Genomic DNA, 52,494 nt, shown 5'->3' on the forward strand with positions numbered 1-52,494 from the left:
CGGCACCTTACTGCGAAAGTCATCTTCGCCGAACGGGGTTTCTGCCGTGATGGCTCCGGTCAGGAAGCCTTTGCCCAGCGGGCTGAACGGCACAAACCCGATGCCTAACTCTTCCAGCAGCGGCACAATCTCTTGTTCAGGTTCGCGCCACCACAGAGAGTATTCACTTTGCAGGGCGGTAACCGGCTGTACGGCATGCGCCCGGCGTATCGTCTGTGCCCCGGCCTCGGAAAGCCCAAAATGCTTAACCTTGCCTTCGGCAATCAGGTCTTTCACCGTACCGGCGACATCCTCAATTGGTACCTCCGGGTCAACGCGATGCTGATATAACAGGTCAATCACGTCGGTTTTGAGACGGCGCAGCGATCCTTCCACCGCTTCGCGGATATGCTCCGGGCGGCTGTTTAAAATCTGCTGCTTGTTGTCACCCCCGAAGGTAAAGCCGAATTTAGTTGCGATAACCACGCGATCGCGCAGCGGTTTTAAAGCTTCGCCGACAACTTCCTCATTCAGATAAGGGCCGTAAACTTCGGCGCTATCAAAAAATGTCACGCCGCGCTCTACGGCTGCTCGAATCAGTTCCACCGCCTGACGAGTATCCGTTGCCGGGCCGTATCCGTGGCTAAGCCCCATACAGCCCAGACCCAGGGCAGACACTTCCAGCCTGGCGTTACCGAGAAAACGTTTTTGCATTAGTATTTACCTTTTCTGTCGCTGTTAAACATCGAGTTTACGGCCCGTCAGCCATTCGACCATGGCCGGGTCACGATGCGAGAAAAATGCGCTCGTTGCTGTATCAAGAGCGGTAATGCGCATCATGTCTTCGGGGCTGAGTTCGAAATTGAGGATGTGGATGTTCTCTTCCATTCGCGCTTTTTGTACTGATTTAGCCAGTGAAACAATGCCGCGCTGGAACAGCCAGCGCAGGACAACCTGGCCCACGGTTTTGCCATACTGCTCACCTATGGCGGTTAAAACGGGATGCTGAAATAAGCCATTTTTACCTTCGGCAAATGGCGCCCAGGCTTCAGGCCGGATGCCCCGGCTTTGCATCCACGGTGCGGCATGTAGCTGCTGATTAAAGGGGTTAACCTCAACCTGGTTTACGGCCGGAACGACTTTATTGAAGGCCACAAGGTCGGCGAGCCTGTCGGGATGGAAGTTACTCACGCCAATGGCACGAACTTTTCCGGCCTGCTGCAACTCCTCCATAGCACGCCATGCGCTATGAATGTCGCCGTAGGGCTGGTGGATAAGGTAAAGATCGACATAATCCAGCTGCAGGCGATTAAGCGAACGTTCAAACTGCGCTTTTGCGCCTTCGTAATGGGTATCCTGTAGCCACAGTTTCGTGGTAACAAAAAGTTCGTTACGCGAGATACCGCTTTGCTTCAGCGCATTCCCGACCTGAGTTTCATTTTGATAAGAAGCGGCGGTATCAATCAGGCGGTAGCCCGTTTCGAGGGCGTCAATCACGGCCCGCTCGCACTCGTCGGCGTCCGTCATCTGGAACACGCCAAAGCCCAGCAGGGGCATTTCAATACCGTTATTGAGTGTTACTGTTTGCATGGCGTTACCCTTCAATCGTTGTGTGTGAAGAGCATAACGCAGGGGGATTTATTCGATTAGAGGGCATAATTCGCAAGGGCTTATTAGAATTATTCATTAATCATGATATTGCCTGAGGAGACTGTGGCTGCCCGTCTATGCGCTAATAAAATAGCGGCTCGGGTAAGGCCGAAACCGCCATCATGCAGGCTTTCTTTTTTGCGAGGCTGGAAAGAGAGGGTGATTATGTTTCTTGAGCTTCTCCGGTTTTAAATTCTGATGTATCCAGCAGCGGCATAGTGCCATTTTTCTTGAAACCATAATTACCAAGTGCAATAGCCAGGTGACTTATAGAGTCAGAATTGATAAAAAGTGCTTCCTCTTTAATAGTCGAGTTTGTGTTAAAGATATCAACAAATTCCTTTATATTCATGTTGTATAAATGGCTAATATATAGGTCTGTGAAGATATTTCTCTGTTCCAGTTTTCTGGTTGAGGACGAATAATCATCTGATACGTCATCAAGTTGAGCGTGAACGGCAATCTCTGAACCTGATTTATCATCTAAACACGATTTCTCTTTTATAATCTGAAATAAATCCACTTTAGAATGATGGTGGGCTACTTCATGAATAAGAGCGTTAATCGCATTAAGAGTGCATTTCCCAAAGAAGTTGTCTGTCAGAAATATGACTTTGTTATGGCCATCTGAGATGGATGCCGCAGTAATGTTGGCGTTTGCGCTCGTACTGCTGTATCCATAATATACGGAGTTTCTTTTGCTTTTTAGACGTTCAGCTATATCTGATTTTATTGAGTTGTATAAAGGAATGAGTCTTGATTTAATACCCTGAGGATCGACTATGCCATAGTGTCGCAGATGATTATCGAGCTCATCGTTATTTTTGTCTTCTAATTGTAAGATTGCTGAGTCCAGGGTTTTTATAGCGTTATAGGCAACGCCTTTGAAAAATTCATATTTATCACGTTCAATACATCTTAATTCATCAAGCCCTCGGGTAACAACATTAAAACCATCACTATTCAGGAGGGTTACAATATCATCAGGAAGATGTGAGGCAGAGCAGATCGAATCGGCTTCAGCGCCTGGGAATATCAGAGGATCATGGCGGGAAATAAACTCACCTGTTGCATACAGCGCATTTGAAATGGGGTGTAACAGGTTGTTGGTAGAGATAAATGAAGCGCTATCGGAGGGAGCGGTTAGCTGATTATTTTCAAACCGGAACTGACTAAGAAGAAGCATTAATGGAACAGCCAGTCCCTGGCGTGGAGCGGTATTTTGTGGAGGGGAGCGACTCAGTTCGAGATAAGAATTGGCGACTTGATTAATATTCTTTCCCGTGCGGAGTATTTCATCCGGCGTGGCCGGGTTCTTTGAGGTGGTTACCCGAGTTTGTAGCGTGTTTTTCCCAAAGGAATCATGAATGTTATGCTTATAAGCTCCGGTTGAAGCCCTGTGCTGCGATGCTGAAATTGGCATATTAAAATTTCCTTTTAATCAAAAGAAAGTATTAAAAATTTCGCACACGCATAACTATCAATTAACGACCTTTATTCTGGTTGTTTTTTAACTTAACCAGCCTGCCGATCACCAACCCATAATACGTGGCCAAATCTCAGGCACAGAGCTGCTCTCGTCTACAACGTAGTAATGCTGGTGCATGGCGGCGGTGGCGCAGGCGTGGTTGGGAAAAATACGCACCCGGCTGCCGACGGGGAAATCATTTACCGTGAATGAGGCCTGCTGTGCCAGCTCAATAATGCCGTGCTCCTGGTTGGTAGTGTTGACGATTAAACCTTCAAGCGGATCTCCGTTGGGGCTGCAAACCATGCCGTAGCCATAATCCTGGCTCTGGTTTGCCGTGCCCCTGTCGCGGGATAGCGCCATCCAGCCTGCGTCTATAAATACCCAGCCTTTGTCGCGGTTATGGCCGATAACGGTGGCTACCACGCTGATTGCGATGTCTTCAACACGGCAAACGCCAATGTTTTTCATTACCAGATCGAACGTGGTAAACACTCCGGCCCGCACTTCGGTGATATCGGTCAGGTCTTCGGCGAAATGCGCCGTCGGGGTTGCGCCAACGCTTAATATCGGGCAGTCAAAACCCCACTCTCGTAATCTGTAGCCAGCGGTTCTGATGGCCACGCACTCTGTTTTAGCGGCGGCGCGGATCTCATCGTCAGTGCGGCACTGGTAAGACTCGCCCGCATGTGCAAGCAGGCCGGTAAGCCGTGAGCCACCGTCTTCAATAATGCGAGCCAGCTCGGGCAGAGCTTCGCTGTGCGGCGGAATGCCGCCGCGATGTCCGTCGCAGTCCACCTCAATAAACACCGAAAACACAACGCCGTTTTGTTGCCCATACGCGGCCACCGCCAGAGCCTGCTGCTCGCTGTCGAGCAAAATGTGCATCTCCACGCCTTGCTGCATCAGCCGGGCAACACGCGGCAGTTTGTGCGGGGCAATGCCAACGGCGTAAAGCAGGTTGCTATAGCCCGCTGCGGCAAAAGCCTCGGCTTCTGCGAGAGTTGAAACGGTTGCCGGGGAGCAAGTATCGCGCAGCAGATAGCGGGCGGCATCTGGCGAGCGTAATGTTTTAAGATGCGGCCTTACCCGGCTGCCCAGCGCTTCAACGCGGGAATACAGCCGCGCGATATTGCGCAGGTATTTGCTTTTATCAATCAGTAAAAATGGGGTGTCGGGTGCTTGCGGACATTCAGCGAACATAGCGATTCTCCTTATGGGGGAAGCTCATGTTGCCATTCGTCTGGTTAGGTATAAATTAATATAAAATCAATAAATGATTAGGTTTTAAGTTAATGATAAGCAGCGACGACCTCTATTTTTTCCGCACCATCTCCGCCCACGCTACGCTTGCCGCGGCGGCGCGGGCGATGAACGTTACGCCTCCCTCGGTGACGCAGCGCCTGAAAGGGCTAGAGCAAAAACTCGGCGTCAGCCTGATCCTGCGGCCATCGCGGCAGGTTTCCCTTACCGATGAGGGTTCGCTGCTGCTTAGCCGGGCGGAAAAAATTCTCGCTGAACTGGCCGGTTTGCAGTCGGCAATGGACGACCGGAGGCAAACGGTCCGAGGGAAGCTGCGCGTGCTGGCCCCATTAGGCTTCGGTAACGACTACATCGCGCCGCTGCTGGGCGATTACGCCGCTCAGCACGAAAACCTCGAAGTGGAACTAACGCTCTCCGACGACCCGCACTGGGCCACGCTGCACAAATGGGATCTGGTGATATTTATCGGTGAACTGCGGGACTCCAGCATGCACTGCATCCGGCTGGCGGCCAACCGGCGTTTTATCTGCGCTTCGCCGGGTTACCTGAGCAGGCGGGGGACACCAGCCGCGCCGGAACAGCTGGCTAACCACGACTGCATCGCCCTGCGTGAAAACAGCGAGGACGTTACCCTCTGGCGTTTTTCCGGCCAGGAGGGCGATTGCCCGCAGCGTATTGCCCCGCGCCTGTCGAGTAATGAAGGCCGGGTGGTGAAGGAGTGGGCGCTGGCTGGGCGGGGGATCATTATGCGTTCCGAGTGGGATGTGCTGCCGCAGATCAACGCCGGTTCGCTGGTGCGCCTGCTGCCGGAGTATCAACTGCCGGATGCCGACATCGTGGCGCTTACCGGCTCTGCGCCTCAGGAAAGAAGCCCCAGAACGCAAAAATTTATCGACCTGTTACGAGAAAAACTCTCTTCCCGTCCGTGGGAAAGAGAGTCGCGTGCGGGTTAAATCAGCTGGCCGTGTTTTCTGGTTTGATCCTGAACCAGATGGCGTACATCGCAGGCAGGAACAGCAGGGTCATCACCGTGCCGCCTAACGTACCGCCGATGAGCGTATAAGCCAGCGCGCCCCAGAATACCGAGTGGGTGAGCGGGATAAACGCCAGAATCGCCGCCAGGGCGGTGAGCAGAACCGGGCGCGAACGCTGAATCGTCGCCTCCACCACGGCGTTAAACGGCGTGAGGCCCGCCAGCTCGTTATGCCGTATCTGCCCGATGAGAATTAAGGTGTTACGCATCAAAATTCCCGACAGCGCAATCAGCCCCACCAGGGCATTAATACCAAACGGCTGGTTGAAGAGGATAAGCGTTGGCACCACGCCAATCAGCCCCAGCGGGCTGGTGGCAAACACCATCAACATGGCTGAAATCGAGCGTACCTGCAAAATAATTACCAGCAGCGTCAGAGCAATCATTATCGGGAACAGCGGAGCCATGGCCGCGGTGGCTTTGCCGGATTCTTCAATCGCGCCCGCTTGCTCAATCCTGTAGCCCGCCGGGAGCTTGTCGATAATCGGCGCGATTTGCTTCAGCATCGCCGTAGAAACATCCGGCGGCTGGAGGCCTTCCGCCACGTCGCCGCGTACGGTGATGGTCGGCGTTCTGTCCCGGCGTCTTAGCACCGGGTCTTCCATTACCACTTCGACCTTGCCAATCTGCGAAAGCGGCACTTTCTGGCCGTCCGCGCCCATCAGCGTTAGCGCCGAAAGCTGCGCCGGATCGTTACGGATCTCGCCCCTCGCTCTGCCCGTGACCTGCACGGAGCGAATATCCTCCCGAACCTCGGTAAGCGGAGCGCCGGAAAGCAGGAACTGTAATTGCTGCGAGACGGAAGCGGTAGTCAGGCCCACGGCATTCAGGCGGTCCTGGTTCAGCGTGAAGTGCAGCGTCGGCACCCTTGATCCCCAGTCGATATTCACGGTGCGCATCTGCGGGCTGCCGATCATCACCGCTTCAACCCGGGCGGAAATATCCCTTAACACGTCCGGGTCCGGCCCCATAACGCGAAAGGCAACGGGGTAGGGAGTGTAAGGCCCGAATACCAGCTGGGTTACGCGTACTCTGGCTTCGGGCGCAAGCCCGTCGCTAATCGCCTGGCGTAGCCGGAATTTCAGCGCCTCGCGGGCTTCCGGGTCGGGAGTGAGGATAACGATTTTGGCAAATGACGGGTCGGGCAATTCGGGTGCCATAGCCAGGTAGAAGCGCGGTGCGCCCTGGCCAATATAGGAGGTCACGATTTTTGACTCTTTCTGCCGCCCGAGCCATTTTTCAATCTTCTCTGTGGCAAGCGTGGTTTGCCCGATGGCCGTGCCGTAAGGCATCTGCACTTCTACCAGCACTTCCGGGCGGTCGGAAATAGGGAAGAACTGCTTCTTAACCACGGCCATTCCGGCGATGGCGAGCAAAAATAAGCCCACCACTGAGCCCGCGGTTAGCCACTTTCTGGCGATGACTTTTTTCAACAGTGCTCTGAAACGGTTGTAGTTTTTACTGGTGTAGACAGCGTGCTCTGCCAGCACCGCTTTATGCCGCTCGGGCAATAATTTTACCCCCAGATAAGGCGTAAACACTACGGCTACCAGCCAGGAGGCAACCAGCGCGATGCCGACAATCCAGAACATGTTGCTGGTGTATTCCCCGGCGGTGGAGTGGGCAAAGCCGTTTGGCATAAAACCGATAGCCGTTACCAGCGTGCCCGCCAGCATCGGCGCGGCCGTGTGGCTCCAGGCATAGGCCGAGGCTTTTACCCGGCTGTAGCCTTCCTCCATTTTCACCACCATCATTTCAATGGCGATAATTGCGTCGTCAACAAGCAGCCCGAGCGCCAGGATCAGCGACCCGAGGGTTATCCTGTCAAAGTTTTTATCCGTCGCCGCCATGACGATAAACACCACGGCAAGCGTCAGCGGCACGGCTGCGGCGACCACAATGCCGACGCGCCAGCCCATGCTCAAGAAGCACACCAGCATCACCACCAGCAGGGCGGCGAAGAACTTCATCATAAACTCGTTAACGGCGGAGCTGATGTTGACCGACTGATCGCTGACTTTGCTTAACGTCATGCCCAGCGGCATACCGTCGTTGATTTTGCGGGTTTCACTATCCAGCGCTTTACCCAGCTCCAGCCCGTTCCAGCCGTCGCGCATTACTACGCCGAGCAGCAGCGCCGGTTCGCCGTTATTGCGCACCAGGAACGTAGCCGGATCTTCATAGCCGCGATCCACGCTGGCAACGTCGGAAAGTTTCAGGGTTTTTCCCTGAGCCACAATCGGGGTGTTGCGGATTTTATCCAGCTGATCCAGCGCCCCGTCCAGGCGAATAAACACCTGAGGGCCGGAGGTGTCGATGGATCCCGCCGGGCTTAGCAGGTTCTGGTTGCTTAGCGCTTTAAAGATGTCGAGCGGAGAGACGCCAAGGGTTGCCAACCGGTCGTGTGAGAACGAAACGAAAATACGCTCCGCCTGCTCGCCGATGATATTGACCTTTTTCACGCCGGGAACGTGGAGCAACTGCTGCCGCAGGTTTTCCGCGTCACGCACCAGCAGGCGCTGCGGTTCGCCCTTTGCCTTAAGGGCAAACAGGGCGAAGGTTACGTCGGAGAATTCGTCATTCACCAGCGGGCCGATAACGCCGTCAGGCAGGTTTTTGGCTTCGTCGCCGATCTTTTTACGCGCCTGGTAAAACGCTTCCGGCACGGCAGCCGGTGGCGTGCTGTCTTTTAAAGAAACGATGCTGTAGGCGAGGCCGGGCCGGGTGTAGGTTTCGGTGCGGTCATAAGCATCCAGCTCTTGCATCCTTTTTTCCAGCGGCTCGGCCACCAGATCCTGCATTTGCTGCGCTGTCGCGCCCGGCCAGGCGGTTATCAGGGTAAGCTGTTTTACGGTAAAGGGCGGGTCTTCCGCACGGCCAAGCTTGAGAAACGCGATTATCCCGGCAAGGGTTATCAGCAGGATCATAAACAGGGTGACCGATTTCTCCCGCACCGCGAGCGCGGAGAGGTTAAAGCGCTGGTCGCTCATTATGGCGCTCCCGCTACGTCGGGGGTGCTCTGGGCCTGCGGCCTGACTTCTTCGCCTTCGTGCAGAAGGTGGACGCCTAACGCCACAATGCTGGCATTATCCGGCAGCGCGGCGGAAACCACGGCGGACTCATCGCTGATTCTGAGAACGGTGACCGGCTGCCAGCTCACTTTTGCCGGTTTCCCGGAGACGACCCAAACGCCGGACCCTTTCTCTTTGCCCGCGTCGTAAATCGAAGCCAGCGGAATGGTCAGGTTTTGAGACCGGTGGCCGCCCTCGGGAATATCAATCGTTACCGTGCTGCCGAGCGGCGCCTGCGAGAGCGGGGGAGCTAGAACAAATTTGGCTTCGAAGGTTCGCGTTTGCGGGTCGGCTGCATCGGAAAGCTGGCGCAGCGTGGCCGCAACGGGTTTTCCGTCACCGCCGTACAAATGAGCGCTGGCAACGGTGCCGATATCGGGGCGCAGGGTCTCCGGCAGGTTAACTACCGCTTCACGCTGCCCGGCGCGGGCCAGCCTTATCACCGCTTGCCCGGCGGAAACAACCTGGCCTGGCTCGGCCAGAGTCTCCACCACCACGCCGTCAGAGTCCGCCGTCAGCACGGCGTAGTTCATCGCATTTTTCGCAACGTTGGCCTGCGCCAGCGCGGCCTGAAGATCGGCTCTGGCGCTGTCGGCCTTGGCTTTAACCTGGTCGTACTGAGAAGCTGAAATTGCCCCGGTGCCGATTATGCTCCGGTAGCGGGTTTCGTCCGCTGCGGCCTGCTTTGCACGCGCTTTTGCCGCCGCAACGGCCTGGTCTTGTGCTCTGGCCTGCAAGCTTAGGTCCTGCGGGTCCAGCCGCAGCAGAGGCTGGCCGTTTTTGACCGTTTGCCCTTTATCCACCAGGCGCTCAAGGATCTTACCGGAGACGCGGAAACCCAGGTCGCTTTGAATGCGGGAGGCCACAACGCCGGTGAATGAGCGCGCGGCGTCGTTTGCAGGCTGCACGGTGCTTGTTCGCACCAGCGGAGGCTGGGTTCGCGGATCGTCTTGCTTAGACGAGTTATCGCAGGCGGTAAGGGTTGTGCACAGCAGGGCAGCAACCACCGGAAAAGGCCGAAGACGAAACATACGTTCCCTTATAAACGCGAGTCAGGAACGCGATAATTATTCAAGTGACCAATTTAGTCAATGGTCACAAAATGCCGTCATGGCATCAGGCTTTTTAGGATCAGGGCGGGAAGCTGCTGCTCCGCCTGCTTCGCGAGGTCGAGGTTGTATTGCAGCTGAACCGGATTAATAAAGGGCAGCATCACCAGAAAAACGGCATCCACGGTCTCATCCAGCGGGCTGCGGCGCTCAAACTCGCCTGACTGGCGGCCTCTCTGGATAATATTTGCTAACATAATTTTCAACTGCTGCTTGTAGCGCTCGGCGGACGGCCAGTTGTGCTGGCAGGAGGCAATAGCGATATCGTGCAGCTTGCGGTCATAGAAGAACAGGTCGCTGCCCGCGGCAATCAACTCGCTAAACATTGCCCGCAGCTGCGCCGACGCCCCGTTAGCGTCGTTTACCGCGGCGCTGACTCTGTCTATCATCAACGTAAGTCGGTTATCGCAGATAACTTCGCCAATTTCCTGCTTGGATTTGAAGAACTTATAGATATAGGCTTTGGAGTAGCCAATCGCTTTGGCCAGGTCTGAAACCGTGGTTTTTTCAAAACCATAATGGCCGAAGAAATCTGTCGCGGCGTGGATAATCTGCTCCCTGACATTGTGTTCGGCAGGCCCTCTGGTTTCTGCTGCCTGGACGCTGGTATCGGACATGCGTGCTCCCTGTAATCGAACGAGTGAATGGTGACCATTGTAGCATTGGGTTACCCGCGGTGGATTATTCTAATCCTAAAAGGTGTTCAGCACGGCTTACCGTGCTGATAGAAATAATCAGGTTACTGCCCGAGCATCTGTAAAAAACGCTTTACCGACGGAGATCGTTCGAACTGCCGGCAGGCCACGGCGACATCGGTTTTTATTTCATCGCCGCGTATCGGGTGGAAGGTGACATTCGGGCTGGCGATACAAGCCATCGAGGCGGGTACCAGGGCAAAGCCGAATCCGGCGGAAACCATGCTGAGCGAAGAAGATATCTGCGAAGCCTGGCAGGCATTTTTCAAATCAATATTGGCCCGCAGGCAGGCGTTATACATCATTTCATAAAGCCCCGGCGCGACTTCCTGCGGGAACAGCACCGGCGGCACGTCTGCCAGCGCGGCCAGCGCCAGCTCATTTTCACCAGAAAGCGGATGATCCCGGTGCAGGGCAATCATCGTCGGCTCCTCATCTACCAGCCGCAGGCTGAAACGTTTGCTGCTTTCGCAGGGCAGGCGCACGAACGCCACGTCCAGCAAGCCCTCATCCAGCTCCTGCATTAGCTCCGCCATATTCGTCTCCCGCTGCCGCAGTTCGATGGCGGGATATTGCTGCTGAAATTGCCGCAGCAGCGAAAAAATCTTCGGATTGAAAGCGTTTGAACTGGCAATACCCAGCGAAAGCTTGCCGTTTATGCCGCGCGCAATGCCGCGGGCTTTTTCCAGCGCGGCGTCGCTGTGGGCGAGGATCTGGCAGGCATCCTGGTAGAAGGCCTCCCCGGCCTCGGTCAGCTCCACGCCGCGGGTCAGGCGGTGCAGCAGCGGGGTGCCCACTTCGCGCTCCAGGCGCTGTATTTGCTGGCTGAGCGGCGGCTGGGAAATCCCAAGCAGTTCGGCGGCTCGGGTGAAGTTGCGCGTCTGGGCGACGGCAACAAAATAGCGGAGATAGCGAAGTTCCATATCAAAAACGTCTTAAACCTGAGGGAGTTTTATATTGGAACTGTGAGCTGGATCGAGTCAACATCTTATTAACGTTTCTTAACTGTCCCGGCGCGAGGATAAACCGCGATGATCGACCTAACACTCTGTTCCTGTGAGAAAAGCCTGCTAGAAATGGTCGAGACTTTTGCCGCAAGAAATAAAGAAAACATGATATATCAAACTTCGCTGATGAGCGCGCTCCTGAGCGGTGTGTATGAAGGCGAAACCACAATGGCCGACCTGCTCAAGCGTGGGGATTTTGGCCTCGGCACCTTTAACGAGCTGGACGGCGAGATGATTGCCTTTAACAGCCAGGTCTACCAACTGCGGTCTGACGGCAGCGCCAGAGCGGCCAGTCCACAGCAGAAAACGCCCTTCGCGGTAATGACCTGGTTTAAACCGCAATACCGGTTACGCATCGACAGCCTGACCAGCCGCCAGGAACTGCACCAGATCATCGACCAAAAAATCCCTTCCGATAACCTGTTCTGCGCCTTACGCATTGACGGACACTTCCGCCACGCGCACACCCGCACCGTACCGCGCCAGACGCCGCCTTACCGTGCAATGACAGACGTCCTGGATGACCAACCGGTGTTCCGCTTTAACAGCCGCGCCGGGGTGCTGGTGGGATTCCGCACGCCGCAGCACATGCAGGGCATTAATGTGGCCGGTTACCACGAACACTTTATTACCGACGACCGCCAGGGCGGCGGGCATCTGCTCGACTACCAGCTGGAGCAGGGCGTGTTGACCTTCGGTGAAATTCACAAACTGATGATCGACCTCCCGGCGGACAGCGCTTTCCTTAATGCCGATCTTCATCCCGATAATCTTGATGCCGCTATCCGTGCGGTAGAAAACTAGCGTTCCGCTGGAGGAAACAAACGATGGACAATAAAAAACCTCTGCGTCAGTGGGCGCACGGTGCCGACATGGTTGTTGCTCAACTTGAAGCTCAGGGCGTGAAGCATGTATTTGGCATTCCCGGGGCGAAAATAGACAAAGTATTTGATTCCCTGAACGACTCGCCAATCGAGCTTATCCCGGTACGCCACGAGGCAAACGCCGCCTTTATGGCTGCGGCGGTGGGGCGCATTACCGGCAAAGCAGGGGTGGCTCTGGTCACTTCCGGGCCGGGGTGCTCAAACCTGATTACCGGCATGGCGACGGCCAATAGCGAGGGCGACCCGGTGGTGGCGCTCGGCGGCGCGGTAAAACGTTCCGATAAAGCCAAACAGGTTCACCAGAGCATGGATACGGTGGCGATGTTCAGCCCGGTGACCAAATATGCTGTTGAAGTTTCCGCCCCGGACGCTATCGCCGAAGTGGTCTCTAATGCCTTCCGCGCCGCCGAACATGGCCGCCCAGGCAGCGCCTTCGTCAGCCTGCCGCAGGATATTAGCGACGGCCCGGCAACCGGCAATATTCTGCCTGCAAGCGGCGCAATTCAGTCAGGTGCCGCGCCGGATGCGGCCATTGAAGAGGTGGCAAAACTGATTGCTGCGGCTAAAAATCCGGTGTTCCTGCTTGGGTTAATGGCGAGCCAGACCGAGAACAGCGCGGCGCTGCGCCATCTGCTGGAGAAAAGCGGCATCCCGGTTACCAGCACCTACCAGGCCGCCGGGGCGGTAAATCAACAGCACTTTTCTCGCTTTGCCGGGCGCATTGGCCTGTTCAATAACCAGGCCGGTGACCGCCTGCTGCAATTGGCTGACCTGGTTGTTTGCATCGGCTACAGCCCGGTTGAATACGAACCGGCGATGTGGAATACCGGCGACGCTACGCTGGTGCATATCGATGTGCTTCCGGCTTATGAGGAACGCAATTATGTGCCGAACGTTGAACTGGTCGGCGATATCGCCGGAACGCTCAGCAAGCTCACCGCGCTGATAGAAAAGCCGCTGATTCTTAGCCCACGCGCTTCTGAAATCCTCATCGACAGGCAGCATCAGCGTGAACTGCTGAACCGCCGGGGCGCGCAGCTTAACCAGTTCGCTCTCCATCCGCTGCGCATCGTTCGTGCCATGCAGGATATCGTGAACGACGACGTAACGCTGACGGTTGATATGGGCAGTTTCCACATCTGGATTGCCCGCTACCTCTATAGCTTCCGCGCACGCCAGCTGATGATTTCTAACGGCCAGCAAACCATGGGCGTGGCTCTGCCGTGGGCGATTGGCGCATGGCTGGTCAATCCCGGGCGCAAAGTGGTTTCCGTTTCCGGTGACGGGGGCTTCCTGCAATCCAGCATGGAGCTGGAAACTGCGGTGCGGCTGGGCGCTAACATCCTGCACATCATCTGGGTCGATAACGCCTACAACATGGTGGCGATTCAGGAGCAGAAAAAATATCAACGCCTGTCCGGCGTGAACTTTGGTCCGGTGGACTTTAAAGCCTATGCCGATGCCTTTGGGGCCAAAGGGTTTGCGGTGGAAAGCGCCGAAGCTCTGGAGCCGACTTTACGCGCCGCAATGGATGTTAACGGTCCCGCGGTGGTCGCCATTCCGGTTGATTACAGCGACAACCATCTGCTGATGGGCCAGCTGCACCTCAGCCAAATTCTCTAAAAAATACAGAAGGATAAAATGATGAAAAAAGTAGCATTAGTGACCGGTGCCGGTCAGGGAATTGGGAAAGCTATCGCACTGCGTCTGGCTAAAGACGGTTTTGCCGTCGCCATTGCTGATTTCAACGCGAAAACCGCAAAAGAAGTGGCTGACGAAATTAACCGCAACGGCGGGCGTGCGCTGGATGTAACCGTCGATGTCTCCAGCCGCGAGCAGGTGTTTGCCGCCGTTGAAGCGGCACGCAAAGGGCTGGGTGGTTTCGATGTGATTGTGAATAACGCCGGGGTTGCGCCTTCTACGCCGATTGAGGAAATCACCCCGGAAATCGTCGATAAAGTTTACAACATCAACGTGAAAGGCGTTATCTGGGGTATTCAGGCGGCGGTCAAAGCGTTTAAAGCCGAAGGCCACGGCGGCAAAATCATCAATGCCTGCTCTCAGGCAGGGCACGTCGGCAACCCGGAACTGGCGGTTTACAGCTCGAGTAAATTTGCGGTGCGTGGCCTGACCCAGACCGCAGCTCGCGACCTGGCTCCGCTTGGCATTACCGTTAACGGCTACTGCCCTGGCATTGTGAAAACGCCAATGTGGGCTGAAATTGACCGTCAGGTTTCTGAAGCCGCCGGTAAACCACTGGGCTACGGCACGGCAGAATTCGCCAAACGCATCACTCTTGGCCGCCTGTCCGAGCCGGAAGACGTGGCTTCCTGCGTCTCTTACCTCGCCAGCGCCGACTCCGATTATATGACCGGCCAGTCGCTGCTTATCGACGGCGGTATGGTCTTTAATTAATAGCCTTTTTAATGTGGAGTACCTTTTGGCCTGGCAATGATACTGCCAGGCCTTTTTTATTTACCGCCGTTTATCTGAAGCTTTTTACCAACCTCTATACTTTGTCATCACCAACGGTAGAAAAATTACAGAAGGGATTGGGTATGTCAAAGTTGTCACCGGCGGGCGGCGGGGAAGCTGCCGTTTCATCGCCGCACAAGCTGATTCTGGCCGGTAGCGCGCTGGGCGTGGTGTTTGGTGATATCGGCACCAGCCCGCTGTATACCCTGAAAACGGTGCTGCTGCTTTCGGGGAATAACCCAACTCCGGCGGTGATCCTCGGGCTGTTGTCGCTGATTATCTGGACCCTGATCCTGATTACTTCGGTGAAGTACGCGATGTTTGCCATGCGCATCGACAACCATGGCGAAGGCGGGATCATGGCGCTGATGTCGCTGCTGGTGGCGAAAGATAAAGGCTCGCGTTGGGTGGTGCTTGCCGCTCTGCTGGGGGCGGCGCTTATTTACGGCGACGGGGCAATTACCCCGGCCATTTCGGTGCTTTCGGCGATTGAAGGCATGAATATTCTCTGGCCCGAAGCCGAAACCTACGTGCTGCCGATTGCCGTTGCTATTCTGGTGGCGCTGTTTGCGGTTCAGCCGTTCGGCACGGCGAAAATCGGCAAGGTATTTGGCCCGATTATGGCGCTGTGGTTTATTTCGATTGCCGGGCTGGGGATCTGGGGCATTGCCCAGCATCCGGCGGTGTTGATGGCGCTCAATCCGTGGTATGGATTGAAGTTTCTGGTTTCTAACGGCTTTGTGAGCTTTATGGTGCTGGGCGGAGTCTTCCTGTGCGTCACCGGAGCCGAAGCGCTGTATGCCGATATGGGGCACTTCGGTAAAAAACCGGTCTGGCTGGCCTGGTTTGGCGTGGTGTTCCCGAGCTTACTGCTGAATTACGCCGGGCAGTCGGCGCTTATCCTTTCCGGGGCGGATATCAGCCAAAACATCTTTTTCAGGCTGTGCCCTCCGGCACTGCTGATGCCTTTGGTTATCCTCGCCACGCTTGCCACCATTATTGCCAGCCAGGCGATAATCACCGGCGCATTCTCCATGACCCGGCAGGCCATTCAGCTCGGCTGGCTGCCGCGTTTACGCATCAGGCAAACCGCCGCTGAAAGCTACGGGCAGATTTATATCGGCACAATAAACTGGCTGTTGATGGCCGTCACCTTGTTCCTGACGGTGTTCTTTAAATCCTCTGAAAACCTCGCCGCGGCATACGGCATTGCGGTCTCGCTCACCATGCTGATGACCTCCGGGCTGCTATATGTGGCGATGCGCCACATCTGGCAGTGGCGGCGGCTGACCAGCGCGCTGGTGGCGGGGGGCTTTTTGATCATCGATACCTGCTTCTTAATTGCCAACCTGATTAAAGTGCTGGAGGGCGGCTATATTCCGCTGCTGCTGGCGGCGGTAGTTTGCACCACCATGCTGGTCTGGCATCGAGGTGCTGGCGAGGCGGCTAATGCGGTGAATGAGAAGGTCATCGACGTCAACACGTTCTTCGCCGCGCTGAAAGAGCGGGGCGTGCCTCGCGTACAGGGTTCGGCGGTGTTTCTGACTAAAAATCGCAACGGTATTCCGCCCGTGATGCGCTGGCATGTTGCGCGTAACCATGCGCTACAGCAGCAGGTGCTGTCGCTGACGATTTCGATTATGAACGTGCCGCGCGTTCCCGCCGGAGAGCGACTGGTGATTATCGAGCAGGCACCGGATTACTGGCGCGGTATCGCCCAGTACGGCTTTATGGAAAGGCCGCATATTCCCGAGCTAATGGCGAGGCTGGGTGAAATGGCGTGTGCTTTTTCGGTGGAGGATGTGACTTACTATCTCGGCCACGAAACTATTGTCCCGCGTGAGGATGGGAAAGGGATTCCGGGCTGGCAGCGCAAAGGCTTTGCTTTTATGCTCAGGAACGCCACCCATGTGACCCATTATTATCGGCTGCCGAGCGACCGGGTGGTTGAAATTAGCCGCCGCATAGCGATTTAAGCGGAGCGCAGAACCAGGCGGATAAAACTGTCGATATCGCCCAGCGCCAGCTCTCTGTCGGCAGGCGCTGAGGCAACCAGCAGCTTGTCGGCATAGCCATTCAGCAGGGCGCTAAGCTGGCGCGTAACGCGGCCGGCATCAACCGTTTTGAAAATACCTTCGGCGATACCGGCGGCAATAATATCCGCCAGCACCTTTTCCCATTTTTGCGTCATATACAGCGCCAGCTCCGCCCACAGTGGGCTGTGAGCCGCCTGGTGCCACAGCGCGCCGTAGAGCTGCCAGACCGCATCCGGCGCATGGGGGAGGTAAGTGTGGGTCAGTCGGCGCAGTTTTTCTTCCGGGGAAAAAGCGTTGGTTTCTTCGATAAATCTGTGCAGATCGGCCATTAAAAAGTCGGTCATTGCTTCGATGCACAGCGTTTGCCAGTCGCGGAAATAGTGATAAATGTGGCTGCGTGAGATGCCCACCCGCTCGGTCAGTTCGCGGGTGGTCACTTTCTCAATACCTTTCTCAATGAACAGCTCGATGGCCCCGCTCAGGATTTTGCTTCTCAGCGTGTCAGCTGCTTGTTTCATGATTATTCCACAATTATCTATAGCGTCAGGGAAGCTATCTTAGCAGTTTTTAACGCTATTTTCCGTCTGACGCAGGGCGTATTTCAGCGCCAGGGTGCTGGCGGCAACCAGCGCTGCGGCAGAGATTACGACCGTCAGATAGGCTTGCCCAAACGCAGCGCGCGCAAGGCTGGTCAACTGCTCTGCGCCTTGCTCGCTCATATTTCGGGCAAGATGCAGCGCCTCGTCCAGGCTGTCATAGGCCGCCTTGCCGCTGACCAGCCCGTCCGGCAGCACCAGGCTTGAGCTGTATACCGCCGTCATCAGGCCGCCGAGCAGCGTTACGCCTAGCACGCCGCCCATTTCCCACGACACGTCTTCAATCGCCGCCACCATTCCGGCTTTTTCTTCCGGAGCGTTAAGCATGATTGAGGTTGAAGCCGCGGTAAAAGCGACGCCAAGCCCGAGGCCGATAACAAACAGGGCGGCAAGCTGCGGAGCGAGACTATAGTCGGCAAGCAGCGCCACGCCAGCCATACCGAGAGCGGTAACCAGCAGCCCGAAAACCATCATCCTGGAACCGCCCCAGCGCGGCAGCATGATGCCAGCAAGCGGGGAGGCAAGGGCGGAGCCAATCGGGATCGGCAGAATCGACAGTCCCGCCAGCAGCGGCGTAAGACCGAGCACCAGCTGGAGTCGCTGGGTCAGCACCAGTTCGATGCCGGTAAGCGCGATCATCGTAATAATCGCCACGCAAATACCGCTGGCAAACATGCGGTTACGGAACAGCGAGAAGTCGATCATCGGCTGTGCCGCGTTTTTCTGGCGGCGCACAAATAGCGCCAAAAACAGCACGCCAACCAGCAGAGAGCCGACAATCGTCAGCATTGAGGCGTCCATTTTGCTGAGCTCTTTGAGGGCGTAAATCACCCCAACCAGCCCGAACATAATCAGCAGCGATGCGATAAAGTCGCACGGGCGCTGCGGGTTTCCCGCATCACGCGGGATCAGGAACCAGGCAAAGACGATAACCAGCAGCACGACCGGCACGTTTATCAGGAACACGGAGCCCCACCAGAAGTATTCCAGCAGTACGCCGCCCACAACCGGGCCGAGCGCGGCGGCGGCGGATGCCACAGCCGACCAGATTCCGATGGCGAGCGCGCGCTCGCGTTCGTTGATAAACACCTGACGGACGATGGCAAGCGTTGCCGGCATCATCATCGTTGCGCCAATGGCGAGGAACACACGGGATGCAATCAGCAGTTCCGCCGTAGGAGAGTAAGCGGCGCATAGAGAAGCTATGCCGAATACCGGCAGCCCCGACATAAACATCAATTTATGGCCGAGCCTGTCGCTTAGCATGCCCGCGCCGGGCAGCAGGCCAGCCGCAACCAGCGGGTAGGCGTTGATTATCCACAGCTTTTCTGACGCGGTTGCGTTCAGCGCCTGGGTAAGCCGCGGCAATGCGGTGTAGAGCACCGTCATATCAATAATGATTAAAAACAGGGTGCTGGTGAGGATCGCCAGAATCAGCCAGCGATTAGTGAACTGCATGGTTAATGCCTCTAAAAAACGGAAATTGAGCGGTTGCTCAAGCGTGAAATATACTTGAGCAACCGCTCAAAGACAACCCGGGATCTGTTGTTGGAATGGCGAATACGATAGGGTAAACCCATATCAGCAATCCGATATGGGTTTCAGGAGAAGGCAGGGAAATGAAAAAACTGATCGTTATGTTGCACGGCGTGGGAAGTTCCGGGGCGGATTTAGAAGGGCTGGGGCTATTTTTCCAGCAGGTCATGCCGGAAGTCCTGTTTGCTTCTCCGAACGGCAGCGAGCCTTTTGACGGCGGCGGCGAGGCGTACCAGTGGTTTAGCCTGGCGGGCGTGACGGAGCAAAATCGTGCACAGCGCATCGTTGAGGCGAGGGCGGCATTCGACGCTCAACTTCGGGCTATTTTTGAGCAGCACGATGTGGTTCCGGGCAAAGACCAGGTGATTTTGCTGGGCTTTTCTCAGGGATCGATTATGGCGCTGGACGCGCTGGTGACCGCTCGCTTCCCGCTGGCAGGCGTGGTGGCATTCTCCGGGCGACTTGCTTCCCCAAAACCTTACCAGCTCGCGGCAGATGCTTCAGCGTTGCTTATCCATGGAATGGCGGATCAGGTGATCCCTTGGGCGGAAAGCGAAGCCGCAGCGGCGGCGCTCACGGAAGCCGGAGCCGAGGTTGAAACGCTGTTCGAACCTGGCGTAGTACACACCATAAGCGCCGACGGTGTTTCTCAGGCGATGGGCTACATCGCCGAGCGTTTTGAACTGGACCCTGAGTAAAATATTCTTCTCACCGTGGCCTCCTCCCTGAAGGGGGCCACGGAAGCAATCACTTGCTCATATCGCTAAGCAGCACGGCAATACTCTTGCCGCCCTCGGTCTGCTCCAGCGCAATTTTCACCGCAATTGTCAGCGGTACTGAAAGCAGCATGCCCACCGGGCCGAGCAGCCAGCCCCAGAAGATTAACGATAAAAACACCACCAGCGTTGAAAGGCCCAGCCCGCGCCCCATCATGCGTGGCTCGAGAATATTGCCGAACACCAGGTTAATCACCAGGTAGCCCGCCACCACAATCAGCGCTTCATACAGGCCATTAAACACCAGCACCTGCACCACGGGCGGAATAGCCGCTATAACCGAGCCGATATTCGGAATGTAGTTGAGGGCAAAGGCCAGCAGGCCCCAGATAAAAGCAAAGCGTACCTCAAGCGCCGCCAGCATTCCCCACACCACAATCCCGGTCACGATGCTGATGGCCGTTTTCAGCACCAGATAATGACTGACGCTGTCCAAAGCACGCTGGATAGCGCCCATGCCTTCTTCCGGGCGGGACATCAATTGCTGGAGCTTGCGCGGCAGCTGCGGGACTTCAATCAGCATAAACACCACGGTGAGCAGCAGCAGGAAGATGGAGGTCATGGCGTTGGAGAGCTGGGTCAGCAGACCGGTAACCAGGGTCATCAGCGCGTTGGGGTCAACATATTTCATGAGCTGATCGACGGAAACCGAGATCCCCGCCCGCTGTAGCCACGGCTCCAGCGTTTGCAGCGGTACGGCAAGCGAAGAACGGTATTGGGGCAGGGTACGAGCCAGCTCGTTCAGCGACGTGCCGAGATAGGCGAGCAGCAGCACCATACTCAAAATAATAATCACGATAACCAGGCTGATGGCGAGCACGCGCGGAACGCGCAGGCGCTCAAGACGGCGAATCAGCGGGTTGAGAATAACCGCGATAAACAGCGCCAGAATAAACGGCACGATGATATCCGCCGCGGCTTTTATTCCCACAAGAATAATTACCAACATTCCCAGCATAATCACGGCTTTCAGAGCGCGCAGAGTTATTATTGGTTTCGCCATTGTTGCAGGTTCTCCACGGTTACAGGCAGAAAATAATACACCGCCGGTAAAAAATTCATCGATTAATTACGCTATTTTAAACGTTGCCAACAGTTTAATACATTGTGAAGCCAGGGGGGGGCAGCGTAAAGAATTGCAAAGGTCGCGGGCTAAGATACCGAATTATGGTACAAATTTGGCGTGTTTAACTACTGAGGACAATTTTCTATCCGCAACTGACGAGAAGCAACACCGCGGATAAGTTGGAAAAATTATGGACAATATGTTCAATACCCCTTTAAGCAACTCTTTTATTTTTACTACTTCTGCCTCTTCCCTTTCTGGTGAACAACACTGGCGCAACGCGCTTTAGTCCCTTTCTTCTGACAAATTTTTTGCACCTTTAATTTGGCTTGCTCGTCGGTTTGACGTGTCTTGCAGGCTTCTTGCAGCTTTATTTTCTCTGTCAGGAGAGAAATCATGATTTACTGGATTTTACTGGGACTGGCTATCGTTGCCGAAATTACCGGCACTTTGTCAATGAAATGGTCAAGCGTCAGCGAAAATAACGCAGGTTATATTTTCATGCTGGTCATGATCGCCCTCTCTTATATTTTACTGTCGTTCTCGGTGAAAAAAATTGCCCTCGGCGTGGCCTATGCCATGTGGGAAGGCATCGGTATTTTGTTTATTACCGTATTCAGCGTGCTGCTGTTTGATGAGTCCATTTCACCGCTGAAAATACTCGGCCTGAGCACGCTGGTTGTCGGCATCGCGCTGATTAAATCCGGCACGCTAACCAAAAAACCGCGTAAACAGAAAGCGGAAAAGGGAGGCGATCATGCCGTCGTTTGAGTGGGTTCATGCTCTGTGGCTGCTGCTTGCTATCGTGCTGGAAATCGCCGCGAATATATTATTAAAACATTCGGATGGCTTCCGTCGCCCGCTCTACGGCGTGCTCTCTTTACTGGCCGTACTGGCGGCATTTAGCGCCCTGGCCCAGGCGGTAAAAGGGATCGAGCTGTCAGTGGCCTATGCGCTGTGGGGCGGTTTTGGGATTATTGCTACCGCCGCCGCAGGCTGGATCTTGTTCGGCCAGAAGCTGAACCGTAAGGGCTGGATTGGCCTTGCCTTGCTGCTCGCAGGGATGGTTATTATCAAATTTGCCTGATCTATCACGCTGCCCGTTAATTATCGGGCAGCGCTTTGCCGTAAGTGTATTACGCTTATTTTACGGTAAAAGAGACTCCTCTTAATTAATCACCGGTTAGCTCAACGTTATTTCACTTAAAAGAGAGATGAAATTGCGTAATCCCCTTAGCTGGAAAAGCACGCCCGTCGCCGGAACCCTGTTTGCCATGATTTTTATGGCTGGCATCGGGTTAGTGATTTCTATTATCGCGCTGCTATACCTTTCGCTGCACCTTATCAGTAGTAAAACCAATGAGATAGATGAGCACCGCAGCGCGCTGTCGGTGCAGGGTGCTATCCAGACTTCGGTTAACCGCGTTTGGGCGCTGGTGATTGATAACGCGGTCTGGGACGACGCGGTAAACCAGGTGTATCGCCAGGAGCTGGACGTTAACTGGCTGTATAACACCTGGGGCGCGGGCTACAAAATCAACAATCTCTACGACGGCGTATACGTCCTGGATGAAAGTTTCAATATCCTTTGGGGCTCGTTTCGCGGCCAGCGCGTTGCCGGGAGCAGCATCAGCCCGCTCGGCAAAGGATTTGAGGCGATGGTTCGCCAGCATGCTCAGGCGCTGAAAGATGATAAAAAGATCTTTGCCGGAATAACCAATACCTCGTCGGGCGTTTCCTTTATCGGCATCGGCCTGATACGCCCGATGCTGGGGCGGCTTCAGGTTCGGGATGCCACTCGCCGCTATCTGGTGATCGGCCGCCAGGTTAACAGCAGTATGCTCAAAGAGCTGGGCAACACTTTCCAGATTGAGAATCTACGTTTTGCATCACGGGCGCTGGATTTATCCAGCGTGCCGCTAAAGAGCAGTTCCGGCGAGACGCTGGGCTACCTTAACTGGAAGCCGAGAATGCCCGGGGCAGAGGCGGCACACGCGGCTTCCGCCGATATTACGCGCATCGCTATTCTGGCCGCGCTGCTAATCCTGATTTTTATCGCCATCAGCAGTCTTGGGCTTTACAAGCTGGCGCGCGGTGAAAAGCAGGCGAGAAACATTGCCCTGACCGACTGGCTGAGCCACCTGCCAAATCGCCGGGCACTGATCGAACGGCTGGAAAGCATCAGCAAGCGCGGGGATAAGGACGAAAAAAGCGTGGTGTTTATCGATCTCGACGGTTTTAAAGACGTGAATGATATTTACGGGCACGACATCGGCGACCAGTTGATTATCACCATTGCCAACTCGCTGCGCGACCGGGTGCCGGTTAACGGCATGCTGGTCAGAATGGGCGGTGACGAGTTCGCGATGATGATCGGCGGTGAACACGCCGGGGAGCTCTCATCGGCATTTGCCGGTTCGGTGCTGGATTACCTCAGCCAGCCTGTTCCGGTAGGGGAAAGCACCATCCACATCAGCGCCAGCATCGGTATCGCCTGCGGCTCGCTGGTGGACTGCGGCAGCTCCGAATTGTTCCGCCGCGCCGATATCGCCATGTATCACTCCAAAATGACCGGCAAAGGCCGCATTACTTACTATGATGCGGCGCTGAATAGCGTACGCGAGCGCCGCCTGGTGATTGAAAACGATATTCGTAATGGCCTGGCGCGTGAAGAGTTTGAGGTCTGGTATCAGCCCATTATTGATGCCCGGAGTCTGGCCATTACCGGCGTTGAGGCGCTGGTGCGCTGGCCGCGTCGTCCCGGAGGGGAGCTACAGCCGGACGATTTTGTTGGCGTGGCTGAAACCAGCGGCCTGATTTATGCGCTCGGGCAGTTTGTACTGCGCCGGGCGTGCAGCGATTTACAGGCTTTTGAGGATTTACGACTGTCGGTCAACATTTCTCCGGCGCAGTTCCGCGACCCGGAGTTTGAAGACAAAGTTGCGCGAGTGCTGCAAGAAACCCAATTTCCCGCCCGGCGCCTCGAGCTGGAGGTTACCGAAAGCTACGTGCTGGAAAACCCGGAGCGGGCGCTGGCGGCCATTCGCAATCTTAAAACACAGGGTATGGCGATGGCGCTGGACGATTTCGGCAACGGCTATTCCAGTATTGGCTACCTGCGTAGGTTCAACTTCGACACTATCAAGATAGATAAATCCCTGGCGGGCCTGGTGGACAACGACGAGCAGGCGCTGGCTCTGGTGAGCGGCACCGTGCGAATTGCCAGCGCGCTGGGCATGGCTGTCACGGCTGAGGGAGTAGAGAACGACGGGCAGCTACGTTTGCTGTGCCAGGCCGGATGCGACCGCCTGCAGGGATATTATTTCAGCAAACCGATGCCGCTGAGCGCGCTGTCATCATGGCGTCAGCAGCATCCGGCATGAGATTTACTGCGCCAGCGCTTCGAGCTTATCGCGGAAGCCGGTCACCGAGATGGCGCGATTGTCCGCCCGGTAGCGATCTTTGGCCGCAGGCGCGGAGCTTTGGACCGCAATTAGCTGCCAGCCGTCGTCGGTTTTCAGCAGCAGCGGAGAGCCGCTATCGCCGGGCAGGGTGTCGCACTGGTGCGACAGCACGGACGCCTGCGCCCAGCCGGTGACTAAGCAATTATTATGGGTATACAAATCGTCAAGATGATCCAGCGGATAACCGGACTGGGTCACTTTGCGATCCTGCGCCTTTAACGCTGCGGTCAGGGCGTCTTTGTCACCGGTAAACAGCGGCACCGGCGTAATGCCGGACGGCGGGTTGCGGATGATAATCAGGCCAAAATCGTAAGGCGCGGCGCTGGAAGGCACCAGCCATCCGTCACCGTCGGGCTTAAGGCGGCGGCCCAGGGATTTATCTACCCGGCCTTCGATGTCATGAATTTCATAGCGCCATTGCCCTTTATGGGAAATAAAACGCAGGGCGATAGCTTTGTCGGCCTTACCGCGCGGCGGCTCAAGCAGGCAGTGCCCGGCGGTGAGCGCCAGATGAGGTGAAATTAGCGTGGCGGTACACAGATTGCCGCTGGCGGTTTCCAGCTGGCCGATGGCATCCCACGGCGCATCTTCCTGGTTGGTCACGCGAATACGGTCATCTTTGCCGAAGAACAGCGTTTTAACGTTAGCGGGGCTATCGTCTTCGTCCGCATGGCTCAGTTGAGGTAAAAGGAGTAACGCTCCTAAAAACAACACAACACTTTTGCGCATAGCTCTCTCTGAAGGGGCTAATAATTATGGTTTTTATAGATGCAGTAACTATAGACGGAACGGGCCGAAAGTGGGAGTAGAAACAGCGGGCTACACTAACCCAGCCAGAAGCTCAGGGTGATAATTCCGCAGATTACCAGCAGGGCGAGGATTAACTCGAAACTATAGCGTCGCAACATTATCCGCACTCCAGAAATAAACACCCGGCAAGCCGGGTGTCTGCCTCGGTGTCAAACAGGTAAAAAACGGTACCTGTTTGGGGTAAACCAGAAGACACCCTTCTTTGCGTTTTTTTCTCAGGCGATAAGTACGTTTAAAGCGTCGTACTTTATCTCTAATGAAACACCCGGCAAGCCGGGTGTTTTATGTTAACGCTTTAAGCCACCGGGTTTGCCCCGTTGAACTTATGCAGCTGGCTGTACAGCTGGTTTTGCAGCAGCTTTGTGGTGTTTCTTAACGTGTTTTTTAGCAGCCTGTGCTTTCTGAGCAGCTGGTTTTACTGCTTTTTTGTGGTGTTTTTTAGCAGCCTGAGCTTTCTGTGCAGCAGGTTTTACTGCTTTTTTGTGGTGCTTTTTAGCGGCCTGAGCTTTCTGCTCGGTAGCTGGCTTAGCGGCTTTTTTGTGGTGCTTTTTGGCAGCCTGAGCTTTCTGAGCGGCAGCTTTTTTGTGTTTTTTATGATGAGTTGCTTTTGCAGCAGGTGCTTTAGCAGCAGGAGCAGCAGCGGTGGTTGCTGGAGCAGCAGCCGGAGCGGTAGCAGTAGTGTCAGCAGCGAAAGCAACAGAAGACAGACCCATAGCAGCGGCAACAACCAGAGCTAATACTTTTTTCATTTCGACATCCTCGAATTTGTTTATGTGTCAACCCCACTGCGGGGCCGTTGAAATGAACTATAGGCTGGAGGATGGAAGTGTTCAGTGAGTGATTGGTATCGGCGTGTAACGGAATGTACAACGCCGGGTGCGGGCGACCCGGCGTCAGGTTTTTACAGGTAGCGGGATTCTAAATGTTTACGGAAATACAACGGGTTAAGATCTTCTCCGGTGGCATTGGTAATCAGCTGCGCGGTGGTGAAGCGGCTGCCGTGCTGCCAGATATTTTGCTTTAACCAGTCAAATAACGCGCTGAAATCACCGCTGGCGATGTCGCTTTCCAGCTGCGGCAGCGCCCGGCTCGCGGCGGCGAACAGCTGCGCGGCGTACATTGCGCCCAGAGTGTAAGAAGGGAAGTAGCCAAATGCCCCGTCCGTCCAGTGAATATCCTGCATGCAGCCGTTGCGATAGTTGCCTTCGGTAGACAGGCCCAGCCAGGACTGCATTTTTTCATTCCACAGAGCCGGAATGTCATCGACTTCGATATCACCGTCAATCAGCGCGCGTTCAATTTCGTAGCGCAGTACAACGTGTGCCGGATAGCTGACTTCGTCGGCATCCACGCGGATAAAGCCGCGCTCTACCTGCTGGTTAAGATTGATAAAGTTATTTAGCTCAAACGCGGGCTGCGGGCCAAAGCGCTCGGTGACTTTCGGCAGCAGAAGTTTCAGGAACGGCGCGCTGCGGCCAAGCTGCATTTCAAAGAACAGGCTCTGCGACTCGTGAATCGCGGTGGAGCGTGCCAGAGAAACGGGCTGCCCCAGCCATTCGCGCGGCAGGTTCTGCTCGTAGCGCGCGTGGCCGGTTTCGTGGATCACGCCGAACAGCGAGCTGAACATCTCTTCTTCGTTGTAGCGGGTAGTGATGCGCACGTCTTCCGGCACGCCGCCGCAGAACGGGTGGGCGCTAACGTCGAGGCGGCCGCCGTTAAAGTCGAAGCCGAGCAGCGCCATTGTGTCGAGACCCAGCTGGCGCTGCGTTTCGGTGGCGAACGGGCCTTGCGGGGCGATAAGAGATTCTTTAGCTTGTTTATCAACTACTTTCTGCAGAAGATCCGGCAGCCAGCCGCGCAGGTCTCCAAACAGCACGTCGAGCTTAGCGCTGGTCATGCCCGGCTCGTAGATGTCCAGCAGGGCGTCGTAGCGGGAGATGCCTTTCGCTTCGGCACGCAGCTGCGCTTCTTCGCGGCTCACGCGCACCACTTCTTTCAGGTTGGTGGAAAAGCCCTGCCAGTCGTTGGCCGGGCGCTGGGTACGCCAGCCGTGCTCGCAGCGGGTGCCTACCAGCGATTTTTCTTCAACCAGAGCATCCGGCAGCAGCACGGCTTCCTGGTAATGGCGGGTCATCTCACGCAGGTTTGCGCGTTCAACGTCATCGAGATCTTCCTGAGCGGCGGCCTGCAACAGCGTGGCGATTTTCTTGTCGGTCAGGATCTGGTGCTTAAGCACACTGAGTTCAGAGAGGGCTTCACCGCGTGCCTGGCTGCCGTTGGCGGGCATCATGGTTGACATATCCCAGCCTGCAATGGCGTACAGGTGGTCAAAGCGGGACAGACGCTGGAAGGTACGGGTCAGGTGATTATAGTTTTGCTTTTCCATATGGCCTCGTGAACAGGTTGTTAACGCCAAAGAAAATAGCATTAAGCGCATCTGAAAACGAGGCCAGCAGAAGCTTAGTGCGCGCGGTGATGCAAACGCGTGCCAACCAGCAGGGCGATAAGCAGCAGCGAGCCGATAAATGCGGCCACGCCGTTCCAGCCGAACTGGTGCCAGAACACACCGCCGAGCGTACCGGCGATGCTGGAGCCGAGGTAATAGCTGAACAGATACAGCGAAGAAGCCTGGCCTTTAGCGCGCCGCGCGCGCGGGCCAATCCAGCTGCTGGCAACCGAGTGGGCGGCGAAGAACCCGGCGGAGAACAGCAGCATTCCGGCAAAAATCACCAGCAGAGGCGAGAACACGGTGAGCGTCAGGCCGATGAACATTACGGCGGTAAAGGCTATCAGCACCGGGCCGCGGCCATACTTTGCGGTCATTGCCCCGGCTTTTGGCGAACTCCATGTCCCGGTGAGGTAGGCCACGGACAGCAGGCCAACCACCGCCTGGCTAAGGAACCACGGCGCTTCCATCAGCCGGTAGCCAATGTAGTTAAACAGCGTGACAAACGCGCCCATCAGCAGGAAGCCTTCGGCGAAAAGCAGCGGCAGGCCCTGGTCGCGCCAGTGCAGGCGGAAATTAATAAACAGCGTTTTGGGCCGCAGGCTGGAGGCGCGGAAATGCTGCGACTGCGGCAAAATTTTCCAGAACATCAGCGCCGAGGCGAGGGCGAAGCAGCCGATAGCGGCCACGGCAACGCGCCAGCTAAAGAAGTCGGTCAGCACGCCGGTTATCAGGCGGCCGCTCATTCCGCCGATGGAGTTCCCGCTGATATACAGCCCCATTGAAAACGCCACCACGCTGGGGTGCATCTCTTCGCTGAGGTAAGTCATGCCGACGGCGGCCACGCCGCTAAGCGACAGGCCAATCAGGGCGCGCATCACCAGGATGCCGTGCCAGCTGGTCATCAGAGTGGAAAGCAGGGTGCAGCAGGAGGCGAGCAGCAGCGCGGTGACCATCACCTGCTTGCGGCCAATCGCATCCGAAAGCGGGCCGGTAAACAGCAGGCCGATAGCCAGCATGGCGGTGGATATCGACAGCGAAATACTGCTGCTGGCGGGGCTGACGCCAAATTCTTGCGACAGCACCGGCAAAATCGGCTGCACGCAGTAGAGAAGGGCAAAAGTGGCGAGACCGGCGGAAAATAGCGCCAGGGTGACGCGCATAAACTGGGGAGTGCCTCGTTTAATGTAGCTGACAGACTGAACAGAAGGTCTTTCGCCAGCGGCCTCTGTCGGGACGGGGCTGACGGTTGTGGTGCGGCTCAAAGGAGATCCTTACAAAGTGCGTTAACTTATTATTTACAGAGTAGAAAAGTGTAAATGTTATGTCTAATATATTAATAATCTCAAATGATATGTTTGGCATATGAATATAGAACTGCGTCACCTGCGTTACTTTGTCGCCGTTGCGGAAGAACTGCATTTTGGCCGCGCTGCGGCAAGGCTGCGCATCTCCCAGCCGCCGCTCAGTCAGCAGATCCAGACCCTTGAACAGCAAGTTGGCGCCCGACTGCTGGCGCGAACCAACCGCAGCGTGAATCTGACCGCCGCCGGGCAGCAGTTCCTCAACGATGCACGCCTTATCCTTAGCCAGGTGGACGCAGCAGCAGCACGCGCCGCGCGTTTGCATCAGGGCGAAACCGGCGAGCTGCGCATCGGTTTTACTTCGTCCGCGCCGTTTATCAAAGCCGTCTCGGACAGCCTGTCCGCCTTTCGCCGCCGTTACCCGGATGTGCATATTCAAATGCGGGAAGTGAATACCCGGGAGCAGATTGCTCCGCTTAACGACGGCGAGCTGGAGCTGGGGCTGATGCGCAACACCAAACTGCCGGAGACGCTGGACTGGACGCTGATCCTGCGTGAGCCGCTGCTGGCGATGGTACACCGGGAGCATCCGCTGGCCTGCGCCAGTTCGGTTTCCCTTAAGCAGCTTGCCAAAGAGCCTTTTGTTTTTTTCGACCCACACGTTGGCACCGGGCTGTACGACGACATAGTCGGCTTGCTGCACCGCAACGATATCGTGCCTTACATTACCCAGGAGGTGGGCGAGGCGATGACGATTATCGGCCTGGTGTCGGCCGGGCTGGGCGTTTCTATTCTCCCCGCGTCGTTCCAGCGCATTCGGCTAAGCGATGTTGTGTGGTTACCCATAGAAGAGCAGGAAGCGCAGTCGGAACTGTGGCTGGTTTGGCCGAAGCATCGGGAACTTTCTGCGGCGGCAAAGCGCATCTCGGCGCTGTTAACCGAGGCCTCATCCGCGCTAAAATAGCCGCAAAATGGCGGGATTATGTGCGGTAAATCACAACCCTAAGTAAATATTTGACTACCCCGCTTCAAGTGTTTAACCATAGCCTAAAAGTTTATTTCGAAGCGCGAAAATAAAGGGAGTACCACGTGGTTGCTGATAGTCAGCCGGGCCATATCGATCAGATTAAACAGACCAATGCCGGTGTTGTTTATCGTTTGATTGATACCCACGGTCCGGTGTCGCGAATCGATCTTTCCCGCCTGGCGCAGCTGGCACCGGCCAGTATCACCAAAATTGTGCGGGAGATGCTTGAAGCTCACCTGGTACAGGAAACCGAAATTCAGGACCCGGGCAGCCGTGGCCGCCCGGCCGTGGGGCTGATGCTGGAAACCGAAGCCTGGCACTATCTTTCATTGCGTCTGAGTCGGGGCGAAATCTCCCTGGGCCTGCGCGACCTCAGCAGCAAGCTGGTGGTTGAAGATACCGTTGCCCTGCCGATAGAAGATCCTCAGCCTCTGCTGGACCGCATCGTTTTTCAGGTCGATCAGTTCTTTATTCGCCACCAGGAAAAGCTGGAGCGCCTAACCGCCATCGCCATTACGCTGCCGGGCATCATTGATACCGTGCGCGGCATTATTCACCGCATGCCGTTTTATGACATCTGCGATATGCCGCTCGGCGAAGCGCTGGAAACCCATACCGGGGTGCCGGTGTTTATCCAGCACGACATCAGCGCCTGGACCATGGCCGAAGGGCTGTTTGGCGCGTCGCAGGGGGCGCGAGACGTCATTCAGGTTGTTATCGACCATAACGTCGGGGCGGGCGTAATAACCGACGGTCGCCTGCTGCACGCGGGCAGCAGCAGCCTGGTCGAAATCGGCCACACTCAGGTTGACCCGTACGGCAAGCGCTGTTATTGCGGCAACCACGGCTGCCTGGAAACCATCGCCAGCGTCGAGAGCGTTCTGGAGCTGGCGCAGCAGCGTATGAGCCAGTCTATGGGGTCGATGCTGCACGGCCAGCCGCTGAGCGTGGAATCCCTGTGCGACGCGGCGATTGGCGGCGACCTGCTGGCAAAAGACATTATTATCGGCGTCGGGCAGAACGTAGGCCGTATTCTGGCCATTATGGTTAACCTGTTTAATCCGCAAAAGATCCTTATCGGTTCGCCGCTTAACCGCGCCGCCGCTATTCTCCACCCGGCGATTACCGACTGCATTCGCCAGCAGGCTTTACCCGCCTACAGCAGCCATACGGTAGTTGAAAGTACCCAGTTTAATAATCGGGGTACGATGGCCGGTGCGGCGCTGGTAAAAGACGCAATGTATAACGGCTCTTTATTAATTCGCCTGTTGCAGGGCTGATTCCACGCCCTGATTCACCAAATATTGCGCTATCTCAATCTGGCCGCAGCGCCATTCTTTTAGACTTTCCCGGTTCAATTTTTCTTTTTTGTTTTTATTGCAAGCGTTACCTCCGGGAGAGATTCATGCTTAAGCGTTTCTTTATAACGGGTACCGATACCGCCGTGGGGAAGACGGTGGTTTCAAGAGCCTTGCTGCAGGCGCTGGCCGCCAGCGGTAAAAGCGTTGTCGGCTATAAGCCGGTGGCGAAGGGTAGTAAAGAGACGCCAGAAGGACTGCGCAACAAGGATGCGCTGGTATTACAAAGCGTCTCAACGGTTAAACTGCCCTACGAAGCTATCAATCCTATCGCGCTGAGCGAGGAAGAGAGCAGCATTAGCCACAATAGTCCGGTGAACTACTCTTTGCTCTCCAGCGGCCTGGCGCGCCTGAGCAGCCAGATGGATCATGTCGTGGTTGAAGGCACGGGCGGCTGGCGTAGCCTGATGAACGATCTGCGCCCGCTCTCCGACTGGGTGGTGCAGGAGCAACTGCCGGTGCTGATGGTGGTGGGGATCCAGGAAGGCTGTATCAACCATGCGCTGCTTACGGCGCAGGCCATTGCCAACGACGGGCTGCCGTTTATTGGCTGGGTCGCCAACCGCATCAACCCAGGGCTGGCGCACTACGCGGAAATTATCGAAGTGCTGAGCAAGAAACTGCCGGGGCCAATGATTGGCGAGCTGCCGTATCTGCCCCGCGCCGAACAGCGCGACCTCGGGCCGTACATCAACTTACCCCGGCTGCGCAGCGCTCTGTCGGTAGACAGACTGCGGGCGTAGCCAGCGCGACAGCGTAGAGGCTATAACGCAGGTCAGAAGCAGGCCGGGGAGCAGGGTAAACTCTCCGGTCATTTCACAAATCATCAGCGTCGCCATAATGGGCGCATGGGTGGTCGCCGCAAGCAGCGAGGCCATACCCGTCAGCCCCAGCAGAATCGCCACCGGTTCGCCGCCTCCGCCCCACATTCCACAAATTTGACCAAACAGCATGCCCAGCGCTGCGCCGATAAATAGCGTTGGCGTAAACACGCCGCCCGGCGCGCCTGAGCCGCTGCTCGCCATCACCGCCAGTAATTTGCACAGCAGAACCCCGGCAACAAACAGCAGCGCGGGCGGGCTGGAGAGAAATGATTGCACCACGCTGTAGCCGTTACCCCACGCGGTGGGCGTTATCAGCGAAAGCAGGCCGACAATCAGCCCGCCCAGCGCCAGCTGCAACGGTGGCGACAGGTGCAGCCCGCGAAACAGCACGCTGCTTTTCATCAGCAGCCACAGCATCAGCGGGCCAACTACACCTGCCGTTAAGCCCAGCAGCGCCATCAGCCCATACTGGGAAGGCAGAGGCGGCGCGAGAAGGGTGACGATATACAGCGGAGCCTGGCCGCCGTTCAATAAATGGGTCATCAGCAGCGCGCTAACGGCGGCGATAACCACCGGCCCAAGCGAAGCAAGCATCAGCGAGCCAAATAGAATCTCCGCGATAAACAGGCTGCCCGCCAGCGGCGCGTGGTAGGCGCTGGCCATCCCGGCGGCGGCACCGCAGGCGACCCACAGTTTCCACTCTTTGTCTGGCGTAAATCGCTGGGCAAAGAGCGAGGCAAATACGGTAGCCAGCAGGATCATTGCCCCTTCGCGGCCGATGGCGCTGCCGCTGGCGACCACAATAAGCGAAGCGCCGGACTTTACCAGGCTTGAAGGGACGTCGAGCCGCCCGTCGCCGGTTTCGATGGCTTCCATGTAATCGGTGGGGGCAGAAGGGCGCTGGCGGGTGGCCCGCTGCCAGCCCCATAACAGCAGTCCCGCGAGCAGGCCGCCAACGGCCGGCGTCATCACGCGTCGCCAGGGTTCAAGCGAAGCCGCAGCCGCGACCAGGCTGCCGCCGTGGTCGCCAAGAAACGCATTCTCAAGCAGATACATTGCCTGGCGAAACAGCCAGACAACCAGCGCGGAGGCAAGGCCAATGAAGACCGCAATCACCAGTCGGCGCAGCATCTCCCTGATGTCGGGGAAAGCATGTAAACGGTGCATAATGGATAACGTAGCGGGGGAATGGCGCTATTGTGGGGCAGAAAGAAGAGAAGCTCAAAAGAAAATGCGCCGCCGCTGGGGCAGCGCATCAGGTTGATTAACTTTGGTGAATATTCAGCACCCGGCGGGTACGGCCCGAGCTGAGATAGTCGGCAATATAATCCTGCGAAATTTCTCCGCTGTAGCGCCCGTCCTCATCGGTAATCGGCATCCAGACCATATTGTGCTCGTAGAGTTTCGACAGCACGATGCGCAGGTTTTCTTCAGCCCGGCCGGTCACGCGGAACGGGTGGAGCAGTTCAGAACAGGTTCCCGTTGCGCCGCGCGCTTCGCGGCGCTTAACGAAGCCCAGCGGTTTACCATCGCCGTCTACCACGGTAATAGAGCGCATGTCGTTATCATCCATGGTGGCAAAGGCTTCCGGCAGCGGCGTGGACTCGCGGGCGGTAATGGTCGGCTGCTGGTCGGTTACGTCCCCGGCCTGCACCAGCAGCAGGCGCTTCAGCGTGCGGTCCTGGCCCACGAACGAGCCTACAAAATCATTAGCCGGTTTTGCCAGCAGCTCGTCCGGGCTGGCGCACTGCACGATTTTGCCCTGTCTGAACACCGCGATGCGGTCGCCCAGCTTCAGCGCTTCGTCAATGTCGTGGCTCACCAGCATCACGGTTTTTTTCAGCTGGCGCTGCATGTCGAGAAACTCGTTCTGGATTGTCTCGCGGTTAATCGGGTCGACCGCGCCGAACGGCTCATCCATCAGCAGCACCGGAGGATCTGCCGCCAGGGCGCGAATAACCCCGATGCGCTGCTGCTGCCCGCCGGACATCTCGCGCGGGTAGCGGTTAAGGAAGCGATTAGGATCGAGGGCCACCATGCTCATTAACTCGCTGGCGCGCTCTTTACAGCGGGCTTTATCCCAGCCCAGCATGCGCGGCACCACGGTAATGTTCTCTTCGATGGTCATGTTCGGGAACAGGCCAATCTGCTGGATAACGTAGCCGATATTGCGGCGCAGGGTAACGGTATCCAGATCGTTAGTGTCCTGCCCGTTAATCAAAATTTTGCCGCCGGTTGGCTTAATCAGGCGGTTAATCATCTTCAGCGTGGTGGTTTTGCCGCAGCCGGAAGGGCCAAGCAGAACGCACATTTCCCCCTCGGGGACGTTGAGGCTGACGTTATCCACGGCGTTAAAAGTCTGGCCGTTTTTCTGCACAAATTGTCTGGTGAGATTTTCAAGTTTTATCATTATTTACTCTCTTTTAAAGACGAATTTAATGGCCGGTTACCACTTGGTAAAATGCATTTGCAGGCGATGCAGCAGCCAGTCAAGCACGATGGCGAGCAGGCAAATCATTACCGCTCCGGCAATCAGCATGCGGATGTCGCTCCCGCTGATGCCGTTCAGCAACAGCAGGCCCAGCCCGCCCGCGCCGATGACGGCGGCAATCGCCATCACGCCAATGTTCATCACCACTGCGGTACGGATACCGCCAAAAATCACCGGCAGCGCCATCGGGATTTCTACCCAGCGTAAACGCTGCCAGAAGGTCATGCCGATGCCGCGACCGGCTTCGCGCAGACCCGGCGGCAGGCTGTCCAGCGCGGTATGGGTGTTGCGAACAATCGGCAGCAGCGAGTAGAGAAAGACGGCCGTAACGGCAGGCACCACGCCAATTCCCTGACCGATCAGCGAAAACAGCGGGATCATCAGGCCGAACAGGGCGATAGACGGAATGGTCAGCACGATAGTGGCGACGCCGAGCACCGGCGTTGCCAGCCATTTATGGCGCACAATCAGAATACCGAGCGGGACGCCAATCACGATGGCCAGCCCGACGGCGATAAGCACCAGCCACAGGTGATGCAGAGTCAGGGAGCCAATATAGCCCGCGTTATCAATCATATAATGCAGAGTTTCCACGATACCTCCTCAGAGCAAGCCTTTCTGCTGCAGGAATTCACGCGCTACCTGCTGCGGGGTTTCATGGTCGATATCAACTTTGGCGTTCAGGGTTGTTATCACGTCGTTATTCAGCAGGGACGAAAGGGTATCGAGCGCTTCCTCAAGACCTGTATTCGCATCCAGCACATCTTTACGCACCACCGGCGTGACAGCGTAACTTGGGAAGAAACCTTTATCGTCCACCAGCGCCTTCAGGTCGAAGCCTTTCATGCGCCCGTCGGTGGTGTAAATCAGGCCGGCATCGACAAAGCCGTCGCGGATGGCGTTATACACAAGGCCGGGGTCCATCTGGCGAATCTGCGGGCGGTCCAGCGGCATGTTATACACCTGCTGGAGCGGCTTCAGGCCGTCACTGCGCCCGGCAAATTCCAGATCCAGGCCGAGCATCCAGTTATGTTTCGGGTCGGTCTGGCGAATATGCTCCACCCGCTCCACCAGCTGAGACATCGTGGTAATGCCTTCTTTCTCAGCGCGTTCACGCTTCATGGCAAAGGCGTAGGTGTTGTTCATTTCCGCAGGCTTGAGCCAGACGAGGCCAAGTTTGGCATCCAGCTTTTTAACCGTGTTATACGACTCTTCCGGCGACATTCTTTTGTTGATGTGATTGAAGATAATCAGCGAAGTCCCGGTGTATTCCCATGTCATATCAATCTGTTTATTGATCATCGCGTTGCGGGAAATAACCGTGGCGATATTGGTTTGCGGCGTAACCTGGAACCCTTTTTTCGCCAGATACTGCGTGGTCATGGCAGAGAGAATATGTTGCTCGGTAAAGCTCTTGGTCGCCAGCACCAGCGGGGCAGCCTGCGCCTGGGCGGTAAGAAGTGCCGTGGCGGTGAGGGCCGCCGTCAGCAGTCGGGAAAGCATCTTCATGAACGCTCCTTATTGTTGTTATTAAGCGGCGTGGGGGCTGAGCACCCGGCCAAGGCCCGCGAGAGCAAGATCCAGTATCAGCGCAAACAGCGCGGTAGCCACCGCCCCGAGGATCAGCGTCGGGAAGTCGTTAAGGTAAATACCCGGGAAAATCAGTTCGCCGTAGCTGCTGGCACCGATAAGAAACGCCAGCGGGGCCGTGCCTACGTTGATGGCGGTGGCGATGCGCACCCCGGAGAGCATAACCGGCAGCGCGTTGGGGATTTCAACCTGGCGCAGACGCTGTAATTTTGTCATGCCAATGCCGTTAGCCGCCTCGATAAGCGAAGGCGGCACGCTGCATAGCCCGGCGTAGGTGTTACGCACAATGGGCAGCAGGGAAGCGAGGAACAGAGCAATAATCGCCGGTTTATCGCCGATACCGATGACCACCATTGCCAGAGCCAGCACCGCCAGCGGCGGCAGCGTATTGCCGATATTAAATATCTGCATCACGTATTCCGCCCAGCGGCGGGCGGCAGGGCGGCTGAGTAAAATCCCGCTGGGAATACCAACCAGCAGCGCCAGCGCCATAGAGCTAAACACCAGAATTAAGTGCTGCTGCCCGAGGTAAACCAGGTCCACCTGACGGGCTTTTATTGTCTCAGGCCCGATACCCCAGACCAGCAGGCCGAGCACTACAACGAGCGCAAGGAGGCCGAGAAGGAACCTTGTTAAGAAGGATGCGTTTTGCATTGCAGTGTGTCTCCCTGTTGCACGCGTTATTGCCGCCGGAAGGACGGCCTGTTGTTATGCCTTGTGTCGGCAGGGTGTCTGGAGCTATAGCAACGCAGCGGGAAGGATTCCAGTTTAGCGGACCATTAAGTGGCTAATGGTTTAGGGGATAAAGTATTGCGCAGGCCTTATGGCTGTTGGGCTGGGAGGGGAAAGTAAAGATTTGTCTTAAAAATGTTAATGCGACGTGACGTTGTCACATATCAATTATCGCCGACGGGCGGGATCTTTCAGGAAACCGAATGCCGTCGGCTCCCCGAAAGACCAGGATTCTTAGAAGAACAGCTCCTTCTGCGCCACCGGCGTCAGCATGCCGCGCCGCCATCCGGCAAGGGTAATGTGCGCAAGCTGACCTAGCCCGCGATAGAAATCATTGGCGGCATGGTCGGTGAACAGGCTAAGGAAACGCTCTGACCACGGCAGCAGATGCCAGGCGAGCAGTTCGTCCAGCCGCTGAGATTGCTCCTCATCGGCGAGCCAGGCGGCCAGCATCAGCAGCGTACCAAAATGGTCTTCCGGCTCGTTCTGCTCGGTTTCCTGAACAAACCCGTGCTCGCGCATCCACTGGCGTAAGGCCAGCATTGAGTCGCCAAAGAGCACGTTTTCTTTGTCCAGATAGACCGAACCCCACGGCGGAGCAGGCAGCGCGTACGGGCCGATAAACAGTCGCTGATACTCCGCATCAAGCCCCTCGTCCGCCAGGCCGGAAGCCATAAGCCGTGCGATATCAGGTAATTCAGCGGACTGAATCGGCCACTCTGTAACCCACTCGGGTGATGCCAGCATAGCGATAAGCTCCGCGCATTCCGGGCTGCCCGGCGGCTGATAAAACAGGGCGCCGAGTACGCGACCGGTCAGGGCGATGGCGGGCAGGCGTTGTAAATCTGAAGACATTCTTTGCTTCCTTAAATTTTTCTAATCTCGACCAGATTGGTGTGCTGCGGGTTGCCTTTGGCCAGCGGCGAAGGACGATGCGTGGTCAGGGTGTTAATGCAGGCCCCGCGGTCGATTTTGTCGCCGCTCATATTGGCATCGTGCCAGGCGCCCTGGCCCATGGCCGCTACGCCCGGCATGATGCGAGGGGTGACTTTGGCTTCGATATACACCTCGCCGCGCCCGTTGAACACGCTGACCTTGTCTCCGCTGGTAATTCCGCGTTTCTGCGCATCTATTGGGTTGATCCAGACTTCCTGGCGTGCGGCGGCCTGGAGCACGTCAATATTGCCGTAGGTTGAATGCGTTCTGGCCTTGTAATGGAAGCCAAACAGCTGGAGAGGATAATCGCCGCGCTGAGGGTCGTCCCAGCCTTCAAAGGTAGAAGCATAAACCGGCAGCGGGCTGATGGTTTCATCTTTTTCCAGCTCCCAGTTTCCGGCAATTTCCTCGAGCCTGCTCGAATAGATCTCAATTTTTCCGGAGGGCGTCTTGAGCGGATTGGCCGCCGGGTCTTCGCGGAATTTTTTGTAAGCCACGAAGTGGCCCGCCGGGTCTTTACGTTTATAAATACCCATTTCGCGCAGCGCCTCGTAGGACGGGAGCAACGGATCTTTGGCGAGCATTTTAGCGTACAAATGGCGCAGCCATTCGCTCTGGCTTCTTCCTTCGGTAAACGCCTGGTGAACGTCAGGGCCAAGCCGCCTTGCCACTTCGCTCATCATCCAGTAAATCGGTTTACGCTCGAACTTAGGCGCGGTGGCGGGCTGAATAAAAATCAGGTAGCCCATATTGCCCGCGTAGTCGTTGGGAATAATGTCTTCCTGTTCCACCGTCATCAGGTCCGGCAGCAGGATATCGGCGTACTTCGCCGAAGAGGTCATAAAGTTTTCGATAACCACAATCATTTCGCACTGCTTGTCGTCCTGCAGAATATCGTGGGTTTTATTGATGTCGGAGTGCTGGTTGATGATGGTATTCCCGGCATAGTTCCAGATGAACTTTATCGGCACGTCCAGCTTATCTTTGCCGCGCACGCCGTCGCGTTTGGCGGTCATTTCCGGGCCACGAACAATAGCGTCCGTCCAGCTGAAGCAGGAAATCTGCGTTTTCACCGGGTTTTCCAGCACCGGCATACGCTCAATGGTGATGGTGTAGGTGGACTCACGGGCGCCGCTGTTGCCGCCGTTAATCCCGATGTTGCCGGTCAAAATCGGCAGCATGGCAATCGCGCGGGAGGTCAGTTCGCCGTTCGCCTGGCGCTGCGGGCCCCAGCCCTGAGCAATATAGGCTGGTTTAGCGCTGCCTATTTCACGAGCCAGTTTGATTATCTTGTCGGCAGGGATGCCGGTAATCGTGGCTGCCCACTGCGGCGTTTTTTCAACGCCGTCTTCGCCCTGGCCGAGAATATACGCCTTGTAGTGCCCGTTTGCGGGCGCACCAGCGGGCAGCGTCTTCTCGTCATACCCAACGCAATATTTATCGAGGAACGGCTGGTCTACCAGATTCTCGCTGATTAAAACGTGGGCAAGCCCGGCGACGAGCGCGGCGTCGGTGCCCGGGCGGATAGGTATCCACTCGTCTTCGCGCCCGGCGGCGGTGTCGGTATAACGCGGGTCGATGACTATCATGCGTGCATTGGAGCGTTCGCGGGCCTGCTCCAGATAATAGGTGATGCCGCCGCCGCTCATGCGGGTCTCCGCTGGATTATTGCCGAAGAGCACGACCAGTTTGCTGTTTTCGATATCCGAGGTGCTGTTGCCGTCGTTGCTGCCGTAGGTGTATGGCATCGCGCAGGCGATTTGTGCCGTGCTGTAAGTGCCGTAATGGCTCAGGAAGCCGCCGTAGCAATTCATCAGCCGGGCAACCAGCGAGGCGTAAGGCGAGGAGCGGGTTATGTTGCCGCCGACCACGCCGGAAGAGTAGTTGATATAGACCGCTTCGTTACCGTACTTTTCAACGGTTTTCTTCAGGCTGCCGCTGACGAGGTTAAGCGCCTCATCCCAACTGATGCGCTCGAACTTCCCTTCGCCGCGCTTGCCCACTCGCTTCATCGGGTAATTCAGGCGTTCCGGGTGGTTGATGCGACGGCGAATGGAGCGCCCGCGCAGGCAGGCGCGAACCTGATGATCGCCATAGTTATCCAGCCCGGTATTATCGGTTTCGACCCAGTAGACCTCTTCATCGCGGACGTGCAGGCGCAGCGCGCAGCGGCTGCCGCAGTTGACCGAACAGGCTCCCCAGACCACTTTATCTTCCTGGGAGACGGCACCGGCAACGGCGGCTGCGGCGCTGCGTAAAGCAAACGGCAGTGAAATACCGCCGGCGGCAAGCGCCAGGCCGCCTATAGCGGAAGATTTTACCAGGCTGCGGCGGCTAATCCCGCCCGGATTGTTGAGATTCGACATCGCTCACTCCATGACTGTTTTGTCGCGTGGAAGACGTTATTTTTTTGAATTTTTAGGGTTGATGATTGCGGTGGAGTCTCGCCGCTTAGCGGGCGAATATTCACTCCGGCAAGAGTGTTACTTATTTAGGAGTAGAGGTTATTAACGCCAATCAAAGTTAGGGCAGTCTGCGGCGGAAATTGCGGGAAAGCAGGGCGCAGCGCGCCCCACTGGAGATTACTGAGGCTCGTTTTCAGCTGCGGCGCCGCCCGCGATGCGGGTATAAACGATTTTTTGCGTGTCGTTAGCGCAGTGGCCAACAACCTGGCCGCCGGCCTTGTCTGCCTGATCGTTCGGAACGATGGTTAGCGAAAATCCGGACTCAGGCACGCCGTTATTAATAATACGTTGCTGGATATCCGCTTTCACTCTTTCGCAGCTGCCTTGCGCGGCCAACGCCGGGGCGGCAGCGATCAGCAGTATCGTGCTTAACCAAACGGAACGTTTCATCATCTCTTCCTTATGTTGAGGTGAACTATAAGAATAGCGCTTTTAGTGTAAAGGGTTGTATTTGCTTATATCATGTTATGACACCAAACAGGAGAGCGGCAAAACGTGAAGAAAATCATTATCTCTGGCGCGCTGGTTTTCGGGCTTGTCGGATGTGACAACTCGCAGTCGCCGCAGGCGTATACGCCGGAAATGGCCAGTTTTTCTAACGAGTTCGACTTCGATCCGCTGCGCGGGCCGGTAAAGGATTTTAGCCAGACGCTGATAAACGAAAAGGGCGAAGTGGTGAAGCGGGTTAGCGGCGTGCTGTCGCAGGAAGGCTGCTTCGACAGCCTTGAGTTTCACGATCTTGAGAACAATAGCGGCGCTGCGCTGGCGCTGGATGCGAATTACTACATTGACGCCGTTAGTCACGAAAAACGCGTGGAGTTGCAGGGGAAATGCCAGCTTGCCGGGCTGCCTAAGGTGGGCATCAGCTACGATACGGACGACAATGGTTTCGTCACGGTTGCCCGGGGTAAGGATGTCCAGGTCGACTATAAATATGACGATGAAGGCTATCCGCTGGGCAAGATATCCAAAGCCAAAGAGAGCGAGCTGGCGATTATTGCGAAGGCCGGAACCGACAAAAAGAAAAAGCTGGATTACAGCGCGGTGACTACGCTGAACGGTAAAAACATCGGGATGGCCAAGCAAAGCTGCGACTACGACAGGCATTTCAACCCGCTGTCCTGCGATCTGGATATGACCGATGAAACCGTAACGCCGCCAACCACCGTGCGTTATACGATTAAAAATACTATCGAGTATTATTGATAGCGGCGCGTTTGCCGCCAAACCCACGTTTAAAAATTAAGGTTCTGCTCGTGGCCCAGCGGTTTGCTCTGATACTTCGTTCATTGTTGTTCTGTTGGTGCCTGGGCTTGTTGCTGGCTCCGGCGGCGCACGCGGCTGAACTTGCCGCCGGGGTGAGCCAGTTTAGCGCGGCGTTAGAAAAAGCCAGCCCTGCGGCGCAGGTGCCGCTACAGGCTCTGCAACAGCTGGATCCTGCGCTGCTAAAGCCTGAATCAATGTATCCTCAGTTTCAGGCATATTCAGTTGCCGACCTGAGCGCGCTTTATCAGTTTGATAATCGCTGCGTTTCCGGTCACTCACTTCCAGAATCGGTTTTACCTTTCGTGCAGGCGCTGTGCCAGGCAGGCAGGCCGCCCGCGTCGTGGTTTAACACGCATCCTGTTTATCCGCTCGGAGGAAGCAGCGCTTGGCACTATATTTTGCGCCATCCTGATGCGGCAGCGGCGTTGCAAAACGCTCTGCATGTCCGGGAAAGACCCGGTAGCCTGGGCGGCGTGGGAACACTTTCCGATGACAATCTTGAGGCGCTGGTCGGCGGGCAGCGCTGGCTGTTGCAAAACGGCGAGCTGTGGCACCTTAGCCGCCAGCAATGGCAGCGCTATGAACAACCAGTCTGGCAGCCGCTGGCTAAGCAGGCCGGGCTTGAACTGGTGAGTGCGGGAGGGCGCTGTGATGTCCGCCTCGGGGCATTATGCGCCAACGCTAATGACGGGTATCGCGATGTCTGGCGCTGGTTGTTTGTTTTGTTGGCAATTTTTGCCGCCGCTGGTCTTACGTGGACGGCGCTGGCAGCGCCGCCGGTTACGCGAGCGGCAGCGTTTTATTACCCAAATGTTGACCCACGAACTGCGCACGCCGATCGCCCAGCTTAGCAATGTTGTTGAGCATTTTCGCCGCGACTTTAACCAGCTCCCTGACCGGGCGCAGCTTAATTTTGTTGCTCTGGCAGATACATTACAGCGCATGCGCCAGATGGCCGAAACCAGCAAGCATTATCTTATAGCGGAGCATCAGCGTGAGGCGCTGGAAGCCCCAGCCCGGGTACGGCTCAGCGAGTGGCTGGATAATCTTTGTGCAACACGGGACGGCCTGATTTACTGCCTTGAAGAAGATATGACGGTTAGCGTAGCGCTATACTGGAGCAGTCTCTGCCTGACGAATTTACTGGATAATGCCTTTTGTCACGGAGCCGCCCCCGTGCGCTTAACCGTGCGCAGAAGCAAAACGAGCCTGCTTTTCCTGGTCAGTGATGCCGGAAGTATGAGTAAAAACCCGCTGCTAAACTCGCGCCGCATGCGCTGGTCAAACAATAACCTTGGACTGGGGCTGACCATCGTCCAGCGAGTCTCCCGCCGCCTGAACGGCAGGCTAACTTTCAGCGCTTCGCCAACCACTTTTACCCTGGAGCTTCCTTGCGATGTCAGCTAATACCCCCTCGCTGTTATTAATTGAAGACGATCCTGCGCTTGGCGAGGGGCTGTCGGCATTTTTGCGGCAGGAAGGATTTACCTGCCGCTGGCTACGCGGTTCGGAACAGGTGCCCGATTATTGGTATCTGGCGGATTTGGCTATTCTCGACCGGCAGCTTCCGGACGGCGATAGCCTGCGCCTGCTGCCCCAGTGGCTTGCCAGGAAAGCTCTGCCGGTCATCGTCCTGACGGCAAGAGTCAGCGTAGAAGAGCGAGTGGCCGGGCTTGAAGCCGGAGCGCGGGACTACATTAGCAAACCTTTTGCTCACGTTGAGCTGCTGGCCCGCATTCGCGCTCAGCTGCGCCCATTGGGCGAGGGCGTGCTGGTTTGCGGCGAACTTACTCTGGTTCCGGCGCGGCAGGTTGCGCGCTGGCAGCAAAATGATGTGGCGCTAACGGCAACGGAGTTTTCGCTTCTGGCGATGCTGGTGCAGATGGCCGGGCGGGTGTTCACGCGAGACGAGCTGTTAAACCAGGTCTGGGGTTACCAGAGCTTTCCTTCCACCAGAACGGTGGACACACATATTTTGCAACTGCGTCAGAAACTCCCCGGACTGCCGATCGCCAGCGTCCGCGGTATTGGCTACCGGCTGGAGCGGATGGAATGAAATTACGCCTGATAGCCGCCTTACTCTTTCCTTTAAACCTTCAGGCCGCGCTGCCGGAAACGCCGCTGGAACCGGTTTATCATCAGCTATTTAACCAGCGCGGTGACCTTGCCTACGGCCAGTTGACAGAGGTTTGGCCTCGGTTGAACAGCCATGCACAGCGTCAGGCGTGGGAGGCGGCGCTTAATGCCGTGGTGAGCCATCAATGCGGCAAAGATCTCCCTTCGGCGGTTCCGGCGTGGCTGGATGACATCACGCTGACGCTGATGCAGCGCGATATGCCGCTAAGCCGCATATACCGCATTACCCTCAGCGGCAATAGCCCGCGCCACGACTTGCGGGTTTCGCTGCTTCTGCCCGAAGGCAAAGAGGCACTTTCCTCGATGCGGGTAGAGTACGAACCAGAGGGGGAATTTCGCGTTGAGAGTGAGGAATTTAACCAGCCGCTTAACGAAGGCGTTTATTTACTCACCGTTTCCAGCGGCGGCCAGCAATGGCGGCAGTCTCTGGCCTTGCAGGGCATTAACGGCCTGAGCCAGGCTCAGCTTCAGGGGCATAAAATAATCCTCCATACACCGCGGGTTGCGGCTTCTTGCCCGCAGCCGTGGCTTGAGCAGTCGCTGCTTAAACGGGATGACTACAGCCAGGTATGGTGGCAGCGCAGCGACAAAATGGCGCTGGTGACCTGGCCCGCGGAGCAGGTAGAAAATTTATGGGCAACGGTTGCGGTGGTCAGCGCTGAAAACCGGGGTAGCGTAACCGTGCGCACCGAGCATCGCCTTGCCGGGCCGCTGGCAACATTACAAAACTAGCGGCCGGGCCGTAATCCTGACATTCCTCTGACAATTGCTCTGAGTTAACCGGCAATACTGGCATCTCTTTTATTAACGGGATATTTGCCATGAAATTAAAACCCCTGCTGGCCAGCCTGGCGCTGCTTTCCGCTTCGGCCTTCGCCGTCGACAATATCGCCTTCTGGAACACGCCGCAGCACGGCGGTAACAGCTTTAATCGCCTTGCACCAACGGAAGCTTACTTTTCCGCCCTAAAAGGCTACGGCGCAAGCTGGGTGCGGCTTTCGTGGGATAAATGGCAGCCGGAACAGCGCGATTTTTTGATTGGCAATGCCGACAATTATCAGGGCCTGATGAAGCAGGATCTGCAAACGCTTAAGGATACGCTGGCCCGGGCTCACGCCGCCGGGCTGAAAGTGGTCATCACGCCGCTTTCGCTGCCCGGCATGCGCTGGTCGCAGAACAACGGTGGCCGCTTTGACGATCGACTCTGGCAGGATAAACGCTACTGGCAGCAGAGCGCTGCTTTCTGGCGTGACCTCGCAAAAGAGCTGAAAGATAACCCGGCGGTGGGGGCCTACAACCTGGTTAATGAACCGGCACCTGAAAAGCGCGGCGGCCTGAAAGAGCACGCTTCGCCGCAAGAGATGCTGGCCTGGTATAAAGAGCATCAGGGTACGGCGCGGGATCTGCCGGAGTTCTACCAGACTGTCATTAAAGCGATTCGCGAAGTGGACCCGAATACGCCAATTATGGTCGATAGCGGCTGGTATGCGGCGGCGGACGCCTTTAGCTACTGGCCGCACGCGCTCGCTGACAAGCGGGTGCTGTACAGCTTCCATATGTATGAACCGTACGACGCCACCAGCGCGCCTAACCTGAAACGAGCTAAGCCCTATGCTTACCCCGGCGTAGTGCCTTTTGCCGGAGGGAAGGAAAAATGGGATGCCGGGCGCGTTGCCGAGTATTTACAGCAGCCTTTCGTATGGGCAAAACAGCGGGGCATTGAGCAAAATCGTATGGTAGCCGGGGAATTTGGCTGTATTCGCCAGCTGGACGGCTGTCGCCAATATCTTGAGGATGTGCTCACCGTGCTGGATAAAACCCAGGCCCACTGGGCGTTTTACAGCTTCCGGGAGGACGCCTGGGACGGAATGGATTACGAGTTGGGCAAAGGCAAGGTGCCCTGGTCTTACTGGCAGGCGATGGATAAACAGCAGCCGGATACTTTGCCGCGCTGTGCGACGCCTGAGTTCGAGCCGATTAGCCGCAGGTTGAGCCACTAACGCGGATGATTAAGTGGTTCAGGCTGAATTGAGTCAGCGACTATTCTGAATCACATTTTCTAATGCAATGATTTTTCGCCGCTTTATTTATGTTATGTTTTTCGCTGGCAAATTTAACCACGGCGGCGAGACAGGATGAGCGGCAAACTCGATCAGTTTATTCAGCAGGCGGTCAGCGCGGTTCCCATTAGCGGCACCTCGCTGATTGTCTCTTTGTACGGCGATGCGCTGGCGCACCGGGGAGGAGAAATCTGGCTCGGTAGCCTGGCGGCGATGCTGGAGCCGCTCGGCTTTGGCGAACGCTTTGTGCGGACCTCACTGTTTCGCCTGAATAAAGAAGGCTGGCTGGATGTGGAGCGGGTGGGGCGTCGGAGTTTTTATCGCCTGACGGATTTAGGCCAGCGCATGTCGCGCCGCGCCGAGTCAAAAATTTACCGTGCCGGGCAGCCCGCCTGGGACGGAAAGTGGCTGCTGCTGCTATCCGAGGGGCTGGATAAAAGCACTCTCCAGCAGGTAAAAAAACAGCTGATCTGGCAGGGGTTTGGCGCCCTGGCTCCGAGCCTGATGGCTTCTCCTTCGCAGAGCCTGGCGGATATTCAAAGCCTGCTACATGAGGCGGGCGTGGCCGAACAGGTTATCTGCTTTGAAGCCGATTCTCCGCTGCAAACCTCCCGCGCCGCGCTAAAGTCTCGGGTGGAAGAATGCTGGCTGCTGACCGACAAAAACGAGCGCTACGCCGAATTTATCAACTCCTTCCGCCCGCTGTTGCCGCTGCTGCGCGAGGCCGGAAGCGAAGAACTTACGCCCCGGCGCTGCTTCCAGATCCAATTGCTGCTGATTCACTTCTACCGCCGCGTAGTGCTGAAAGATCCGCTTCTGCCGGATGAACTGCTGCCGCCGCACTGGCTGGGGCAGAGCGCACGCCAGCTTTGTATCAATATCTACCAACGCGTTGCACCAGGCGCGCTGGCTTATGTCAGCGAACTGGGGGAAACCTCGGTTGGCTCTCTGCCGGTGCCGGGTAATGGCTATTTGCAGCGTTTTGGCGGACTCAATCACTCTTAAGGAGCCTTTATGCCTGTTTACCAGATTGATGGTCTGACGCCGGTTGTCCCGGAAGACAGCTATGTGCATCCCACGGCGGTGCTGATTGGCGACGTAATCCTGGGCCACCGAGTCTATATTGGCCCCAATGCCAGCCTGCGCGGCGACTTTGGGCGCATTATCATCGAAGATGGCGCTAACGTGCAGGATAACTGCGTGATGCACGGATTCCCGCAGCAGGATACGGTGGTGGAACAGGACGGCCACATCGGCCATGGTGCGATTTTGCACGGCTGCCGAATCGGTAAGAATGCGCTAATCGGCATGAACGCGGTGATCCTCGACGGGGCGCAAATTGGCGAGAATTCTATCGTCGGCGCGGCGGCTTTCGTTAAAGGCAAAGCGGAGTTTCCGGCCAATACGATGATTATCGGCAGCCCGGCGAAAGCGATTCGCGAGTTAAGACCGGAAGAGCTGGAATGGAAAAAGCAGGGAACGAAGGAGTATCAGGATTTGGTGATTCGCTGCCAGCAGACAATGCATCAGGTCGAGCCATTGCGTGAGGTAGAGGCGGGGCGTAAACGTCTGATGTTTGAGGATTTGCACCAGCCTAAGAAAAGCGGTTAATTCCCCTCACCCCGGCCCTCTCCCCAAAGGGGCGAGGGGGAAAACAGGTTTGGAGAATATTGTTTATCCCCTCTCCCTTCCAGGGGGAGGGTTAGGGTGAGGGTCAGTCACTTGGAGCAAATATTACGCAGCAACGATGCTGTCGATAGCTGCTTTTGCATCAGTCTGCGCTTTAGCCGCAACTTCCGGGCCGTACCCGAAGCCTTCAGCGAACACGTAGTTCACATCGGTGATGCCGATGAAGCCCAGGAATACGTTCAGGTAAGGCACCAGCAGGTCGGTCGGGGTATCTTTGTGGATGCCGCCGCGGCTGGTCACAACCAGAGCACGTTTACCAGTCACCAGGCCTTCAGGGCCTTTCTCGGTGTAGCGGAAAGTGACGCCAGCGCGAGCGACCAGGTCAAAGTAGTTTTTCAACTGAGTTGGGATGTTGAAGTTGTACATCGGCGCGTTGAAAACAATCACATCGTGCGCTTTCAGTTCTGCAATCAGCTCGTCAGATAACGCCAGAGCTTCCTGCTGACGCGGAGTCAGAGCCGCATCGGAAGGACGCAGCGCGCCAACCAGTTCACCATCCAGCACAGGAATTGGGTTTGCCGCCAGGTCACGAACGGTAATTTCGTCGTTGCTGTGCTTTTCACGCCATTGTTCAACAAAATAGTCGGACAGCTGGTTGGACTGTGAGTAACCTGCCAGGATGCTGGATTTCAGAACTAATACTTTGCTCATGGAGTGATTCCTTAGTGTTTGGTCAGTCGGGCGTTGTGCCCGTTCGCTGAGAGTTAATGTATTCACAATCTGATTACAGTGATAGCGCAATATATCGAACCCTATATTCGAATTTATTGAACAAGGCGCTATAAATCGTGGTGTGGTAAAATAGCGGAAATCAGAGCCATGACTTAACCGGTTGTGCCCGGTAGCGAAATAAAGATAGAAAAAATGGAAACCATAAAACACTCGCTGTCCTCTTTGTTTGCGCGCCTTGACGGGCTGATGCTCCGCGACAGACAACGCTTCTCCCGCCGCCTGCACGGCGCAAAGAAGATCAAAAATGCTGACTCTCAGCAGGCCTTATTCGACTCCCTGGCCGCAGAAATAGACGCCGCAGCAGGCAAGGTTCTGCTGCGCGAAGCCGCGCGCCCGGCTATTACCTATCCTGAAAATCTGCCTGTAAGCCAGAAAAAGCAGGACATCCTCAATGCGGTACGCGACAACCAGGTGGTTATCGTGGCCGGGGAAACCGGCTCCGGGAAAACCACCCAGTTGCCAAAAATCTGCATGGAGCTGGGGCGGGGCATAAAAGGGCTGATAGGCCATACGCAGCCTCGCCGTCTTGCAGCGCGTACCGTTGCAAACCGCATTGCTGAAGAGCTGCAAACCGAGCCGGGCGGCTGCGTGGGTTATAAGGTGCGCTTCTCCGACCACGTTGGCGACAACACCATGGTCAAGTTGATGACGGACGGGATCCTGCTGGCGGAAATCCAGCAGGACAGGCTGCTGATGCAGTACGACACCATCATCATCGATGAGGCGCACGAGCGCAGCCTGAACATCGACTTCCTGCTGGGCTACCTGCGGGAACTGCTGCCTAAGCGTCCCGATCTCAAAATCATCATTACTTCGGCAACCATTGACCCGGAGCGTTTTTCGCGCCACTTCAATAATGCGCCAATCATTGAGGTGTCCGGCCGGACTTATCCGGTGGACGTGCGTTACCGCCCGATGGTGGAAGATAACGACGATACCGACCGCGACCAGCTACAGGCCATCTTTGATGCGGTAGACGAGCTGGGCCACGAAAGCGCGGGCGATATCCTGATCTTTATGAGCGGCGAGCGGGAAATCCGCGACACGGCAGATGCGCTGACGAAGCTGAACCTGCCGCATACTGAAATCCTGCCGCTCTATGCTCGCCTGTCCAACAGCGAGCAGAACCGGGTGTTCCAGCCCCACGTTGGCCGCCGTATTGTGCTGGCAACCAACGTGGCGGAAACCTCGCTCACCGTGCCGGGCATTAAATACGTTATCGATCCCGGTACGGCGCGTATTAGCCGCTACAGCTACCGCACCAAGGTGCAGCGTCTGCCGATTGAGCCGGTTTCTCAGGCTTCTGCTAACCAGCGTAAAGGCCGCTGCGGGCGCGTTTCGGAAGGGATTTGTATTCGTCTTTATTCCGAAGATGACTTCCTGTCTCGCCCGGAATTTACCGACCCGGAAATCCTGCGTACCAACCTCGCGTCGGTTATTTTGCAGATGACGGCGCTGGGGCTTGGCGATATCCAGGCGTTCCCGTTCGTTGAAGCGCCTGACAAGCGCAATATCCAGGACGGCGTGCGCCTGCTGGAGGAGCTGGGGGCCATCACCAGCGATGAAGATCACAGCGTTTATAAGCTAACGGCGTCCGGTCGCCAGCTCGCCCAGTTGCCGGTTGACCCGCGCCTGGCAAAAATGGTGCTGGAGGCGCAAAAATTTGGCTGCGTGCGCGAAGTAATGATCATTACGTCAGCGCTCTCTATTCAGGACCCGCGCGAACGCCCGATGGACAAGCAGCAGGCGTCGGACGAAAAACATCGCCGCTTCCACGACAAAGAGTCAGACTTCCTGGCTTATGTGAACCTGTGGAATTACCTCGGCGAGCAGCAAAAAGCGCTCTCTTCGAACCAGTTCCGCCGCCAGTGCAAGCTGGATTTCCTCAACTACCTGCGCGTGCGCGAGTGGCAGGACATCTACACCCAGCTACGCCAGGTGGTTAAAGAACTTGGCCTGCCGGTAAACAGCGAGCCTGCGGACTTCCGCTCCGTGCATTCGGCACTGCTGACGGGGCTTCTGTCGCATATCGGCCAGAAAGACACCGAGAAACAAGAATATACCGGCGCGCGTAATGCTCGCTTCTCCATCTTCCCCGGCTCGGGCTTATTCAAAAAGCCGCCGAAGTGGACGATGGTCGCCGAGCTGGTGGAAACCAGCCGCCTGTGGGGGCGCATAGCCGCCCGTATCGACCCGGAATGGATCGAGCCGCTGGCGCAGCATTTGATTAAACGCTCCTACAGCGAACCACACTGGGAAAAAGCCCAGGGCGCGGTGATGGCGCAGGAAAAAGTGACGCTTTATGGGCTGCCGATTGTGGCCGCGCGTAAGGTCAACTACAGCCAGATTGACCCCGCTCTGTGCCGCGAGCTGTTTATCCGTCACGCGCTGGTGGAGGGCGACTGGCAAACCCGGCATGCCTTCTTCCGCGACAATCTCAGGCTGCGCGCGGAAATCGAGGATCTTGAGCATAAGTCCCGCCGCCGGGACATCCTGGTGGACGACGAAACGCTATTTGAGTTCTACGACCAGCGAATTTCTCATGAAGTGATTTCCGCCCGCCACTTCGACAACTGGTGGAAAACCGCCAGCCGTGAAACCCCCGATCTGCTGAACTTCGAAAAAAGTATGCTTATCAGGGAAGGCGCGGAGCAGGTCAGCAAGCTGGACTATCCGAACTTCTGGCATCAGGGCAACCTCAAGCTGCGGCTTACCTATCAGTTTGAGCCGGGCGCGGACGCCGACGGCGTCACGGTCCATATTCCGCTACCGCTGCTTAACCAGGTTGAGGAATCCGGCTTTGAATGGCAAATCCCCGGCGTGCGTCGGGAGCTGATTATTGCCCTGATTAAATCGCTGCCGAAGCCGGTACGCCGTAATTTTGTTCCTGCCCCGAACTATGCCGAAGCGTTTTTAGGCCGCGCAACGCCGCTGGAGCTGCCGCTGCTGGACAGCCTGGAGCGCGAATTCCGCCGCATGGCAGGCGTGACCATCGACCGGGAAGACTGGCACTGGGATCAGGTGCCCGATCACCTGAAAATGACCTTCCGGGTGGTGGACGAGCACAACAAAAAGCTGAAAGAAGGTAAAGACCTCCACGAGTTGAAGGGCGGCCTGAAAGACAAAGTACAGCAAACGCTGTCTGCGGTGGCGGATGACGGCATCGAGCAGAGCGGGCTGCATATCTGGAGCTTTGGCTCATTGCCGGAAAGCTACGAGCAAAAGCGCGGCAGTTACAGGATGAAGGCCTTCCCGGCGCTGGTGGATGAAAAAGAGAGCGTGGCAATCAAGTTATTTGATAACCCGCTCGAGCAGCAGCAGGCGATGTGGCGCGGCCTGCGCCGTTTACTGCTGCTGAACATCCCGTCGCCGGTGAAATACCTGCACGAGAAGCTGCCCAACAAGGCGAAGCTCGGCCTCTACTTCAACCCTTACGGTAAGGTGCTGGAGCTTATCGACGACTGCATTTCCTGCGGCATCGACAAGCTGATTGCGCAAAACGGCGGGCCGGTATGGAGCGAGGAAGGCTTTGCCGCGCTGCATGAAAAAGTGCGCGCCGAGCTTAACGATACGGTGGTTGAGATTGCCAAACAGGTTGAGCAGATCCTCACGACGGTGTTTAACATCAACAAACGCCTGAAAGGGCGCGTGGACATGACGATGGCGCTCGGTCTGTCGGATGTTAAAGCCCAGATGAGCGGCCTGGTTTACCGTGGTTTTGTGACCGGCAACGGCTATAAGCGCCTCGGCGATACGCTGCGTTACCTGCAGGCTATCGAGAAGCGGCTGGAGAAGATGGCCATCGACCCTCACCGGGATCGTGCGCAAATGCTGAAAGTGGAAAGCGTGCAGCAGGCGTGGCAGCAGTGGCTGAACAAACTGCCGCCGGCCAGCCGCGAAAACGAAGAGGTGCAGGAGATCCGCTGGATGATAGAGGAGCTGCGAGTCAGCTACTTTGCCCAGCAGCTGGGAACCCCGTATCCGATTTCCGATAAGCGTATTTTGCAGGCCATGGAGCAGGTAGCGCTTTAAGTCTTCGTGTGCGTCATTCCCCCTGACAACAAACAAAGCGATTTGTTTTCTCCCTCGCCCCTTTGGGGAGAGGGCTGGGGTGAGGGAGATAATGAGAGCAGGGGACAAGGGCGTGGCTTTTGATTTTAACGCGACGTGGAGTTTCAGAGTGGCTGCGGGATTAAAGCGCGGCACTTGTTCCGGCTTAAATCACCTCCAGATTGTCATAAACGGCTGTAAGCAGAAGAGATACCTCTGTGGGCACTGTTATGTTCCGTTCACCGGCGAATCTATTTTCTCTGCACGCCCAGAGAACGGTGAACGTGTCAGGGGGAAATACGCCATTCCCCCTGACCACCCCCGGCGCCCGGCGAGCTCATCGCCGCTAAAGCGGTAAACCCCGGCTATCACCCAAACATTCGGGGTCGTTCGCGATCCGTTCCCGACGATCGCTCTCTTTCGCTGCTCCCGGCAGCTCCACCCCGCCTGAGTTGGGTCAAAGCCGGGGG

General features: G+C 56.4%; 47 protein-coding genes (1 of these 47 cut by a window edge). 22 read left to right on the top strand and 25 right to left on the bottom strand.

The window, feature by feature from the left end:
- The 4 genes from HMPREF0201_RS08945 to HMPREF0201_RS08960 form a co-directional block, all read right to left on the bottom strand.
- Positions 1-693: the 5' portion of an aldo/keto reductase gene (locus tag HMPREF0201_RS08945; protein ID WP_016536260.1), read on the bottom strand. The gene continues 297 nt to the left of window position 1, outside the view; the window shows 693 of its 990 coding nt (coding positions 1-693); its start codon is at positions 691-693; the stop codon falls past the left edge of the window.
- Positions 694-717: 24 nt separating this feature from the next.
- Positions 718-1,569: an aldo/keto reductase gene (locus HMPREF0201_RS08950; protein WP_016536261.1), complete on the bottom strand. Its 852-nt coding sequence runs from the start codon at positions 1,567-1,569 to the stop codon at positions 718-720.
- Between the two features lie 223 nt (positions 1,570-1,792).
- Complete coding sequence (locus HMPREF0201_RS08955; protein ID WP_039898190.1) at positions 1,793-3,052, bottom strand: KH domain-containing protein; 1,260 nt, start codon at positions 3,050-3,052, stop codon at positions 1,793-1,795.
- Positions 3,053-3,160: 108 nt separating this feature from the next.
- Positions 3,161-4,300, bottom strand: a complete 1,140-nt coding sequence (locus tag HMPREF0201_RS08960; protein WP_016536264.1) for a DSD1 family PLP-dependent enzyme — start codon at positions 4,298-4,300, stop codon at positions 3,161-3,163.
- A 92-nt stretch (positions 4,301-4,392) separates the two neighbouring features.
- Between HMPREF0201_RS08960 and HMPREF0201_RS08965 the strand changes: the two genes are divergently transcribed.
- The gene (locus HMPREF0201_RS08965; RefSeq protein ID WP_016536265.1) at positions 4,393-5,313 is read left to right on the top strand and encodes a LysR substrate-binding domain-containing protein; all 921 of its coding nucleotides are present in this window, start codon (positions 4,393-4,395) and stop codon (positions 5,311-5,313) included.
- Position 5,314: 1 nt separating this feature from the next.
- Here the strand turns inward: HMPREF0201_RS08965 and HMPREF0201_RS08970 are convergent, their stop codons facing one another.
- The 4 genes from HMPREF0201_RS08970 to HMPREF0201_RS08985 form a co-directional block, all read right to left on the bottom strand.
- A complete protein-coding gene (locus HMPREF0201_RS08970; RefSeq protein ID WP_016536266.1) occupies positions 5,315-8,383 on the bottom strand; it encodes an efflux RND transporter permease subunit in 3,069 nt (1,022 codons plus the stop codon).
- Positions 8,383-9,495 carry an efflux RND transporter periplasmic adaptor subunit gene (locus HMPREF0201_RS08975; protein ID WP_016536267.1) on the bottom strand — a complete coding sequence of 371 codons (1,113 nt, stop codon included), beginning with the start codon at positions 9,493-9,495 and terminating at the stop codon, positions 8,383-8,385. Before HMPREF0201_RS08975 ends, HMPREF0201_RS08970 begins: the two co-directional genes overlap by 1 nt.
- A 77-nt stretch (positions 9,496-9,572) precedes the next feature.
- Positions 9,573-10,190 (bottom strand): TetR/AcrR family transcriptional regulator, encoded by a 618-nt coding sequence (locus tag HMPREF0201_RS08980; RefSeq protein WP_016536268.1) that lies wholly within the window; start codon positions 10,188-10,190, stop codon positions 9,573-9,575.
- Positions 10,191-10,312: 122 nt separating this feature from the next.
- Positions 10,313-11,191 (bottom strand): LysR family transcriptional regulator, encoded by an 879-nt coding sequence (locus tag HMPREF0201_RS08985; RefSeq protein ID WP_016536269.1) that lies wholly within the window; start codon positions 11,189-11,191, stop codon positions 10,313-10,315.
- Between the two features lie 108 nt (positions 11,192-11,299).
- Between HMPREF0201_RS08985 and budA the strand changes: the two genes are divergently transcribed.
- The 4 genes from budA (at position 11,300) to HMPREF0201_RS09005 (ending at position 16,610) form a co-directional block, all read left to right on the top strand.
- Positions 11,300-12,079, top strand: coding sequence for an acetolactate decarboxylase (gene budA, locus HMPREF0201_RS08990; RefSeq protein WP_016536270.1), 780 nt, complete (start codon positions 11,300-11,302; stop codon positions 12,077-12,079).
- A 23-nt stretch (positions 12,080-12,102) separates the two neighbouring features.
- On the top strand, positions 12,103-13,782 hold the full coding sequence (gene alsS / locus HMPREF0201_RS08995) for an acetolactate synthase AlsS (protein ID WP_016536271.1): 1,680 nt from the start codon (positions 12,103-12,105) through the stop codon (positions 13,780-13,782).
- A 21-nt stretch (positions 13,783-13,803) separates the two neighbouring features.
- Entirely contained in the window at positions 13,804-14,574 is a 771-nt protein-coding gene (locus tag HMPREF0201_RS09000; RefSeq protein WP_039898192.1) for a (S)-acetoin forming diacetyl reductase, read from the top strand.
- A gap of 143 nt (positions 14,575-14,717) precedes the next feature.
- Positions 14,718-16,610, top strand: a complete 1,893-nt coding sequence (locus HMPREF0201_RS09005; RefSeq protein WP_039898194.1) for a potassium transporter Kup — start codon at positions 14,718-14,720, stop codon at positions 16,608-16,610.
- Here HMPREF0201_RS09005 and HMPREF0201_RS09010 read toward each other — a convergent pair.
- Together HMPREF0201_RS09010 and HMPREF0201_RS09015 are read right to left on the bottom strand one after the other, a co-directional pair.
- Positions 16,607-17,188: a TetR/AcrR family transcriptional regulator gene (locus tag HMPREF0201_RS09010; protein ID WP_016536274.1), complete on the bottom strand. Its 582-nt coding sequence runs from the start codon at positions 17,186-17,188 to the stop codon at positions 16,607-16,609. The genes HMPREF0201_RS09005 and HMPREF0201_RS09010 overlap by 4 nt on opposite strands.
- Positions 17,189-17,227: 39 nt before the next feature.
- The gene (locus HMPREF0201_RS09015; protein ID WP_016536275.1) at positions 17,228-18,724 is read right to left on the bottom strand and encodes an MFS transporter; all 1,497 of its coding nucleotides are present in this window, start codon (positions 18,722-18,724) and stop codon (positions 17,228-17,230) included.
- A 161-nt stretch (positions 18,725-18,885) separates the two neighbouring features.
- On the opposite strand from HMPREF0201_RS09015, the gene HMPREF0201_RS09020 reads away from it, so the two are divergent.
- Complete coding sequence (locus tag HMPREF0201_RS09020; protein WP_016536276.1) at positions 18,886-19,500, top strand: alpha/beta hydrolase; 615 nt, start codon at positions 18,886-18,888, stop codon at positions 19,498-19,500.
- A 49-nt stretch (positions 19,501-19,549) separates the two neighbouring features.
- Here HMPREF0201_RS09020 and HMPREF0201_RS09025 read toward each other — a convergent pair whose 3' ends face one another.
- Positions 19,550-20,581, bottom strand: a complete 1,032-nt coding sequence (locus HMPREF0201_RS09025; RefSeq protein ID WP_016536277.1) for an AI-2E family transporter — start codon at positions 20,579-20,581, stop codon at positions 19,550-19,552.
- Between the two features lie 262 nt (positions 20,582-20,843).
- On the opposite strand from HMPREF0201_RS09025, the gene HMPREF0201_RS23515 reads away from it, so the two are divergent.
- The 4 genes from HMPREF0201_RS23515 to HMPREF0201_RS09040 all read left to right on the top strand — a co-directional run bounded on the left by HMPREF0201_RS23515 (position 20,844) and on the right by HMPREF0201_RS09040 (position 24,027).
- Positions 20,844-20,933, top strand: a complete 90-nt coding sequence (locus tag HMPREF0201_RS23515) for a protein YdgV (RefSeq protein WP_425304640.1) — start codon at positions 20,844-20,846, stop codon at positions 20,931-20,933.
- Between the two features lie 104 nt (positions 20,934-21,037).
- Positions 21,038-21,415, top strand: coding sequence for a multidrug/spermidine efflux SMR transporter subunit MdtJ (gene mdtJ, locus HMPREF0201_RS09030; protein ID WP_115586284.1), 378 nt, complete (start codon positions 21,038-21,040; stop codon positions 21,413-21,415).
- Positions 21,402-21,731 carry a multidrug/spermidine efflux SMR transporter subunit MdtI gene (gene mdtI / locus HMPREF0201_RS09035; RefSeq protein ID WP_016536280.1) on the top strand — a complete coding sequence of 110 codons (330 nt, stop codon included), beginning with the start codon at positions 21,402-21,404 and terminating at the stop codon, positions 21,729-21,731. The genes mdtJ and mdtI overlap by 14 nt, the downstream gene beginning before the upstream one ends.
- 127 nt (positions 21,732-21,858) lie before the next feature.
- A complete protein-coding gene (locus tag HMPREF0201_RS09040) occupies positions 21,859-24,027 on the top strand; it encodes a bifunctional diguanylate cyclase/phosphodiesterase (protein ID WP_016536281.1) in 2,169 nt (722 codons plus the stop codon).
- Between the two features lie 3 nt (positions 24,028-24,030).
- Here the strand turns inward: HMPREF0201_RS09040 and HMPREF0201_RS09045 are convergent, their stop codons facing one another.
- The 5 genes from HMPREF0201_RS09045 to HMPREF0201_RS09060 all read right to left on the bottom strand — a co-directional run bounded on the left by HMPREF0201_RS09045 (position 24,031) and on the right by HMPREF0201_RS09060 (position 28,629).
- Positions 24,031-24,837 carry a trypsin-like serine peptidase gene (locus tag HMPREF0201_RS09045; RefSeq protein ID WP_016536282.1) on the bottom strand — a complete coding sequence of 269 codons (807 nt, stop codon included), beginning with the start codon at positions 24,835-24,837 and terminating at the stop codon, positions 24,031-24,033.
- A gap of 95 nt (positions 24,838-24,932) precedes the next feature.
- On the bottom strand, positions 24,933-25,016 hold the full coding sequence (ydgU, locus tag HMPREF0201_RS23570) for a small membrane protein YdgU (protein ID WP_455423510.1): 84 nt from the start codon (positions 25,014-25,016) through the stop codon (positions 24,933-24,935).
- Between the two features lie 225 nt (positions 25,017-25,241).
- Entirely contained in the window at positions 25,242-25,667 is a 426-nt protein-coding gene (asr, locus tag HMPREF0201_RS22480; RefSeq protein WP_016536283.1) for an acid resistance repetitive basic protein Asr, read from the bottom strand.
- 152 nt (positions 25,668-25,819) lie between these two features.
- Positions 25,820-27,304: a carboxypeptidase M32 gene (locus HMPREF0201_RS09055; RefSeq protein WP_016536284.1), complete on the bottom strand. Its 1,485-nt coding sequence runs from the start codon at positions 27,302-27,304 to the stop codon at positions 25,820-25,822.
- A gap of 74 nt (positions 27,305-27,378) precedes the next feature.
- Positions 27,379-28,629 (bottom strand): MFS transporter, encoded by a 1,251-nt coding sequence (locus tag HMPREF0201_RS09060; protein WP_039898196.1) that lies wholly within the window; start codon positions 28,627-28,629, stop codon positions 27,379-27,381.
- Between the two features lie 100 nt (positions 28,630-28,729).
- Between HMPREF0201_RS09060 and HMPREF0201_RS09065 the strand changes: the two genes are divergently transcribed.
- The 3 genes from HMPREF0201_RS09065 (at position 28,730) to bioD (ending at position 31,796) form a co-directional block, all read left to right on the top strand.
- Positions 28,730-29,632, top strand: a complete 903-nt coding sequence (locus HMPREF0201_RS09065; protein ID WP_016536287.1) for a LysR family transcriptional regulator — start codon at positions 28,730-28,732, stop codon at positions 29,630-29,632.
- Positions 29,633-29,757: 125 nt separating this feature from the next.
- Entirely contained in the window at positions 29,758-30,975 is a 1,218-nt protein-coding gene (gene mlc, locus HMPREF0201_RS09070) for a sugar metabolism global transcriptional regulator Mlc (RefSeq protein WP_016536288.1), read from the top strand.
- Between the two features lie 125 nt (positions 30,976-31,100).
- Positions 31,101-31,796 carry a dethiobiotin synthase gene (gene bioD, locus HMPREF0201_RS09075; RefSeq protein ID WP_016536289.1) on the top strand — a complete coding sequence of 232 codons (696 nt, stop codon included), beginning with the start codon at positions 31,101-31,103 and terminating at the stop codon, positions 31,794-31,796.
- On the opposite strand, the gene clcB is transcribed toward bioD, so the two are convergent.
- From clcB to HMPREF0201_RS09115, 8 genes are all read right to left on the bottom strand, one after another.
- Complete coding sequence (clcB, locus tag HMPREF0201_RS09080) at positions 31,749-33,044, bottom strand: voltage-gated ClC-type chloride channel ClcB (protein WP_016536290.1); 1,296 nt, start codon at positions 33,042-33,044, stop codon at positions 31,749-31,751. The genes bioD and clcB overlap by 48 nt on opposite strands.
- Positions 33,045-33,141: 97 nt before the next feature.
- On the bottom strand, positions 33,142-34,287 hold the full coding sequence (gene osmV / locus HMPREF0201_RS09085; protein WP_016536292.1) for an osmoprotectant ABC transporter ATP-binding protein OsmV: 1,146 nt from the start codon (positions 34,285-34,287) through the stop codon (positions 33,142-33,144).
- Between the two features lie 36 nt (positions 34,288-34,323).
- Complete coding sequence (gene osmW, locus HMPREF0201_RS09090; protein ID WP_039898198.1) at positions 34,324-34,962, bottom strand: osmoprotectant ABC transporter permease OsmW; 639 nt, start codon at positions 34,960-34,962, stop codon at positions 34,324-34,326.
- A 9-nt stretch (positions 34,963-34,971) separates the two neighbouring features.
- Positions 34,972-35,877 carry an osmoprotectant ABC transporter substrate-binding protein OsmX gene (osmX, locus tag HMPREF0201_RS09095; protein ID WP_016536294.1) on the bottom strand — a complete coding sequence of 302 codons (906 nt, stop codon included), beginning with the start codon at positions 35,875-35,877 and terminating at the stop codon, positions 34,972-34,974.
- A 21-nt stretch (positions 35,878-35,898) separates the two neighbouring features.
- On the bottom strand, positions 35,899-36,612 hold the full coding sequence (osmY, locus tag HMPREF0201_RS09100) for an osmoprotectant ABC transporter permease OsmY (protein ID WP_016536295.1): 714 nt from the start codon (positions 36,610-36,612) through the stop codon (positions 35,899-35,901).
- Positions 36,613-36,924: 312 nt separating this feature from the next.
- Entirely contained in the window at positions 36,925-37,545 is a 621-nt protein-coding gene (dmsD, locus tag HMPREF0201_RS09105; RefSeq protein ID WP_016536296.1) for a Tat proofreading chaperone DmsD, read from the bottom strand.
- 11 nt (positions 37,546-37,556) lie between these two features.
- Complete coding sequence (gene ynfE / locus HMPREF0201_RS09110; protein ID WP_039898200.1) at positions 37,557-39,992, bottom strand: selenate/tellurate reductase subunit YnfE; 2,436 nt, start codon at positions 39,990-39,992, stop codon at positions 37,557-37,559.
- A gap of 216 nt (positions 39,993-40,208) precedes the next feature.
- The gene (locus HMPREF0201_RS09115; protein WP_039898202.1) at positions 40,209-40,481 is read right to left on the bottom strand and encodes a DUF1161 domain-containing protein; all 273 of its coding nucleotides are present in this window, start codon (positions 40,479-40,481) and stop codon (positions 40,209-40,211) included.
- Between the two features lie 105 nt (positions 40,482-40,586).
- Here HMPREF0201_RS09115 and HMPREF0201_RS09120 point away from each other — a divergent pair, with 105 nt between their 5' ends.
- The 8 genes from HMPREF0201_RS09120 to paaY all read left to right on the top strand — a co-directional run bounded on the left by HMPREF0201_RS09120 (position 40,587) and on the right by paaY (position 47,164).
- Positions 40,587-41,297 (top strand): YnfC family lipoprotein, encoded by a 711-nt coding sequence (locus tag HMPREF0201_RS09120; RefSeq protein WP_016536300.1) that lies wholly within the window; start codon positions 40,587-40,589, stop codon positions 41,295-41,297.
- A 50-nt stretch (positions 41,298-41,347) separates the two neighbouring features.
- Complete coding sequence (locus HMPREF0201_RS22890) at positions 41,348-42,208, top strand: DUF3404 domain-containing protein (RefSeq protein WP_055696356.1); 861 nt, start codon at positions 41,348-41,350, stop codon at positions 42,206-42,208.
- Positions 42,168-42,764, top strand: a complete 597-nt coding sequence (locus HMPREF0201_RS22895; RefSeq protein WP_055696357.1) for a sensor histidine kinase — start codon at positions 42,168-42,170, stop codon at positions 42,762-42,764. Before HMPREF0201_RS22890 ends, HMPREF0201_RS22895 begins: the two co-directional genes overlap by 41 nt.
- A complete protein-coding gene (locus HMPREF0201_RS09135) occupies positions 42,754-43,413 on the top strand; it encodes a response regulator transcription factor (protein ID WP_016536303.1) in 660 nt (219 codons plus the stop codon). The genes HMPREF0201_RS22895 and HMPREF0201_RS09135 overlap by 11 nt, the downstream gene beginning before the upstream one ends.
- Entirely contained in the window at positions 43,410-44,225 is an 816-nt protein-coding gene (locus tag HMPREF0201_RS09140) for a DUF2861 family protein (protein WP_016536304.1), read from the top strand. The genes HMPREF0201_RS09135 and HMPREF0201_RS09140 overlap by 4 nt, the downstream gene beginning before the upstream one ends.
- An 89-nt stretch (positions 44,226-44,314) precedes the next feature.
- A complete protein-coding gene (locus HMPREF0201_RS09145) occupies positions 44,315-45,493 on the top strand; it encodes a glycoside hydrolase family 5 protein (protein WP_016536305.1) in 1,179 nt (392 codons plus the stop codon).
- A gap of 135 nt (positions 45,494-45,628) precedes the next feature.
- Positions 45,629-46,558 carry a phenylacetic acid degradation operon negative regulatory protein PaaX gene (paaX, locus tag HMPREF0201_RS09150; RefSeq protein WP_016536306.1) on the top strand — a complete coding sequence of 310 codons (930 nt, stop codon included), beginning with the start codon at positions 45,629-45,631 and terminating at the stop codon, positions 46,556-46,558.
- 9 nt (positions 46,559-46,567) lie between these two features.
- Entirely contained in the window at positions 46,568-47,164 is a 597-nt protein-coding gene (gene paaY / locus HMPREF0201_RS09155; protein ID WP_016536307.1) for a phenylacetic acid degradation protein PaaY, read from the top strand.
- A 123-nt stretch (positions 47,165-47,287) separates the two neighbouring features.
- Here paaY and azoR read toward each other — a convergent pair whose 3' ends face one another.
- Positions 47,288-47,893: an FMN-dependent NADH-azoreductase gene (gene azoR, locus HMPREF0201_RS09160; protein ID WP_016536308.1), complete on the bottom strand. Its 606-nt coding sequence runs from the start codon at positions 47,891-47,893 to the stop codon at positions 47,288-47,290.
- A gap of 213 nt (positions 47,894-48,106) precedes the next feature.
- Here azoR and hrpA point away from each other — a divergent pair, with 213 nt between their 5' ends.
- Positions 48,107-52,006: an ATP-dependent RNA helicase HrpA gene (hrpA, locus tag HMPREF0201_RS09165; protein WP_039898203.1), complete on the top strand. Its 3,900-nt coding sequence runs from the start codon at positions 48,107-48,109 to the stop codon at positions 52,004-52,006.
- Positions 52,007-52,494 lie beyond the last annotated feature (488 nt).

Source organism: Cedecea davisae DSM 4568 (assembly GCF_000412335.2).
GTDB classification, from domain to species: domain Bacteria; phylum Pseudomonadota; class Gammaproteobacteria; order Enterobacterales; family Enterobacteriaceae; genus Cedecea; species Cedecea davisae.

What these genes read in the sequence shown, in the direction of transcription:
- HMPREF0201_RS08950 (WP_016536261.1), bottom strand. Translation starts at nt 1,569, where the DNA reads ATGCAAACAGTAACACTCAATAACGGTATTGAAATGCCCCTGCTGGGC.
- HMPREF0201_RS08955 (WP_039898190.1), bottom strand. Translation starts at nt 3,052, where the DNA reads ATGCCAATTTCAGCATCGCAGCACAGGGCTTCAACCGGAGCTTATAAG.
- HMPREF0201_RS08960 (WP_016536264.1), bottom strand. Translation starts at nt 4,300, where the DNA reads ATGTTCGCTGAATGTCCGCAAGCACCCGACACCCCATTTTTACTGATT.
- HMPREF0201_RS08965 (WP_016536265.1), top strand. Translation starts at nt 4,393, where the DNA reads ATGATAAGCAGCGACGACCTCTATTTTTTCCGCACCATCTCCGCCCAC.
- HMPREF0201_RS08970 (WP_016536266.1), bottom strand. Translation starts at nt 8,383, where the DNA reads ATGAGCGACCAGCGCTTTAACCTCTCCGCGCTCGCGGTGCGGGAGAAA.
- HMPREF0201_RS08975 (WP_016536267.1), bottom strand. Translation starts at nt 9,495, where the DNA reads ATGTTTCGTCTTCGGCCTTTTCCGGTGGTTGCTGCCCTGCTGTGCACA.
- HMPREF0201_RS08980 (WP_016536268.1), bottom strand. Translation starts at nt 10,190, where the DNA reads ATGTCCGATACCAGCGTCCAGGCAGCAGAAACCAGAGGGCCTGCCGAA.
- HMPREF0201_RS08985 (WP_016536269.1), bottom strand. Translation starts at nt 11,191, where the DNA reads ATGGAACTTCGCTATCTCCGCTATTTTGTTGCCGTCGCCCAGACGCGC.
- budA (WP_016536270.1), top strand. Translation starts at nt 11,300, where the DNA reads ATGATCGACCTAACACTCTGTTCCTGTGAGAAAAGCCTGCTAGAAATG.
- alsS (WP_016536271.1), top strand. Translation starts at nt 12,103, where the DNA reads ATGGACAATAAAAAACCTCTGCGTCAGTGGGCGCACGGTGCCGACATG.
- HMPREF0201_RS09000 (WP_039898192.1), top strand. Translation starts at nt 13,804, where the DNA reads ATGAAAAAAGTAGCATTAGTGACCGGTGCCGGTCAGGGAATTGGGAAA.
- HMPREF0201_RS09005 (WP_039898194.1), top strand. Translation starts at nt 14,718, where the DNA reads ATGTCAAAGTTGTCACCGGCGGGCGGCGGGGAAGCTGCCGTTTCATCG.
- HMPREF0201_RS09010 (WP_016536274.1), bottom strand. Translation starts at nt 17,188, where the DNA reads ATGAAACAAGCAGCTGACACGCTGAGAAGCAAAATCCTGAGCGGGGCC.
- HMPREF0201_RS09015 (WP_016536275.1), bottom strand. Translation starts at nt 18,724, where the DNA reads ATGCAGTTCACTAATCGCTGGCTGATTCTGGCGATCCTCACCAGCACC.
- HMPREF0201_RS09020 (WP_016536276.1), top strand. Translation starts at nt 18,886, where the DNA reads ATGAAAAAACTGATCGTTATGTTGCACGGCGTGGGAAGTTCCGGGGCG.
- HMPREF0201_RS09025 (WP_016536277.1), bottom strand. Translation starts at nt 20,581, where the DNA reads ATGGCGAAACCAATAATAACTCTGCGCGCTCTGAAAGCCGTGATTATG.
- HMPREF0201_RS23515 (WP_425304640.1), top strand. Translation starts at nt 20,844, where the DNA reads ATGTTCAATACCCCTTTAAGCAACTCTTTTATTTTTACTACTTCTGCC.
- mdtI (WP_016536280.1), top strand. Translation starts at nt 21,402, where the DNA reads ATGCCGTCGTTTGAGTGGGTTCATGCTCTGTGGCTGCTGCTTGCTATC.
- HMPREF0201_RS09040 (WP_016536281.1), top strand. Translation starts at nt 21,859, where the DNA reads ATGAAATTGCGTAATCCCCTTAGCTGGAAAAGCACGCCCGTCGCCGGA.
- HMPREF0201_RS09045 (WP_016536282.1), bottom strand. Translation starts at nt 24,837, where the DNA reads ATGCGCAAAAGTGTTGTGTTGTTTTTAGGAGCGTTACTCCTTTTACCT.
- ydgU (WP_455423510.1), bottom strand. Translation starts at nt 25,016, where the DNA reads ATGTTGCGACGCTATAGTTTCGAGTTAATCCTCGCCCTGCTGGTAATC.
- asr (WP_016536283.1), bottom strand. Translation starts at nt 25,667, where the DNA reads ATGAAAAAAGTATTAGCTCTGGTTGTTGCCGCTGCTATGGGTCTGTCT.
- HMPREF0201_RS09055 (WP_016536284.1), bottom strand. Translation starts at nt 27,304, where the DNA reads ATGGAAAAGCAAAACTATAATCACCTGACCCGTACCTTCCAGCGTCTG.
- HMPREF0201_RS09065 (WP_016536287.1), top strand. Translation starts at nt 28,730, where the DNA reads ATGAATATAGAACTGCGTCACCTGCGTTACTTTGTCGCCGTTGCGGAA.
- bioD (WP_016536289.1), top strand. Translation starts at nt 31,101, where the DNA reads ATGCTTAAGCGTTTCTTTATAACGGGTACCGATACCGCCGTGGGGAAG.
- clcB (WP_016536290.1), bottom strand. Translation starts at nt 33,044, where the DNA reads ATGCACCGTTTACATGCTTTCCCCGACATCAGGGAGATGCTGCGCCGA.
- osmV (WP_016536292.1), bottom strand. Translation starts at nt 34,287, where the DNA reads ATGATAAAACTTGAAAATCTCACCAGACAATTTGTGCAGAAAAACGGC.
- osmX (WP_016536294.1), bottom strand. Translation starts at nt 35,877, where the DNA reads ATGAAGATGCTTTCCCGACTGCTGACGGCGGCCCTCACCGCCACGGCA.
- osmY (WP_016536295.1), bottom strand. Translation starts at nt 36,612, where the DNA reads ATGCAAAACGCATCCTTCTTAACAAGGTTCCTTCTCGGCCTCCTTGCG.
- dmsD (WP_016536296.1), bottom strand. Translation starts at nt 37,545, where the DNA reads ATGTCTTCAGATTTACAACGCCTGCCCGCCATCGCCCTGACCGGTCGC.
- ynfE (WP_039898200.1), bottom strand. Translation starts at nt 39,992, where the DNA reads ATGTCGAATCTCAACAATCCGGGCGGGATTAGCCGCCGCAGCCTGGTA.
- HMPREF0201_RS09115 (WP_039898202.1), bottom strand. Translation starts at nt 40,481, where the DNA reads ATGAAACGTTCCGTTTGGTTAAGCACGATACTGCTGATCGCTGCCGCC.
- HMPREF0201_RS22895 (WP_055696357.1), top strand. Translation starts at nt 42,168, where the DNA reads ATGTTGACCCACGAACTGCGCACGCCGATCGCCCAGCTTAGCAATGTT.
- HMPREF0201_RS09135 (WP_016536303.1), top strand. Translation starts at nt 42,754, where the DNA reads ATGTCAGCTAATACCCCCTCGCTGTTATTAATTGAAGACGATCCTGCG.
- HMPREF0201_RS09140 (WP_016536304.1), top strand. Translation starts at nt 43,410, where the DNA reads ATGAAATTACGCCTGATAGCCGCCTTACTCTTTCCTTTAAACCTTCAG.
- HMPREF0201_RS09145 (WP_016536305.1), top strand. Translation starts at nt 44,315, where the DNA reads ATGAAATTAAAACCCCTGCTGGCCAGCCTGGCGCTGCTTTCCGCTTCG.
- paaX (WP_016536306.1), top strand. Translation starts at nt 45,629, where the DNA reads ATGAGCGGCAAACTCGATCAGTTTATTCAGCAGGCGGTCAGCGCGGTT.
- paaY (WP_016536307.1), top strand. Translation starts at nt 46,568, where the DNA reads ATGCCTGTTTACCAGATTGATGGTCTGACGCCGGTTGTCCCGGAAGAC.
- azoR (WP_016536308.1), bottom strand. Translation starts at nt 47,893, where the DNA reads ATGAGCAAAGTATTAGTTCTGAAATCCAGCATCCTGGCAGGTTACTCA.
- hrpA (WP_039898203.1), top strand. Translation starts at nt 48,107, where the DNA reads ATGGAAACCATAAAACACTCGCTGTCCTCTTTGTTTGCGCGCCTTGAC.